Here is a 53,453-nt window from a genome sequence, read left to right as displayed (position 1 = left end):
TCGGGCATGCATGTCGACCCCAGCACGCTCGACACCAAGGCCATCGCGGCCTATACCGCGCCCGGCAAGATGCAGGGCACGGTCGACTTCCTGCTGCACGTGATCCCGAGCTCGGTGGTGGATGCCTTCGCCAAGGGCGAGATCCTGCAGGTGCTGCTGTTCTCGGTGCTGTTCGGCTTTGCGCTGCACAAGTTCGGCGGTCGCGGCACCATGGTGTTCGACTTCATCGAGAAGTTCTCGCATGTGCTGTTCGACATCGTCGGCATCATCATGAAGGTGGCTCCGATCGGTGCTTTCGGTGCGATGGCATTCACGATCGGCAAGTACGGCGTGGGTTCGCTGTTCTCGCTCGGCAAGCTGATGGGCGCCTTCTACCTGACCTGCCTGCTGTTCGTCTTTGTCGTGCTCGGCATCGTCAGCCGTCTGCATGGCTTCAGCGTGTTCAAGTTCGTGCGCTACATCAAGGAGGAGCTGCTGATCGTGCTGGGCACCTCGTCGTCCGAGTCGGTGCTGCCGCGCATGATGGAAAAGCTCGAGAACCTGGGCGCGCGCAAGTCGGTGGTCGGCCTCGTGATCCCGACCGGCTACTCGTTCAACCTCGACGGCACCTCGATCTACCTGACCATGGCGGCGGTCTTCATCGCTCAGGCCACCGACACCCCGATGGACCTGACCCAGCAGCTGACCCTGCTGGCCGTGCTGCTGCTGACCTCCAAGGGCGCGGCCGGCATCACCGGCAGCGGCTTCATCGTGCTGGCAGCCACGCTGTCGGCCGTCGGTGGCGTGCCGGTCGCCGGCCTGGCGCTGATCCTGGGCATCGACCGCTTCATGTCCGAAGCGCGTGCGCTGACCAACCTGGTCGGCAACGGCATCGCGACGCTCGTGGTCGCCCGCTGGACTGGTGACCTCGACATGAAGCGCCTGCACCAGGGCCTGGACCATCCGACCCTCACCGAAGCGCAGGACCCCGAGCTGATCCTGGATCAGCAGGTCACGAAGATGGCAGTGGCACCGGCCAAGGCCTGATTCCGGTCCGGACTGACTGTGACGGGGCGTATCCTTGGGGGTACGCCCTTTGTCTTTGCTGGTCCGGGCGCCGTGACCCGCCGTGACCACTACAATCCGGCCCCTCCCACATCACACTGAGCGCAGCATGGACATCGTCGTCAACGAGGAACTCAAGGCCTATATCGATCCCCTCACGCCCGAGGAATACGCGGCGCTCGAGCGCAGCCTGCTGGCCGAGGGCTGTCGCGATGCGCTGGTGCTGTGGGGCGACTTGCTGGTCGACGGCCACAACCGCTATGCGATCTGCCGCCAGCATGGCCTGCCGTTCCAGACCGTGCAGAGCAAGCGCTTCAAGGACATCGAGGATGTGCACCTGTGGATGATCGACCAGCATCTGGGCCGGCGCAGCGTGTCGGACTTCCAGCGTGGCGTGCTGGCCTTGCGCCAGCGCGAGATCGTCGCTGCGCGCCGGGCCCGTTTCCTCGAGGCCTCGGCCCAGCCCGCGCAGCAGGGCGCTGCCGATGCACCAGCCCCGCAGAGCGCCGCGGCCGAAGACCTGCCCTGGGAGGGCGAATCCAGCTATCCCGAGCCCGCGCCGCTCAAGAGCCGCGAGGACCTGGCGCGCGCCGCCCGCCTGAGCAGCAGCCAGGTCGCGATGATCGAGAAGATCCACCAGCAGGCCGAGCCCGAGCTGGTGGCTGCGCTCAAGTCGGGCGCGATCTCGATCAACGCCGCTGCCGCCGTCGCCACCCTGCCGCCCGAAGAGCAGAAAGCCGCTGCCGTCGCTGGCAAGGATGAGCTCAAGCAGGCCGCCAAGCGCGTGCGCGAGGCCCAGCGCAAGCCGCGCGCAAAGAGCGTGGCCCAGGCAGGCGAGGGCGCCGCGTCTGATTCGTCCGATCCGTCGGCCGCGGTTGATCAGGCAGGCGAACTGCAGGCGCTGCAGCAGCGGGTAGCCGAGCTCACGGCCGAGAACGAGGCGTTGCGCAAGCAGGTCACCAACCTGCTGTCGCAGCTGGTGGGCTGAGTCCGCCGCACCGCAGTCGGGCCTGACCTTGCCTGCCCACCCCGTCAGCTATGCCTTCGACCCGGCCCAGCTTGAACGCCTGCTGACGGTCGAGATGCCGTTTGGCAAGTACCAGGGCCGGCCGATCGCCGACCTGCCGGGCAATTACCTGAACTGGTTCGCGCGCGTGGGCTTTCCCGCTGGCGATATCGGCCGCCTGCTGGCGCTGATGCAGACCATCGACCACAACGGCCTGCGCGATCTGCTGCGCCCCTTGCGTGCCCTGAAGCGCCGATCCTGAGTGCCTCCCGGTCGGACCTGTGCTTGATATTCAGGTATTGACTGAACTTGAATCAGCGATATTCTGCTTTTTTATGCAGATAAAACCGCTATCCTGTGTAGCGTGAAGCAACTTTCTCACTGGAGTGCAAGATGAAAACCATGTCCCTGCTCGCGGCCGTCCTGGCCCTGGGTCTTACCTTTGGCGTCGGCGATGCCGACGCCGCCAAACGCCTGGGTGGCGGCAAGTCCGCCGGCATGCAGCGCGAAATGACGGTCGACAAGACCCCGGGCGCGACGCCGGCCCAGACGCCGACCGCCCCGATGGCTGCCACCGCGCCGGCTGCCGGCGCCATGGCCGCCGCGCCCGCTGCGGCGGCTGCACAGTCCAAGCGTTCCTGGATGGGCCCGCTGGCCGGCATCGCCGCCGGTATCGGCCTGGCCGCGCTGGCCTCGCATTTCGGCTTCGGCGATGAGCTGGCCTCGATGATGATGATCGGCCTGCTGGTCATGGTCGCGGTGGCGGTGATCGGTTTCATCATGCGCCGCCGTGCCGCAGCGCGTAATCCCGCCATGGCGGCTGCTGGCGCCGGCGCTGGTGCAGGCGGCATGTTCCGCAGCGGCCAGACCGATGCGCCGGCCTCGCGCGGCTTTGATGTCTCGATGCCGCCGGCCAGCCCGGCTGCCAGCCCGGCTGCCAGCCCGGCGACGGGTGCTTCGACCGGCTCCTCGCTGTTCGGTTCGAATTTCGGTGCCAGCCCGGCGCCGGCTTCCGCCATCGGTGCCGGCCTGTCGGCAGCCCCGACCCAGGCTCCGGTCATTCCGGCCGGCTTCGATGTCGAGGCCTTCGTGCGCAACGCCAAGGTCAACTTCATCCGCCTGCAGGCGGCCAACGACAGCGCCAACCTCGACGAGCTGCGCGAGGTCACCACGCCCGAGATGTTCGCCGAGCTCAAGATGGACATCGTCGAGCGCGGCGCCGCTGCGCAGCAGACCGAAGTCGTCACCCTGGGTGCCGATGTGCTCGAGGTGGTCGAGGACGCCGCGCGCTATGTCGTCAGCGTGCGCTTCACCGGCCAGATCCGCGAAGACAAGTTCGCCGCACCGGAAGCCTTCGACGAAGTCTGGCACCTGACCAAGTCGCGCACCGGTTCGGGCGGCTGGCTGTTGTCCGGCATCCAGCAGGCGCGCTAAGCCCTGCGCCGGTAGGTGGCGGGGGCATGGGCCAAAATACCCCCATGTCCGCCACCTACCTCCAAGTTCCCTTTCGCGACAAGGACAGCGCCAAGGCGCTGGGCGCGCGCTGGGACCCGGCCCAGCGGCAGTGGTATGTGCCTGCAGGCCGCGAACTCGCGCCCTTTGCCGCCTGGCTGCCGGCAGACCTGGTTGACGCCAGTCTGCCGCTGCCGCCTGACAGCACAGCCGCCGCTGTCGCCTTCCCCGCGCGGCTCCCGGTCGCCGCCGATGAGCCGGCAGTCCCGGGCAGCCGGCTGGCAGCCGTCTCCGAGCCCGCTGCCGCCTATTCCAGCTCCAGCCTCACTTCGCAGCGCCAGCCCGGCATCAGCCTGTCGCAGCTGCTCGCTGGCGTCTCCCAGCTGGTCGCCCAATCCTTCCCTTCCGGCCTCTGGACCCTGGTCGAGGTGCTCGATGCGCGCCTGCGCAACGGCCATGTCTACCTCGAACTGTCCGAGCGCGATGCCGCGGGCCAGGTGCTGGCCAAGGCCAACGGCATGATCTGGGCGTCCAACGCCAGCCGCATCCTGCCCGAGTTCGAGCGCGCCACCGGCGCCACCCTGGGCCCGGGCATCAAGTTGCTGGTGCGGGCGCGCCCGGTGTTCAAGCCGCAATACGGCTTCAGCCTCGAGCTCGACGCGATCGATTCCGGCTACACCCTGGGCGACCTCGAGGCCAGGAAGCGCGAGATCCGCGAGCGGCTGCAGCGCGAGGGGCTCTATGCGCGGCAAAAGCAGCTCGCGCTGCCCTGGGACTACCAGCAGGTGTTGGTGATCGCGCCCGAAGCCGCTGCCGGCCTGGGCGACTTCCAGGCCGAGGCGGCCCGCCTGCAGCGCCACGGCGTCTGCCGCTTCGATTACGCCTACAGCCGCTTCCAGGGCGAGGGCGCGGCAGCGGAAATCCGCATGGTGATGTTGCATGCCTTGCAGCGGCTGGGTCAGAGTGGCAGGCCTGATGCGGTCGTGATCATCCGTGGTGGCGGCGCGGTCAACGACCTGGCCTGGCTCAATGACTATGAACTCGCTCGCACCTGCTGCGAGCTCGAGCTGCCGCTGCTGACCGGCATCGGCCACGAGCGCGACAACACCCTGCTCGATGAGGTCGCGCAGCAGCGCTTCGACACCCCGTCCAAGGTGATCGCCGGCATCGAGCAGCTGATCGTGCGGCGTGCGGCCGAGGCGCGGGCCCATTTCGAGGCCATCGCCCGGCTCGGCCAGCGCAGCCTCGTGCAGGCCCGCAGCCAGGCGCAGCAGGCCGAGGCGCAGGTCCGCGTGCTGGCGCAGCGCCAGCTCGATGCGGCGCGCTACCGCGTGCCGGCGGCCTGGTCCGAGGTGCAGACCCAGGGCAGGCTGGCGCTGCGCCAGGCCCGCGAGCAGTCGCGGCTGCGGCTGCAGCAGCTCGGCGAGCGCGCCACGGCGCTGACTCAGCGCGCCAGCGACTTCAGTGCCCATGCCTTGCAGGAGGTGCACAGCGGCAGCCGCCAGGCGCTGCGCCAGGCCAGCGAGTCCTCGCGCGCGCTGATGCGCGAGGTTGCCGGCCAGGGCCCCGGCAAGACGCTGGCGCGCGGCTTCGCGATTGTGCGCGATGCCAGCTCGGGCCAGGTATTGCAGCGCGCCGCCGAACTCAAGGCCGGCCAGCCGCTGCAGATCCAGTTCCACGACGGCCAGCGGCTGGCCCAGGCCAGCGGGCCCGCCGTCTCTTCCCCGATCGACGATTCGAAAGAGAACCCGCAATGAAAGCCAAGACCTTCAGGGATGCCTACGGCGTGCTGCAACGCCATGCCCAGACCCTGCGCGAGCAGGACGAACCCAATATCGATGACCTGCTGGCCATCGTGACCGAATCGGTCGCTGCCTACCAGATCTGCCAGTCGCGCATCGCAGCGGTCGAGCAAGCGCTCGAGAAAGCCCTCGGCGAGGCCGCTGAAATTTCCTCCAACCCCGCAACCGAAAGCTAACCATGAAGCTGTTCCTCAAGCCCGGCGCCTGCTCGCTGTCCCCGCATATCGTGCTCGAAGAGCTCGGACTGCCCTACGAGACCGAAGTGGTCGACCTGGCCAAGAAGACCACCGCTTCCGGCCAGGACTATCTGGCCATCAACCCCAAGGGCTATGTGCCGGCACTGCTGCTCGACGGCGGTGAACTGCTGACCGAAGGCCCGGCTATCGTGCAGTACCTGGCCGACCTCGCGCCCGAGAAGCAGCTCGCGCCGGCCAATGGCAGCGTCGCGCGCTACCAGCTGCAGGCCTGGCTGACCTTCATCGGCACCGAAGTGCACAAGTCCTTCAGCCCCTTCTTCAACCCGAAGGCACCGCAGGAGTGGAAGGACATCGCGCGCGCCAACCTCGAGCGCCGCCTGGCCTACATCGCGCAGCAGCTCGAAGGCCGTTACTACCTGCTCGGCAGCGACTTCTCGGTCGCCGACGCCTACCTGTTCACGGTCCTGAACTGGTCCAAGTTCATCAAGCTCGACCTCGGTGCCTGGCCCTTGCTGGCGGCCTACCAGGCGCGTGTGGCGGCCCGTCCGGCCGTGCAGGCAGCGCTCAAGGCCGAAGGCCTGGTCTGAGCGTTGACATGACGATGTCACAGTAATCCCCATCGACCGTGGTCAAGGCTGTGGACAAGCCAGGCAACAAGTCAGCAAGTGATTGCCCCGCCTGGTATTTTTTGCCTTGCTCAAAAAAAAGGCAATTCAGCCAGGGACCAAAATGGCCGGATTCTGTGACATCACCAGGGAGCATTCCCCTCTATGCATCCTGCGCGAATCTGATAATCTGAACTCAATCGAGTTGGGTGTGGGAGTCTGGTTCGATTGCCGGCGTTACCTTGAATCAACATTGCGATGTGAGGGGGGAAGGTAACGTCTTTGGACCCGGCCTGGTGCCGGGTTTCTTTTTTTGTGTGCGGGACTTCGCCGGAGTCACGACGGGTAAACGCTAGAATCGCCGAAACGCACGACGGGGTGCGGAATCAGTCTGGGAGTGACACCGGATGGACAAACGATCGGGACCGCATGACCGTTTCGAGCGGCTTGGCAGCAAGCTGGCCCAGCTCGAGTCCTTGCTGACCATGGTGGGTGGCGAGGGCATTGGCCATTTTCGCCAGCAGGAGGCCGAGCAGCAGGCCTATTTCCTCGGCCTGTGCACGCGCCTGGCCGGTGAATGCCGCGACCTGTGCGAGTCGCTGCAGCTCGCCGAGCAAGACAGTGAAGCCGAACCGCGCCGGCCCCATATGCTGCTCAACTAGTCCTGGCTGGCGGCCTCGTCGAGGCTTTTTGGCTGCCCGACTCCCGACTACCCTACTGCGCGGCCAGGCAGGGACCCTCAGTCGCCGAGCCCCAGCGCCAGCCTGAGCGCAGCATCGTCGAGCCCGTCGACCTCGACCCGCTTGGTGCGACCGCTGGCGCCCATCTCGATGCTGATGGCCGACTTGGGCACGCCGCATTGCTTGGACAGGAAGGCGATCAAGGCCTTGTTGGCCTCGCCGTCGACCGGCGGCGCTTTCAGCTGGATCTTGGGCTTGCCGTCGAACAGGCCCGCGAGCTGGGTCTGCTTGGCGCCGGGCTGGCAATAGACGACGATCCTGGCCATCGCGCTCAGGCTTTCTGGCCGGTCGCGATGATCTGGCCCAGGGCCTGCTCGAGTACCTCGACCGGGTGGCAGCCCGTGATCACATAACGCTGGTTGATGATCAGGGTCGGCACCGAGTTCACGCCCGCCTGGCGGTAGAAGGCCTCGCGCTCGCGCACTGCCTCGGCAAACTGGTCGCCGGCCAGCAGTTCGATCGCCTGCTCGCGTTCGAGTCCGGCGCTGTCGACGGCGCCCAGCAGCACGTCGTCGGCGTCCATCGGCAGCCGGTCGCGGTGGCAGGCCTGCAGCAGCGCCTGCTTGAGCGCGAGCTGGCGCTCGGGATGCTCGAGCGCGGCCCAGTGCAGCAGCCGGTGCGCCTTGAGCGTGTTGTAGATCCGGCCGCGTCCCTCGGGCGCAAACTCGACGCCGACCGCCGCGCCACGCTGGCACAGGGTGGCGCGTGCAGCGGCCTGTTGCTCGGGCGTCGAGCCGTACTTTTGCGCCAGATGCTCGGCCAGGTCCTGGCCGCCTTCGGGCAGGTCGGGGTTGAGTTCGAACGGTTGCAAGTTCAGGCTGACCGGCACGGCCGCCGGCAGGCGCTCGAGCGCTTCCAGCAGCGAGGCCAGCCCGATGGCGCACCAGGGGCAGGAAATATCGGAGACGAAATCGATGTTCAGCAGTTGGCTCATGGCTGAATTGTCAACCGATTTCGCGCTCCGAGCCCGAAACCGAGCGCAACACCGTTCAGTTCCGGCTGGCGGTGGTCAGCCTTTTTCGACCGGATTGGCGGTCATCCAGTTGGCCGGGTAGCTGCGCATGAACTCGGCTGCCTTGGACAGCGGCGCATTGAGCCAGGCGTCGTAAGCGCCTTCGTTGAGGATGACCGGCATGCGCTTTTCGGCGCCGGGCGGGTCGTAGCGGTGCAGCAGCCCGTGGCCGTAGGAGCCGACCGTCAGCAGGCAAAAGCCGGTCACGGATTCGCCTTCTTCACTGCCCCAGCGCTCCCACAGGCCTGCCACGCCCATCGGCCGGCCGTCCACGCGTGCAATCCGGGTCGGCACCGGCTGGCCGGTGCGCCAGTCATCGACGAAGAAGGCCATCATCGGCACGATGCAGCGGCGCGATTCCTTCCAGGCCTTGTCGAAATGCTTGGAGCCGACCACGCTGTCGGGCCTGGCGTTGAGCAGCTTGGACGAGCGCAGCTTGGCGTCCGAGGCCGACTTGGCCCAGGCCGGCGGCAGGCCGAACTGGCCCGGCACCAGCTCGCGTCCGGCGGGGATGGTCTCGACATCGGCTTCGACCGTGGCCGGCGTCTGCCGGATGAAGAGGCTGGGCCGGCGCGGCCATATGTCGCGTCCGGGCAGCTGGTCGGGGGCCGGCACGTTGAAGGCTTCGGTATAGAGCGCAGCGTGTCGCACGCTTTCGTAATGGGAAATCATGCGGCGATGCTAGCGCATCACCGGCCGCACTGGCAGCCCGGATCAGGCCGACTGCAGCTTAAGATCTGGCTTTTAGCGAGGTCAGAGATGAGCGACGAACAATTCGACAAGGGACTGGCCATGCGCAAGCAGGTCATGGGCGAGGATTTCGTGGAACGCGCCTACGCCGGCGTGACGGACTTCACGGCACCGCTGCAGCATCACATCACGCGCAACGCCTGGGGCGAGGTCTGGCAGCGCCCGGGCCTGGACCTCAAGACCCGCAGCCTGGTGACCGTGGCGATGCTGACCGCCCTGGGCAAGCAAAACGAGCTCAAGGGCCATCTGCGCGGCGCGCTCAACAACGGCGCCACGCTGCAGGAGATCCAGGAAGTGCTGCTGCACGCCACCATCTATTGCGGCGTGCCGGCCGCGGTCGAGGCATTTCGCAGCGCGGCCGAGGTGTTGCCCCAGACGGAAACCTGATGGCTGTGCGCCCAGGCGCAGCGCAATTGCCCCTGTCAGTCTCTGGCTTGCCTGCTTTTTAGGCAGGTCGATAAAGTCCAGCGGCGACAAGGGCTTGGCTGTTGCCTGGATGACTTGTCCACAGATTTGATCACGCCTGCTGGGGATTACCCTGATTGGTCCTGTGCCGCCGGGCCGCTGCTGCCACTGCCGTTTGCAGCCCGTCCATCCCTCGATAAAGTGATGACCATGAAGCCAGAACCTTGCACTTCACTCTCATTGAACGGAGCCAGCAGATGGCCATAGGCTGGATGACGGTATTGAAGCTGGTACCCTGGGATGACGTCATCGCGAACGCCCCCAAGGTGGTCGAAGGCGCGCGCAAACTCTGGAAGACGGTGGCCAGATCCCCGGTGCCAGTGCCATCGCCCGAGCCAGCCAGCTCGCCCGAGGTCGCCGCCGCGCCGGCCGCGCCCGAGCTGGCGACACGCAGCGAGCTGCAGGCGCTGGCGGCTACTGTGTCAACCCTGCACGAGCAGATGGCCGAGTCGTCGGCGCTGATCGAGGCGCTGGCCGACCAGAACGCCCAGCTGATCGGGCAGATCGAGTCGAACCGGGTCTGGCTCGGCTGGCTGATGGCCGTCGTCGCGGCGCTGGCCGCTGGGCTGGTCTATCTGCTGCTGCGGGGCTGAGCGCTTGAACGTCAATACCTACGATCATTACGGCTATGCGCTGATTGCCCTGGTCGGCACCGCCATGGCCGTGGCGACCATCATCTGGCTGATACGCCATTCGCCCTGGAAGTCCAAGCTGCGCGAGCTGCGCGGCGTGGCGCCGCCCTTCATCAACATCCTGGGCGTGCTGTTTGGCCTGACGCTGGCCTTCATCGCCAACGACACCTGGTCGGCCCATGACAAGGCCACCGGTGCGGTCTACCGGGAGGCCGATGCCCTGCGCAGCCTGCTGGTGCTCAGCGGCAAGCTCGACGAGCCCTTGCGCTCGACCATCCGCGCCACCCTGGGCCGCTATGCCCAGGCCAGCAGCGAAGAATGGGACAGCCTGGCGCAGCGCCGCTCGAGTCCGCAGGCCGACCAGCAGGCCAACGCCTTGCTGCTGGCCGTGATCGACCGGCGCATCGAGGATCAGCTGGGCCACACGGTCCATGCGTTGATGCTGAGCAAGGTCAGCGACATCCGTCACGACCGTGATCTGCGCATCGCGCTGAGCCAGATGCATGTCAATCCGCTCAAATGGCTCGGAATGGCCTTCCTGGGCCTGCTGACCCTGCTTTCGATCGCGATGGTCCATATCGAGAACCCACGCGCGGCCTATCTCTCGATCGCCTTGTTTGCGCTGTCGGCTGCACCGACGGCAGCGATCGTGCTGGTGCAGGGCAACCCGTTCCTGCAGCCGTCCTTCGTTTCGCCGGCACCGATCATCGCCGCGCTGGGCCCCTGAGCAAAAAAAACCCGGCCAAGTGGCCGGGTGTGAAAGTCTCGAAGCAGATGAAAATCCTAGGAGTGCTAGGCCGTGGGTGAGTGAAGCCCACGTGCCAAGTATGGTTCAGGCCGAACGCGGCAGGGGTCAAGGACCTGTAACGCTTGTAAGCAAACGTAGGTCAAGCGCCGCGCACAGCCAGAAATGCCCAGCCCGCACGGGGTGGGCTCGTGAATTCGCGCTGATCGGCATCTCAATGGATGCCACAACCGGCAATAATGAGGCGATTCAACGCACTGACATGGCCAGCAAAACCACCCAAATTACCTTGATCACGTTGCAGTTCGGCATCCTGCTGCTGCAGACCGGATCGGTGGCGCTGCAGCTGCGCAGCGCAGTTCCCGGCCTGCTGGTGGCGGTCTTATGGCTGGCCTGCATGGCCTTGGGTCTGTGGGCCCTGAGCGCCAACCGGCCCGGCAACTTCAACATCCGCCCCGAGCCCAAGGCAGAGGGGCAGCTGGTGCAAACCGGGCCTTATCGCTGGATTCGCCATCCGATGTACACCGCAGTGCTGCTGTTCAGCATCGGCTGTGCCGGCTTCACGGCGACGCTGCTGGCTGGCGGCCTGTCACTGGCGCTGCTGGCAGTGCTGTGGCTCAAGGCCGTGCTGGAAGAACGCATGATGTGCCAGCGCCATCCCGCTTACCGCGCCTACATGACCCGCACCCGGCGCTTCCTGCCTTTCCTGGTGTGACTGCAGCCCGGCTCAGGCCGTGGGCAATCTTTCGAAGCCGCTGTACTGGCCCTGCGTTTCCGTCACCACCACTTCGCTGACCACGGCCGCGGGCGGTCCGGTCCTGGACCATTCAATCAGGCGCTCCAGCGCCTGCGGTGAACCGCAGACCACGGCTTCCACGCTGCTGTCGAGCCGGTTGCGCACCCAGCCGGTCACTTCGAGCGCCTGCGCCTGTTCCTGCAGCGACTGGCGGTAGTAGACCCCCTGGACCCGACCATGGATCCGGAGATGGCGAACAATGACAGTCATGTCAGCAGTATTGATCATGGTGCTTCAATTTGTGAGCGGTATAAAATGATTTGATCATATTTGGAGACATGTCAAATGCGTCAAGCCTGGATATTTTCGTCGGTGGTCATTGCCGCTGCCACCGTTGTTTCGGCTGCGCATGCGGCCCCGGGGGCTGCGACCCATCCGTTTGCGCTTTCGCGTCCGATCGACAACCAGTACATCGTCGTCTTCAAGCGCGAGGTGGCCGAGCCCGCAGCCCTGGCGGCACAGTTGGCACAGCAGCAGGGCGGACGCTTGCTGCACAGTTACCGCCACACGATCAAGGGCTTCGCGGCCCGCTTGCCCGCGGCAGCCGTGGCGGCATTGCGCAACAACCCCCAGGTCGACTATGTCGAGCCGGACGCAACGGTCAGCTTGAATGAAGCGCTGGCCACGCCGCCCTGGCAGCAGCCGAATCCGACCTGGGGCCTGGACCGGATCGACCAGGCTTCGCTGCCCCTCAACGGCAGCTACCACCACCAGTACCGGGGCGCCGGTGTCCATGCGTTCGTGATCGACACCGGGATCCTGGCTAGCCATGTGGATTTCGGCAATCGTGTCAGCGCGGGCTACAGCGCCATTGCCGACGGCAACGGCACGACCGACTGCAATGGCCATGGCACCCATGTCGCCGGCACGGTCGGCGGCAGCCAGTTTGGCGTGGCCAAGGCCGTGACCCTGGTGCCGGTCCGGGTGCTCGATTGCACCGGGTCGGGCAGCTACAGCGGGATCATCGCGGGGGTGGACTGGGTGGCAGGGCAGGGCGCGCTGCGCCCGGCAGTGGCGAACATGTCGCTCGGTGGCGGCTTGTCTGCTGCAGTCAATGCCTCGGTGGCCGGCGCGGTGGCCAAGGGGGTCACCATGGTCGTGGCGGCGGGCAACTCGAGTGCCGATGCTTGCCAGACCTCGCCGGCGTCCGAACCTTCGGCGATCACGGTCGGTGCGACCAGCAGCAATGATTCGAGAGCCAGTTACTCCAACTACGGTGCCTGCCTGGACCTCTTCGCGCCGGGCAGCGCCATCAGTTCCGACTGGCACAGTTCGACGACTGCGACCAATACCCTCAGCGGCACCTCGATGGCGGCGCCCCATGTGACCGGCGTCGCTGCCTTGGCACTGGCCGCCAACGGCAGTGCGACGCCTGCGGCCGTGACCGAGTTCCTGCTCAGCCATGCCACGCCGAACAAGGTGATTGGCGCGGGCAGCGGCTCGCCGAACCGCCTGGTCTATTCGATGGCCGCCGGCGCGCCCGCGACCCCCGTGGTCAAGACGGTGGCGGTCAGCGCCATCACGGGCAAGGGCGTGAAGTCGGGCACCAAATGGCGCGCCAGCGCGACCGTGACGGTGCGGCAATATGACGGCTACAACTTCGTCGGGGCGATTGCGGGTGCCACGGTGACCGGCATGTTCAGCCCCGGTGGCACTGCGACTTGCGTGACAGGCAGCACCGGCAGTTGCACGCTGAACAGCGGCACGATCAGCCGCAGCTACACCACCAGCCTGTTTGGCGTGGGCAATGTCACGGGTTCATCGCTGGTCTATGACGCCAGCAAGAATGCGGTCAGCAGCATCAGCGTGAGCCGGCCATAATTCAGCGCTGCCTGAACGTCTTGCTTTTGATGCACACTAATAGCCACGACATTGTCACTTTCTATCACCAGCATGTCACTGCTGGATCGTTTTCCATTAGCGATGCAGCCGACAGTCGCTCCATCACAGGCGATGCTCTGGGCAGGTTGATCGTCGGTGCTGCCAACCGCTTGCGAGTTGCCGGACTAGGTCCTGGCGATCGCGTGCTGTTCATGGATGGGCAGGGGCTTTCCGCATTCGTCCATTTTTGGGCGACCGTGCTGCTCGGTGGTGTTTTTGTGCCAGTGGATACCAGTTGGCCTTTGGCACGCATTGCGTCGACTTGTTTGCGACTGTGCCCGACCGTGGCAGTAGTCCCTGCAGCTGTACTGGCTGGTTTCCAGACACGGTTGCCTGATCTGCCGCTGCTGTCGGCCAACGAGCTGGCATCAGGCCAGTCAACTTTTGTTCCAGCCGACATGCCGGCAGATGCAGCCGCCGCTTTTTTGCTGACTTCGGGCTCAACTGGAGAGCCCAAGATCGTAGTCCATGGACGTGACGCCTTGCTACGCAGCGCTCGGCTGGCGGTAGAAACATTCGACTGGCGAGGTGGCGAACGCCTGCTCAACCTCCCAGAGCCGCATACCATGAGCGGTCTTCGCAATGCCATGCTGGCGGCACCAATGGCAGGCATGAGCTGGGTGAGTGCAGCGGTGGAGCAACGCAGCAACCTCTTTGCCTTGTGCGATCTGCTAGCAACGCATCGGATCCAACGCTTGGTGGCGGCTCCGATGTTGCTGCGACAAATCAACCTGCAGGGCGCGCGATTGAATCCCAGCACATTGGCTAGCCTGAAGGCCGTTTACTGTACTGGAGCGGATCTGCACATTGAAGAGGTCGACCGCTTCCATGCCCGATATGGCATCCCAGTCATCAATTACTACGGCCTCACCGAGACTGTCGGTCTTTGCTTGAGTCAGCGCATCGAGAGCTGGCAACCCGGCGATCGCAGTCTTGGCTGGCCGGTCGGCTGCAGGGTACGACTGATGGCTGCTGACGGCCAAGAGGCCAAGCCAGGCGTCTCCGGCGAACTGCAGATCGAGATGCCATTGCCAATGCAGCGCTATCTCGAAGATCCGGTCGCGACGGCCCAGCGCTTTGACGGGCAATGGTTGCGCACAGGCGACCTGGCATATCGCGACGGAGACGACCGCATCACGTTGACCGGTCGCGCGAGCGCATTCATCAACACCGTCCACACAGAAAAAATCTATCCCGGGGAAATCGAGTCCGCACTGGAACAACTGCCTGGCGTCGCCCAGGCTGCGGTCTTCGGTCTGCCCGATGCGGCTGGAGGTGAACGCATCGCGGCCCTGATCGTGCCCCTGTCGGATGCCAGCCCAGAAGATCTCGCTCCGCAGCGCCTGGCCTTGGGGGTTCGAGAGATTCTCGGTCCCAGCCGGGTACCGGTTGCCTTTCGCTGCGTGGCCGACTTGCCACGCAGCTCGAACGGCAAGCTTCTTCGCCATGCTCTTGCAGCAATCTTCGAACATGCTCACTGAATCCTCCCCCCTGCCTATTGCCAACGCGCTCACCTGCTACCGCACGATTGCGCGCCAGGAACTGTATGACCAGCCATGGCTGGTCACAGCGGACCGGACTGTCAGCTTCGGAGAGCTCGCGCGCCGCATCGAGGCATTGGCAGGATTTCTCGAAGAGGCCAAGATCGTTGCCGGTCAGCGTGTCGTCATCTCGACCCGAAACGACGCTGAGGCCGCGCTGTTGTTCGTTGGACTGATTTGCAACGGCATCACGGTGGTCAACCTCGACCCCGACACAGGCCAGCAACGTGCGGCCAGCCTGATCGCCAAGGCATCGCCTTGTCTGCTCGTGCTCGATCCGGAACTGGCAAATGTCTGGGCGCTACCGGCAGGTGGCCCACGCGTGATGGCACTGGAGCATGCAGCACCCGTCGGGGTGCTTGGTCGCCTGCTAGGAAAGAAGGCCCCTGTTAGCGGTTTTCTGGCGGCCCTGGCCATGGCCAGGCCTCAAGAACCGCGCGATGCTATTCACCCGGAAACGCTGGCCTACATCCTTTTCACCTCGGGCACCACCAGTCAACCCAAGGGCGTCTGCATCAGTCATCGTGCGCTTTTCGCACACCTGGCGACACTGCAGCGTAGGCTCGACTACACGCCGCAAAGCCGAATCCTGAACACCCTGATGCTGTCCCATGCAGACGGCATGATCCAGGGGCCGGTAATGGGCTTCTACAACGCCAGTCCAGTCTTTCGCCCGCTGCGTTTTGAAGTCACGCGCATCACGCCTCTACTCGATGCGGTCTACCAGTTGCGAATTACCCACATGATTGCAGTGCCGACCATGCTGGCAATTCTCGTGCGCCTCGGCGGTGACCAGCGTGATGCCTTTCAAGGCGGTGATTTCCAGCGTCTGATCTCCTGCGGCGCGCAACTCGACCGTGGCTTGTGGCAGGACTTCGTGTCGCTTTTCCAGACGCCACTGATCAACATCTACGGACTTACAGAAACCGTCGTCGGTGGCGTCTTTGCCGGGCCATACGAGTCGACCGGTGTTCCCGGCAGCATTGGTCAGCCCGAAGACTGCCGGCTGCGCATCGTAGACGCCGCTGGGCAAGACATGCCGTCAGGCGAGACAGGAGCGTTGCTGATGCAAGGTGAACTCCTGATGAGCGGCTACTTTGACGAGCCGGAAATGACATCTGAAGTCCTGCAGGACGGTTGGCTGCATACCGGTGACATGGCACGCCTCGATGAGGTCGGCCATTACTGGATCCTCGGCCGCAGCAAGAACATCATCATCCGGGGCGGCTACAACATCCATCCAGAGGAAGTGACGGAAGTCCTCGAGCGCCATCCCGGCGTTATCGAGGCCGTGACGTTCGGGATCGAAGACCCCGTTTGGGGCGAGACCGTTGCATCCCTGGTGGTGACGGTGCCCGGCACCAGCGTCGAATCCCTGCTGGCACATTGCGCCGCGCACATGGAGCCGCGCAAGGTTCCCAGCCAATTGAAGAGCGTAGTCAGTCTGCCACGTGGGCGATCGGGAAAAGTCGCGCTGGAGCAAGCACGTGATCTGCTGCTCGCTAATGAGGCCGTGGCCACCCTTGAGCAGGATGTGCCTGCCCGACTGTGCGCAATTGCCGCAAGTTGCTTTCGCATGGCCGCCGAAAATGTGACGCTGCACATGACGCCGAACGACATATCCGGCTGGGATTCGCTGGCACACATGGAGCTGGTGGCGGGGATCGAAGAAGAGTTCAGTATCACCCTAACGCCGAGCGAGATCATGACGCTGGACTGCCTTGATAAGGTGCAAGCGCTGATTGAGCGTAAGCAAGTAGACAAATAGCATGAAGACGGCTTCGCCGATACGGCCGGCGCCGTCCCTGCGGACATGGCTGCTGGCATTGTTCTGGCTGGCGCTAGGCCCCGGCACCCTGAGTCTGGTCGACCTCCATCAGTTGTTCCCCAACGCGTACGGGCAGATGGTACTGAACCTTGCACGACTGGACAGGGCAATACCGGAAGAGACAGTCCATGTGGTGGCAATCGGCACCTCAAAGACCTATTTTGCATTGCCCTTCGACGCCGAGTTGGCAGCGCAGATTGATCCAAGCGGAAAGCGGATGGTGTTTCATCGCTTCGCTTACAGTGCTGCAACTTTTACGGATCTCTGGCCCGTCTTCTTGGCTCTGCAGCGACAGCCTCCAGACTGGTTGTTGATCGAGGGCGACTTGCTGTTCGTTGACCGGCGCTACAGCGAGGCTGACTGGCGGACCAGGTTCCGCGACAACCTGTTACTGGTTCAGCAGGCAGTTTTCCGGTCCGTGTCCCCTGCGTCTGAAATGAACCGTGGCATCGATGTCTGGCCCGAGCCGGCCTCCTGCCTTGCGACACAGCAACCGGCCTCTCTCAAGAAATATCAAGACATTGCGGCAAGATGGCGTGTCGCCAAGCCTGCGCAGTGGCAGTCCTATGTCGATGCACTAAGGCCTTTGACTGCCCGCGGCACACAGATCGCCGTTCTCGATCTGCCGCGCGCGCCCCGCGCCACGCGGCTGGTACCTGCAAGCCTTGACGATGACGTCGCTGCGTTGCGTGAGCGCACAACGCAGACTTTCGGTTACGCTGCATGGAGTCCTGGCTCCTTGGTCGATGACGAATTCTGCGATTCAGGCCACATGAATGCCGACGGGCGTGCCCATTACACGGCATGGCTGGCTGACCGTCTACGCCCACTGCTGGAGTCAAGGCCATGAGCGAATCACTGCTGAGCCTGCTCATTGGGTGGTGTGCATTCGCATCGGCTGCTGCCTGGCTGGTACCGAAAACCTGGCTCACTTACGCCCTGCTGGCTGCTGGTGTCGGCTTTCTCGCAATGGCCGATATCTTTTCATTGGCTCTACTGGCTTTCGGCGCTTGTGTCGTGCTGGTGGTGACGCGAAGCTTCAAGGGCCGGTACCTCGCCACTATCGCTGGTGTGCTGCTGTTGGCGACTGGCTACCTCGCATTCATTGTTACGGCGCCACGCGGTTTCGGCTCCGGTATTGCCTCTGGTGTCGTGTTGCCTTTGGGCATGGCTTTCTCCACACTTCGACTCATTCACGTGCTGATTGAGCACTACAAAGGTGGCCTGCGCGATCACACGGCGGTTGAATTTTTGGCTTACCTGTTGCTGCCTGGATCGCTGCCGGTCGGGCCCATTCATCGCCTTGATGATTTCATTCGTGACCTGCGGCGCCACCGCCGAGATCCGAGCTTGCTGTCAAGCGGGCTTGAGCGCGTGCTCTACGGCATGGTCAAGATCGTCTTCATCTGTAACTACCTGTTGCAGCAAAAAATCCATCCTCTGCTGGAGGTTACCGCACCCGCAACACTGCTCACGGACTATCTGGGTCTGATCCTGTCATGGTGCAATCTCTACATCGCATTCAGCGGTTTCAGCGACATTGCGATTGGAACCGCCGCAATGACTGGGTTTCGCCTTCGAGAAAACTTCGACTGGCCGTTCCTGGCTTCAGACATTACTCAGTTCTGGCGGCGTTGGCACATCTCGCTGGCGCACTGGTGTCGAGACTATGTCTATGCGCCAGTGCTGGCCATCAGCCGCAGACCGGTCATGGGCGTTCTGGCAGCCATGGTAGTACTGGGCCTGTGGCACGAATTTTCGCTGCGATACCTGCTGTGGGGTGTCTATCACGGACTTGGCATCGCAGCGCACCGAGCCTTCGTCCAGCATACTGCTGGAGTCGCCTTCCGCAACCATCTGTGGTGGAACATTGTCGCGACCCTGATGACGCTGCATTTCGTATTGTTCAGCTTTCCAGTCACCAAGGCTGTCGCCAGTTGGCTGTCATCCCTCTAGGACCCGCTGCATGCATGCATGGCTAAACGCTCACTGCTCACCCTTGATGGCAGATATCTTGCTCAGTCTCTGGTACGCCTTGCTGCTGTTACTGCTTGCGTACTGCTGGGACCGTCCGGCAGCTGCTTTTCTATACCTGCATCGCTAGGTCATAGGCATGCATCGCGCTACCCTCGATCTGCTGAGTTGTCCCTCCTGCCGTCAGGCCTTCATGCCCACAGCGCATCTGGAGCGCGAGGATCGAATCGAACTGGGCTATCTGCAATGCCACGGCTGCGCAGTCGTCATTCCGATCATTTCTGGCATCGCCTTGTTCTCCGAGCCGCTGCTGCATGCAGGTCAGGCCAGCCAGGAAGCCCTTCGCGCGCTACAGCAGGCCTGGTTTGGCAGCGTCGAGTCGCTTGCCAGCTACCGAAGCGAACGTGCGCGAAGGGGGACGTTGGAGCCCTATGCGGCTTTTCAGCCGTTCAACGAATCGACGCGTACACTGGGTCCGCTGCTGCCCCACATTGACCGCGCTTTATCGCCTGGCGATGCCATTCTCGATACCTGGTGTCGAACAGGTTGGAGCGGCGAGTGGCTGGCGGGGCGCTTTCCCGAGAATCGTGTGATCTCGATCTGGGAAGGTGATAGCAGCGTCCTCGGCTATCGAGGGTTTGGTTATTGGCTCAATCTTGATCGACGGGCCTCTAATCTCGATTTGATTCTGACCCATCCAGAGCGCCCACTGCCACTTGCCGATGCATCGATCACCTTTCTTCATGCGCTCGACTCACTGCATCGCTATCGGTTTTATCCGTTTGCTGGCGAATGCCTGCGGGTGACGAAGCCGCATGGTCCGATCGTGTTCGCACATCTGCATCTGACCAACAGCCAGCCAGAGCCCTATTTCGAGCGTGGATGCCATCAGTTCCACGGCCGCGATTACCGCGCCTGGCTAGACTCGGTCACCCAGGACGGCTCGCGGCAGGGTTGGATCTTGAGCGAGGAGACGCTGTTCAGGCAGCCGCCTGGTGCTGAGTTGTGTGATGAACCAGATATGCGGCATTACAACGGCCTGGCTTGTCTGCTGTCTGTGTCTGATGCCGGGCTTGGCGTCACGGCGCCAGCGCTTTCATCCTGGCGCCACATCGTGAGTCCACTGTTTCGCTTTCACTTGGGCCGAAGTTCAGCAAGCGTTGCGTCCGCACAGCACGATGGCATGGTTGGTCACCTGCTAACCAGGCACCCCATCTACGAAGCAATATTGCCAGCGCAACCGGTGCCGCTCGATGATGTCGCGCTGGCCACAGTGCTGCTGGCGGTGCTCGGCGAGGACCATGGGAGCATGGGATCGTACTTTGACCTCCCATCAGGCGCACCTTCTGTTCCCCAGGGCAATCCAGAAGTTGCTCCCGCCGCCGGTTCGCAAATCCTACCCACGAGCAAGGCGCTGGAATATTTATGTGCCATCGAGCTTGTGCTTGCCGCGCCAATCTCGAAAGCGGCCCATCAGTTGCAGCGCTTTCACTGCAACCAGTTGCCACCTGACGATGACTCGCTGACCCAGTTTGGGATCAATCTGACTTCTTGCAACTCGCCTCTGTTGGTATTGGACGGCGGCGAGGTGCTGACAGGCGCTGACCTGTGCCGCCTCCATGCGGCCTTGGTTGCCTGCCTTCCGGCTCTTGGCTGGCGGGTCGAGGACTGGATTGCACTTGAATTCGATGGTCACCCGTTGCAACTGCTACTGGCGGTGCTGGCTTGTGCTGCTGGTGTCAACGTACGCCTTGTGATGAGCAATGAAAAAAGCGATGGGAGCAGCAGCACTGCCATCCGCCACGGCAGCGGCGATCGCGCTAGATCGCTGGCAATCGGTCTCGACGGAGCCGAAAATTCATTGCTAGGGGTCATCTCGCATCACATTGCCGATGCACCTCCTGCGGCGCTTTGCGATGCCAAACTGGTCGTGCCATGCGACAACACGGTCCTTGCCCTTAAGCTGTCAGCATGGCTAGAAGTCATTGCAGCGCTGGACAAGCAGATTGATGATCAGATTCTTTTGCTCGATGGCCAACGCCCAATGAAAGACTTGCTGCTTTTGCTACTCGCAGTCTGTAGGCAGATGCCGGCGCGCGGCCTTCGCAGTTCGTAACCCAACCAGTCCATTGCCGTCTGCGCAAGAGCGGTGTGTTGACGGAGGTGACACGAGTGGCTGTGTGGTGTCCAGGAATAGTCTGTAAAGCGCCAGAAACGAAAAAGCCCAGCACTGAGGCTGGGCTAAGTCGTTGATTCTATTGGGAGAAAGGAATCGAATTTCCCTATGGGAATGGGCGGAAAACAGCGGTTTGTTCCCCCGTTTGTTCCCCCGTTTTGCCTTCGCTACCCCCCATTTCTGCCCCTCTGACCGCCCCAGCGCCAGCCCGTGCCGCCGATGTGAACGCGCTGTGAACAGCCCTTCTGCATTCACATCCGTTCACATTCGCGTTCACAAACGACAAACCCGGCACGGGGCCGGGTCTGGTGAAGGGGGTAGCAAAGCGCGACCCCCTTGATGATGCTGGCGCTGGATCAGATGGGCAGGTCGCCGCCGTCATCCAGATCTCCGGGATCGGGCGCATAGTCGCCGCGTCGGTACTGCTGCCGCCCGGCTGGCGCTGCTGCCGCCCATGCGTCGTGTGATGGTCGATCCTGCTGGCGCTGCCCGCCGTCCTGCTCGGGTTGCATGGTGCGCCGCCGCTTGGTCAGGTGGTACTGCGTCAGCGCCTTGGATGCGACCAGATCAAGGCTTGGGCGCGTGACGCCGTTCTTGTCCGTCCAGGTGCTCACCTTCAGTTCACCAGCCAGCGCGACAGCCTCACCAGCGGCCAGCGTCAACAGCGCGTCCTGTGTGCCCTGGTCGAAGGCGATGACGTTGCAGAAGGTTGATTCCTCCCCGGTCGGAACCCTCACCTTGGCGGTCGTGAAGGTGTTGCCGTTCTTGCTGGTCCTCTGGCTTGGCAGTCCGTGCAGCTTGCCAGCTATCAGTGCGTCGATCATGTCCTGATCCTCCGTGCGTTCGTGTTGGTGTCGTGCGCCGCATCGCTTGCGGCTTCATAGCTGGCCCATAGATCAGCGCCAGCGGTGCAGCGGTCGCCGCGTCCGTGGCCTGCTGCCGTGCAGGTCTTGCAGGTGAAGTGATGCCGGTAGTAGGCAGCGGCCAGCGGTCGCCAGGGTGCACCGATAGCGTAGGGGTCGGACCGCTGCGGCCTCGATTCGGTATCCTGCTTGCCTACACGTTCCGAAAACACGGTCACAGCGGGCACAAGGTCACAAGCGTCTGTTTCCCTTTTGAAATCATGGCCTTGGGGTGTAACCTGCTGGCGTTCGTGTGGCTTGTGTCTCCGGTCACAGGTCACAAACCCAGCGTCAGGCACGGTTTCGGCGGTGTCGCGCAACCATTGCGCCAGCTCTGCCGCGCTCATTTGGCGTCTCCCGCGTCGGTCGGCTTGACGGTGTAGAACTTCTTCGTCGTGCCCCCGATGGCACGGATGCGCTCGGTCTTGTTGCGGGTCTTGAGCATCCCGGCCTGCTCCAGGTGATCCAGCGCGCGCTTGAGGTCGTGACCCTTGAGCGCGTCCTTGAGTCCCTGCCCGGTGAACAGATAGACCCGCTCGCCGTCCCGATCCCTCCACCAGCCCGCACGTTCCCGCACAGGTGGCGAGTGCAGCGGGTCGGCGTCTGCATCGCTGAACCGGCTATCCCCGTGGCGGTCGATGAACTCCGTCACCTGGTCGACCACTTGCGGCCCCTCGGCGTCCGTGGTCCTGCCGTCCTGCATCCCAAGCCACAGCCGCAAGGCCACGGCCGTCGCCCGGATCGCTTCGCCCCGCTGCCAGCCGGTCACACCGTACAAGGTTGCCAGTTCGCCGGCCAGCGCCAGCACTGCGAAGCGTGCCGCGACCCGCTGAAACTGCCCTTCCCCGCCCTCGGCGTTGAACTCGGGCCGGGCCTTGATGTCTGCCAGCAGCTCGCGCACTTGGTCATGGTCATCACGGGTCAGCCGTTCCAGGAAGGCTCGGCCCGCGTGCCCGTAGTGGGTTTCGGCCTCGCGCCGCAGGGCATCCGACAGCGCCGCCCCGCTCGGGTACTGGTGCAGGCGGTCCCATGCTCCATGCGCCTGGTCGGTGACGGGCAAGTCGATGATGCGCACCGCCTGCCCGGCCTTGGTCCTGAAGCCGCCTTCCTCCATCGTCGCCACAATCGAGCGCTCGCCGTTGCTCAGGATCGAGACACGCCAGCGGGCCACGGATCGCGCGCCGCCTGTCCTGGCTGCTCGGGTCTTGCCTTGGCCGTTACCCAGCATGTAGACCGTCTCGCCCACCTCGCGCGGGTCGCATTGGCTGATCTCGTCCAGCGCCAGCAGCGAGTCGTTGAACAGCGCAGCGACCGACTCCAGCCCGTTGCCCGTGGCTCGCCAGTTGCGCCGGTAGCTCGGCCCGCCCCATACCGAACAGGCTGCGAACAGCATGGACGACTTGCCCTTGCTGCTGGCGCCGATGGTGTTGATGCCGCCACTGTCCGCGCCGACCAGGGCCAGCACGGGACCAGCGAACGCGGTGCACAGCGCCAGCACCAGCATGGGATTGCCGACGGCCAGCGCCGCCGTGCCGGCCTGCCAGCCCGCCAGGGTGCCGCGCGTGGTGTATTCATCGCCGCCCGCGTGGTCGCTCTGGTAGGTCACGCCGGCCGCCTGGGGACCGATGACGGCATCTGGCAGGACGAAGGCTTGCCGCTCGGGCCCGGCCCAGCCGGTTTGTGTGGCGCACTGGATCACCCGCTCGGGTGCCCGGTGTTGCAGGTAGGCGGTCAACTGCTCCCGGCCCCGGTGGGCAATGTCCAGGCCCATGCTCAACAGCTCGCCGCGCAGGTCGGACCCGTCCCCCTTGAGCATCGCCATGGGCATGGCCCAGCTTTTCCATCCGCCCGTGGTGGTCTTGAAGCGCAGCAGCCGGCCATAGTTGCCGTCGCTGGTGTCGGTGGTGACGGCCTCGATGTGCAGCGGACCACAAACGCGCTGCTGGGTCATCGCTGGCGGTGCGTCTCCCTTGCTGGGCTTCAGTCCGAAGTGCCAGACGCCGGGCGCGTAGCGGGTGCCGCCTTCCTCGTGCCAGTCGTCCAGGACCAGGTAGGCCGGGCGGTCGTGCTCGCCGGGGATCTGGATCGCTGGCGCAGGCGTCACCGCTTCAGTGGCCAGCGCCGCCGTGAAGCACTCGCGCACCGCCTCGAGCCCCGCCAACTTGTGCAGGTCGTTGAAGTCGGTAGCCACGTCCGGTCGGCAGTCCTCTGGGAACCTGGGCACGGCCAGCCAGGCGCCTACCGCCCGCGCGGCCTCGGTCGCCTTGTCCAAGCCAGGGTTGCCCTCGGTGCGCCAGTCGTCATCAGCGGCCAGGATCAGGCGCGCGCCGGGGTACTTGGAGCGCAGCGCCAGCGCCACGGCCTCCAGGTTGCCCGCATTGAAGGCGACCGCCACGGGGTAGCCCGTCGCTTCGCGGATGCTGGCGCCAGTGGCGAAGCCCTCGCAGATCACCAGCTCGGCCCCATCCTCGATTTCCTCACGCTCTCCCAGCAGGCAGAAACAACCCTTGACCCGTCCGCCAGGCAGGAAGCGTTTGCCTCCGGCGAAGTCGATTACTTGCAGGCTTTGCAGCGTGCCGCCTTCCGTCAGGTGCATCGGGATCAGCAGCCGGTCGCCCTCAACCCGCGTGCCGTGGGCCTGGATGCCCTTGCGCTTCAGGTACGGGTAATCCTGGGCGGGGGCTGCTGCCTCCCAGCGCCGCGCAGCCTCGGCTTTTGCCTGCTGCTGGCGCTGCTCCTGGTCAGCCTTGCGCGCCGCCTGCATCGCCTCGACCCGCTGCCGGTGCGCTGCCTGCTCGGCCTGGGTCATCTCGTTGGCGGACTTGGCGCACCAGGTCGAAGACAGTCCGGACCGCCAGCATCCGAAAGACCCAGCCGGTATGCCGTCAGCGTGCAGGCTGTACCAGCCGGCCTCATCGCCGCGCTTGCCGCTGCTGCTGAAGCGGTGGATAGCGCCGTCCGCATCGATCTGCTCGGGCGGTGTCAGGCCAGCGGCCCGGATCGCATCGGAAAACGCGGCCAGGGTCGCGGCCTCGCTGAGTGATGGGTGGTGCGGAGCGTTCATGCCTCGCCCCCTTTCTTCGCTGGTGATGTGATGGCGCGCAGGGCATAGCCCCGTCCCGCCCGTTCAATCACGCCGTCCTGCTCAAGTCCCTCCAGGTAGCGGCGCGCAACCTCTTGAGAGGCGCCTTCAGCGGCGTAGATGGCCCGCAGGCTGGGCTTGATGCGCCCGGCTTCGATGCCCTCCCTCACGCGCAGGAAGCGCGCGCCGTCCTCGTCGGGTGCATCAGTCCCGTGGGGTGCGTCCGGCACGGCGGTCACCAGTGCATCGACTGCGACCGGCACTGCATCGGCCTGGGCTGACGGTGCATCGGTCGGTGCATCGGCGGATCGTGCCGGGGTCTGCATCGGCTCGGCATGGGCCAGGGAGGCGCCCAGCAGTCCAGCGCCAGCAGCCAGCGCCGGCAGGGTGCAGCGGTGCCAGCTCGGCAGGACAACGGCGCGGGTCGGCTGCTGAACGGGTGCAACGGTCGGTGCTGCCGCTTGGGCTGGCGCTGCATCGGTCGTTGCAGTCCCGCGCGCATCCCGAGCCGCGCGCGCCAGTGCGCCAGCAGCGCCCAGGAACAGCAGGCCGATGCAGGAAATCAGCAGGGACTGAGCGACCGCCAGGACGATGACTCCCCCTTGCCCGAAAACGTCGGTCACGGTCGGGGTGCGCCCGGCCTCCAACTGCGCCAGCTCGGCAGCCATGCGGCGGTTGTCGGCTTCCAGCGCTGCCGCCTCCCGGATCGACTGCGCGCCATCGGCCCGGCTCGATGCAATGGCCGACTGACTGCTGCGCTGGCCAGCGGCGACCAGGGCGGCGGCGCTGCTGCGGTTGACTGCAATGCTCGCTCGCAACTGCTCGACGCGGCCAGCGCCAGCATGTGCTCGAGCATCAGCAGACTGCACCAGGGCGACACGGGCGCCGTAGAGGCTGACGGCCTCGAACGCGACCAGGGCCACGGCACAAGCGGCCAACTGCCAGCGCAGCGCGCGCAGGCGTCGCACGGGCGCCAGCCCGATGACGAACATCGCGGTCAGCTCGGCAGCGACGAACAGCGCAGCGGTCAGTGTCAGCAGCTCGCGCGTCGGGCCTTCGGGATCGGTCACGCGGATCGCCAGCGCAAACAGTTGGACCGTCACATAGCTGGCCGACAGGCCGATGGCGCCGGCCAGCAGGGCAAGGGCATAGTAGGCGGCGGGCCGAAGGTGGCGGTCGCCGTCACGCTCGGGGTGGGGCTTGATCGTTGTGGCGGTCATCCTTCACCCCCTTGGATCATGGATGCGGGGATGCCCATGCGCTCCAGTGGCGACCGCTCGCGGTACTCCCCGAAGGCTCCGCCGAAGAACTCGTTGCTGGCCTCATGAATGGCGCGGTCCAGCTTGTCGCTGGTCTGCATGGCGTTCATCAGCGCCATCTGGCAACACCATGCCAGGGGGCGCGTGGCTATGTCATCGTCCCTGGTCGCACTGTTTTCCAGGCGCAGCACGGCCACGACATTCATTGGGGTGCCGCCGTGCTGGCGCATGGATTCCGTCTCCCATTCGGCACGGTTGACGCTCAGGGCTTCAAGCCATGCCTCGCGCGGCAGATGCTCGTTGATCTCACGGGACAGCCGGTTGAAGTGCTGCCCGACTTCGACCAGGTAGAAGCGGTATTCGGTCAGCCTCTCTCGGCTCTCTTGAATGAGCCCGCGGGAATCTTGCTCGACCTCCGAATCTCCACAAGCCAAGGCTAGATCACGGTTGACCTCGAACCGCTTGATGTTGTCCCGCACCAAGCGGTTGACGCGAACCCAGCCGCGCGCAGCGTGTCGCAACGTGACCAGCTCGGCCAGCAGCTTCTTCTGTGTTGGGGTCATGCCGCACCCCTTTTCGCCGCCTGCTCGGCGCGCATCTTGACCCGCGCGGCTGCGCTGCGGTCGTCCTGGTGGATGCGGGCATCCATTGCCGCCTGGCGCATGTGCTTGGCCTCTGGACCGTCAGCCGCCGCCGTTGTTGTCCAGGTGGAATTGCCGCTGGTCGCTTGCATCTCTGCCAGCTCCAGACAGCTCGCCAGCGCCTCGAACAGGCCATGCGTGGTGATCTCCCCCAGCCTCAACCCTGGCTCTTGCCCTTCGTCGTTGTTGCGGTCCAGGTCGTGCTGCATCAGGATAGCCGTGATGGCACGGGCGCCACTCAGGGCCGCGCCGATGCGGGCATAGCCCTTGTCATCAATGAAGGCCACGTTTTCACCATCGCGCCAGTTGAAAACGTCCTGACGCGGGACGCTCGAAGGCCTCTTCCAGTCGTCGGCGCGGCGCTTCTGGATCACGGCGTCGGAGGTCTTGGTGGTGTCGCTCATGCTGCACCTCCTTCACGCTTGGCAGCGTCAGCATGGGCCAGCAGTGCGGCTGCCAGCTCGCGGGCGCAGGCCGGGGACAGGTCGGCAATGAAGCCCATGCGGGCATCGTTGACGCCGAACCACAGCTCGACCAGCTCGGGCCGGGTGCGAACGTCTGCTGTGCCGTAGGGCGTCGCCGTGCGGGCGACCAGTCGAACGGTGGTCGTGCTCATGCTGCACCCCCTTCGGCCTGGGCGGCGCAGGCGCGGCGCAGCAGGGTAGCGGCACGGCAGGCGCGGGCAGTGGCTCGCTCCAGGTCGGCAGCGGTGCCTTGCGGGTTGCGCAGCAGGCCCAGCGCCATGCTCAAGGCGTTCTCAGCCTGTACGTGCAGGGCGATGGTGTCGCGGTCGGTGGTGTTGGTGATAGACGGCGCAGCGCGGCGGCCGGCCAGGGTGATGACGTGCGCGGTCGAGCGCACAGCGGTTGCGGTGGTGTCAGCCATGATGAGGCTCCAAGTGGACAGGTTGTGAACCTGCCGCCCTCGACGCCAATCAAGGGGAGGCAGTCCGTGTAGGTTGGCGTACCGGCACTTGGAACCGGCGAGCCCCTTGCGGGACTCCCCACACGGACCGCCAAACCGAACCCCACGCGCAGGGCGAAGGGTTGAATTCGGGTTGCACCGTGCTGCCTCACGCAGCATGAGGACATGAAAAAAGCCGCTGTCGCATTGCGGCGCGCGGCTTGCTGCGCCAAGTGAATTCCGGGACGCCAATCCCGTTGACGGTGCTTTACTGGGCATCGTCTGGGAATGACTGTAGCACAGCCGGGCGCGGGTGTGGTGGGCGTCCTTGGGGCTGGTTGGGGCTTGTTGGTTGACGTTAATAACGCCATCCGTTACTATTGCCCCATGATTCAGGGCTTCCATTGCAAAGACACGCGGGCGCTGTTCGAGGGGCGGCGCGTGGCGCGGTTCTCCAACTTCGAGGCCGTGGCCTTGCGCAAGCTGCAACAGCTCCACGCCGCCGCGACGCTCGACTTTCTGCGCGTGCCGCCCGGCAACCGGCTGGAAATGCTCACTGGCGACCGGGCCGGCCAATGGAGCATCCGCATCAACGGCCAATGGCGCCTGTGCTTTGAATGGCTCGACGGCCATGCCCAGCGCGTCGAAATCGTCGATTACCACTGAAGGAGCGTCATCATGACCCGCGAAGTTCCACTGTCCCATCCCGGCGTGATCCTGCTGGAAGACTGGCTCAAGCCCCTGGGCATCAGCCAATACGCGCTGGCCAAGGCCATCGGCGTGCCGGCTCGCCGCATCAACGAGATAGTGCATGGTCAGCGTGGCATCACGGTCGATACGGCGCTGCGCCTGGCGGCCTTCTTCGGCACCGATGCGCAAAGCTGGATCAACCTGCAAACCCACTACGACACCGAGCTGGCCCGCGAAGCCATGGCCGGCGTGCTGCAACGAATCCAGCGCTTCGAGGCGGCGCACGCCTGAAGAAGCATGACCGAGAAGTTTTCCCGATGGGATAGCGCCGATTACCTCAAGACCGAACAGGACTGCGCCGACTACTTCGCCCTGTGCGTCGAGGACGATCCCGGCGACGGCAGCCTGATCCGTCAGGCGCTGGGCACGATTGCCCGCGCGCGCAGCATGACCCAGCTTGCGAAAGATACCGGCTTGGCCCGCGAAGGGCTCTACCGGGCGCTGTCTGCCGATGGCAACCCCGAGTTCGCCACCATCATGAAGGTGATCAAGGCCCTGGGGCTGCACCTGAGCGCGACGGCTCCACGGTCGGCGCACGCCTGAAGCCAGGGGGCTAGTTCGCTGGCGCTGGGTACGCTGGCCCATGTCGATCACGCCGCGCGCGCTGGTGGGCCTGCTGGCGGCCTGGGTGGGGGTGGTGGGCGCGGTCATGCTGCGGCCTCCCCGTTGATCGCCAGTCGGTCGGTACGCCAATCCATCGCGTACTGCCTGAGCATGGGCTTGCGCTGGTCATAGGCCAGGCCGCGCCCAATCAGCACCGCGTTGCGCTGCTCCAGGAAGGCCAACAGCGCCAGCTCGGCGGCACTCATGGCGTCACGGTCCAGCCCTTTGAACTCGCCAGCCAGTGCCCAGTTCACCAGCTTGGCCTCGTTGGCGTAGTGGTGGGCTTCGGTCGCCTTGCCGTCGTCCTGCCGGACCATGCGCAGAACCTCGCTCAGGACCTTGAAGCTCGAGGCGGACTGGTGGCGATGCTTGCGCCAGTCGTCGCGGCCACGGATCAGGGCGTCTATCTGCTCATCGCACCAGACGGCGAAATCCACGTCCAGCCACTGAGCAAAGCGAACGGCCAACTTCGGATGCAGCCATGTGCCGCCGCTCGCACCTCGTTTGCTTTTTGAATACGGGATTTTCCCGTATTTGCGCTCAAGGGCTGCGAGGTAGGCAACCGTATCCGGCAGCCGCTGCCACTCATACGGGCTCTTGCCGAACTTGGCCGCTGCCTGGGTGGCGTTGAACCAGCCGTTGCCCTGGTAGGCAATGGCGTGGCCCTGATAGTCGCGCGTGATGATCTGGCTCATGCTGCGGCACTCCCTTGGTCAGTGGTCACGTTGATCTGCGCCAGGCGCTCGCGGCCCTGCTGGGTCAGGCGGTAGCGGCCCGGTCGCGTCGGCTTGCCGTCTCGGTCGGTGGCGTCGAACAGCTCCATCTCGATTCCGTCCCGTCCCAGCTTGCCCCGAAGCTGCTGGATCAGGTCCGGGGAATTGGATGCGCCAGCCCCACGGTCTAGCGTCTCGCGTGTGATCCAGTGGCCGGGCATCAGCATTTCCAGCGCGCGGGTCTGCCTGGGGGTGAATCGGGTTCTCCCCAGCGCCAGTGCGTCAGCCTTGCCCTGTGCAATGCAGCCCGGCACAATGGCGGCTTGGGTGTTGTTGGTTTGCTGGCCTGCCGTGGGATTGCCGTCCCCGGCAGGCTTTCTCTTTTGAGTGGCCCGCTCCATCATCAGCGCCTCCCCAGTTCAACCACGTTGCCGGCTGCTGCCGGTGCTGGCGCCGCATCGTTGGCAGCCATGCCGCCTATCAGGCGCTCGAACTTGATTGCGCGCTGGCCTTGCAGGTACTCGACCAGGGTGCGAATCTCGTCGTCGGTCTTGCCTGCAATGCGGGCTGCGTTGATGGCGCGGATTTCATCGTCAGGCCAGCCGACTGCCCGTGCCCCGATGGGAACAGGACGGGTAATCAGCCCCGTCTTGACCGCATTGTCTATGCTCGTGTTCGAGCGGTAGCCGAGTTCGGCCCGTGTTTCCAACTTTCGCAGTATCGCCATTTAGCGCCCCTTTGTGGTTCCCTGTGCAATAGGTCAGGGATTGGGGCTACTGTGCCGAGCAGATAGGCAGTGGAATAGCTGGACAGGTTCAGAAAACCTACCCCCCTAAAACCCGGTGGGGGTGGGTGGATTCTTCGGCTTCGGTCGCTTCGCTTGATCCACTAGGAAGGCGAGCGCGCTCAGAAAAACAAAGGCCATCAGTGGCTTACATGGTGTTCCGTGGGGGTGGGTAGGTTATCCCTGGGGGGTGGGTAGGTTCCCTGCTTCAGGCGTGGGCATCGCCCCGCCATCAACATTCCAGTTGGCAACCTGGGCAACAACTTTGATTGCTCCGTCGTTGCGGTCACCTATCGAGTGGGTGATTACGCCTCCCTTCCCCCTTCCTGACTGCTTGTGTACCAGCCGGAATTCCTTATACCTAGATTCAAGCCAGCTAATCATGGCTGGCACAAGTCCTTTTTTGCCACGCAGGGTCTCGTCGTCCATCGCTTGCCAAACCATAACCGCTGCCGCGAGTTTGTCTGAATACCTGGGATGGTTCGGATTCAAGTAATCAGGTAATCCGGTGTCATCCGGTTTTTCAGGAAAGAAGAAGCCGACCCGGTGCCCCTTACTAGAAAGCCAGTCTGCAACTGAATCACGCTCAACGGTTGATTTATCAATATCCGTAGATCCCTCGACATCATATTCACATTCAAATTCAGGGTTGTATACTGTTTTTTGAATATTTCTACCAGAAATATCGCCACGTATAAGAGCCGAGCAAATAGCAGTCAAAATAATACTGTAACCATCCGGCTGTTCATGCGGCTTCCAGTCTTTGCAATACGTCCCTGTCTCTGAATTCGGCTCAACACCGACTATCAATAGCGCCGCCTGATGAATGGTGAACTCATCAACGAACTTCCACCACTCCGAAATCACGCTGTCGCGTTCTTCGCGGTAATCCATGCGTTCCCCTGTATCGCAACCCCAAACGAAAAACACGCCGCCCGGTCAGGGTGTCCGGGTTTTCGCCGTTGGGGATCAGCCAGCGGCTAGGCGTGTCGGCTCGATTGTGGCACGGGTCAGGCATCGGCAAACAGCAGCGCCAGCAAGGCCCATTGCAGGCGCTCAGGCGCTCGCATCATGCGCTTGGGTGCCCACGTCGCGCCCGGCCTGCTGCGGCTCTCTGGTGGGCCTGCTTACAGCTCGACCAGGGAAGTCGGACAGCTCGCCCACCCTGCATGACTCTTCTCTAACGTCGGAGAGCTCGACCACCCTACTCATTCGGCGCTAGGGCGTAACCCCGCATTGCCGGGCGGATCAGCACGCGGCCAACCTGAAGTTTTCTGAAGTAGCCGAACAGGTTGCGCGACCGACCGCCGCGCTCTGGCTGCCACAGGTTGACCGCAGGTTGCCATGCTGGCGGGCCGCAAGCAGCGACCGCCTCAAAAGTGAGCCGGTCAGCCCAGCAGTCGATTCAGCCAGCCCTTCGCTGGTTCAGGCTCTGCCGCCTGTCGCCGATAGCCTGGGGCTTGGACCTCGGCCAGCAGGTCGCGCAGGCGCTTCAGTTCCTCCAGGTCGGCCAGCAAGGGCGTCAGGCACTTCACGGGGCCGGGCTTGGGGCTGGTAACAGTTTGGTGCGTTTTGGTGCCAAGCGGCCTTGCGCACTCGGCGCGGGTACAGGTTTTTACAGGTGGTTGGGGCTATCGGTCTGCTGCCTGCTTTGCGCGCCGTGCCGCAAGCATTGCCCGCATCCTCTCGGATGATTGTTGAGCATCCCGCCTCAAATCCTCGATTTCCTCAGGACTGAGCATGGTCGGGCTACGCCATTCGGTCGGTGCTGCTGGCTTGGCCTCGGCGTCGGGCCTGGGCATCTCGGGTTTCTGCTGCTCGGTCATGCCGCTGCCCGTGCCTTCCTCATACCGCAGGCGCGCACCACTCGACCGGACCGCTCTGCCGGCGCGACCACGGGATGCTTGACCAGGTAGCGCACCATGCGCCTGAAGGCATCGACCCCCAGCGTGTGAATCGTGCGGTCCAGCGCCAGCGGCTTCGGCTTCCTCGCGGGCTTGTCGGTATGCTGCTGCATGTTTTGCCTCCGGTGGTGGGATGCCTGGATTTTAGGCAGGCAGCACCTGACGCGCCTGTTGAGCGCCAACCAGGGCGGCAAGAGCTGGATAGCTCCTGGTCAGTTTTGGATACTGGGGCCGTAACTTCTTGGTGCCTGCTGGTGACTTCCCGGTGACGGCTGGTGACTTCGGCATGGGCGCGGTGCTGGTGTTCGACCGGAAAATCCTCCGGATCGATCCGGCGAAATTTACCGCCTTGATGCGGCGCGCACCTACCGGATCACCTCGACCAACGGCAGCTCTTGCCGGGCGCTGGGCTTGCTGAACAGCTTGAACATCGACGCTGCTGCTTCGGCGGATCGGTCATCAGCCCCAGCGTTCCAGGCGTCGCCCGCTGCTCGGTCCTGCTCCATCGTCGCCGCGTTCCAGAAGCACAGTACGCGCCGGGGTAGGTGCCCCACTGCTATGGCGTTCCAGCACTCGACGGCCCGCCGCTCGCGGATCACCAGCCCGTCACGCTCCAAGGCCAGCAGGTAGGCGCGCAGGTTGGCCGGGTCCATCTCCAAGCGCCGGGCCACGTCCGCCACGTTGTAGGGCGGTGTGCCGTACTCGAAGAACAGGGCCGGGTCGCCGCTCAACTCTGCCAGGACCAGCGCCAGCTTGGCCGGATCGCGCGGCCTGCCTCGTTTGGGTGTCGTGCTCATTTTCTACCTGTTGCGGAAAAGGTGGATTCTATCGGGCAGCTCGGGCCGATGGACTCGCGTTCCGCTAACCCATGCCGCCGAAGGGGGTGGCAAAACACCAGCCCCTTTGCCGCCGGTAGGGGGGGGGTGTTTCACCGACCCATGCCGCCAAGGTGGGTGAACGATCCGTTCATCCCTGCCAGCGCCAGGGCCAGCGCCATTCCCTTGAAGTCGTCGACCATGCCGCGCACGTCCTCCCGATGGTCGGCAGCTCTACGCCATGCCGAAGACCAGCGCCAGCGATCCAGCCCTGCCAGCAGCCCCGCCGTGGTGGAACGGGTGGAACGTCACCCGCAAACAGGGCCAGCACCGGGCTTGTGCCCTGTGTGACCTGCTACAAACCCCATCAGGTCACAAGGATTCCGCTCCGCTCTCCTATGAGAATGGGTATTTGTGACCTTGTGACTTGTGTGACTCACATAAATAGAACCTCGCATGAGAGGATTCAGGCGTCCGCCCACAAAAAACCCGGCTCACTGGCCGGGCTGGTGATGGGCTTGCTGCTGGCGCTGGGTCAGGCGGCCCGCAGTTGGATCACGTCTGCCCCGGTGCGCAGCTTGTCCAGGTAGTCCGCCCAGACTTGCAGCATGTCGGCGCGTTCGTCCTGGTGGGTCGCCCGGTCGTACGCGCCGCCGTGGGTGATTTGCCCGACGTGCGCCAGTTGCGCCTCGATCACGTCGGCGGGGTACTTCAGCACTTGCCGAAGGATGGTGCGGCCTGTTGCCCGGAACCCGTGCCACGTCTGCCGGCCCTTGTAGCCCATCGCCGCCAGGGCAGCACTTACCCCGGCCTCGCTCAGTGGGCGCTTGGCGTTGCGCAGGCCAGGGAAGACCCACTCCCCGCCGCCTGTCAGCGGGTGCAGCTCGCGCAGCAGGGCCATGGCTTGACGGGGCAGGGGGACAACGTGGGGTTGTCCGTTGACCTTCCCGGCCTTGGTGCGTTTCATGTCCTCGCTGGGGATGCTCCACAGTGCCCGCTCCAGGTCCAGGTCCGTCCATCGCATCGTGCGCAGGTTGCCGGGCCGCTGGAACAGCAGCGGTGCCAGCGCCAGCGCCGCGCGGACAATCGCGCCGCCCTTGTAGGCATCGCTGGCGCGCAGCAGCTCCCCCAGCTCCACCGGATCGGTGATGGCGGGCAGGTTCTTCTTCGTGTGCGGCTTCATCGCCTTGGTCAGCCCTTGCGTGATGATCCGATCCGCGCGCGCCGTTGCCAGCGCATAGGCCCATACGCCGCCCGCTGTCATCAGCACGCGGTGCGCCACTTCCAGCGACCCCCGGTCCTCTACCTTCTTCACCACGCCCAGCAGCTCGACCGGCTCAATGCCGCTGATCTTGCGCGGCCCCAGCCAGGGCATCAGGTCTTTCTCGATGTTGCGCCGCTCGCGCTCGTAGTGGGTCGCGCTCCATCCTGGGCGCTTGCGTTCCAGCCATTCGCGCGCCACGGCCTCGAATGTGTCGCCGCCGCCTACGCTGGCCTTCAGCTTCTCGACCTGCCGGGCCTGCACCGGGTCTACGCCGTCCGCCTTCTTGGCCTTGGCCTCGTCGCGCGCCTGCCGTGCCGCCTTGAGGGTGACGGCTGGATAGCCTCCCAGCGCCAGCCGGCCCTCCTTGCCGTCCTTGCGGTACTTCCAGAACCAGCGCCGTGATCCGTTGGTGGAGACTTCCAGGTACAGCCCGCCCGAATCAGCCAGCCGAGCGCGGGCTTTGTCGGGTGGGCAGGTGGCGTTTTTGCAGTGGGCTTCGGTCAGCATGGGGAAGGGTAGGGGGTGGTTTGCGCCTGTTCCCCCGCTCTTGGGGGAACATCGGCTTTCGTTCCCCCGGATGTTCCCCCGCTTGCTCGTGGCTGTCAATGTGGGTCTTTGTGCGTCCCTGGGGGATGCTCTCCCCTGCGCACCAATGAAAAAGGCCCCCAAGTGGTGATCCTTGGGGGCCTTTGTTTGTTCGCATGGTGCCGGAGAAAGGAATCGAACCCTCGACCTTCTCATTACGAATGAGCTGCTCTACCGACTGAGCTACACCGGCACACGTGTCAGCGTTGCGCTGACACAGCCATAGATTATAGCGGGTTTTCGCGCAGTTTCTGCTTACTGGGCCGCGTCGGCTTCCAGGTGGTAGGCGGTGATGCGCTCGACCTCGTTCTTCGAGCCCAGTACCACGCTGACGCGCTGGTGCAGTTCGGTCGGCTTGATGTCGAGGATGCGCTGGCGGCCGTTGGTCGCGGCACCGCCGGCCTGCTCGATCAGCCAGCTCATCGGGTTGGCTTCGTACATCAGGCGCAGCTTGCCCGGCTTGTTCGGCTCGCGCTTGTCCCAGGGGTACATGAAGACGCCGCCGCGGGTCAGGATGCGATGGACGTCGGCCACCATCGAGGCGATCCAGCGCATGTTGAAGTCCTTGCCGCGCACGCCGTCCTTGCCGGCCAGGCATTCGTCGACATAGCGCTTGACCGGTTGGTCCCAGTGGCGCATGTTGCTCATGTTGATCGCGAATTCCTTGGTGTCTTCAGGAATGCTGACCTGGTCGGCGGTCATGACCCAGGAGCCTTGCTCGCGGTCGAGCGTGAACATCGCAACGCCGTCGCCCACGGTCAGCACCAGCGTGGTCTGCGGACCATAGACGCAGTAGCCGGCGGCGACCTGCTGGCTGCCAGCCTGCATGAAGTCCTGCTCGGACACCGGCTCGATCGCCTTCGGGTCGTCATTGGGCTTCTTGAGCACCGAGAAGATGGTGCCTATCGAGACGTTGACGTCGATGTTGCTGCTGCCGTCGAGCGGGTCGAACATCAGCAGGTATTCGCCTTGCGGGTAACGGTTGGGCACCACATGGATGTTTTCCATTTCCTCGGACGCCATCGCGGCCAGGTGACCGCCCCATTCGTTGGCGTCGATCAGCACCTCGTTGGCGATGATGTCGAGCTTCTTCTGCACTTCGCCCTGGACGTTCTCGCTTTCGGCGCTGCCCAGCACCTCGCCCAGTGCGCCCTTGTTGACGCTGATGGCGATGCGCTTGCAGGCGCGCGCCACGATTTCGAGCAGCAGGCGCAGCTCGGGCGGAATGCGGCCGTGTTCGCGTTGCTGTTCGACCAGGTAGCGGGTCAGGGAGATTCGGTGGCTCATTGCGGTTTCCTAGTGGTGATTCAGTCGGCCAGTGCGCGCGTGACGACTTCGCGCACATCGTTGCTCAGGTCGGGCTTGGCGGCGACGCGGGCGATGGCCTCGCGTGCGGCATGCCGGTAGGGTTCGGCCAGCTTGCTCCAGCGGTCGAGCGCGCGCGCCAGGCGGGCGGCGACCTGCGGGTTGAAGGCGTCGATCTCGAGCACGCGCTCGCTCCAGAACAGGTAGCCGGCGGCGTCAGCGCGGTGGAAGGCGCCCGGGTTGGCGTTGCAGTAGCTGAAGATCAGGCTGCGGGCGCGGTTCGGGTTGCGCAGGTGGAAGTCGGGGTGGCTCAGCAGCTGCTTGACCTGGGGCAGGATGTTGCCGCCGCGGTCGGGCGCGCCGGCCTGCAGCGCGAACCATTTGTCGAGCACCAGCTCCTCGCCCTTGAACAGCGCGTGGAAGCGTTCGAGCGCCTGTGCCGCCAGCGCCGAGCCGCTGCCGACCAGTGCGCCGAGCGCGCTGACGCGGTCGGTCATGTTGCCGGCATCCTTGAAGCGCTGCAGCGCCTTGCCCGGCCAGACCGGGTTGCCGTTCTCGCGCGCGGCCAGGCACAGCATGGTCAGCGCCAGGCCGGCCAGGGCACGCCTGCCGCTCGAGACCGGATCGGGGCGGAAGGCGCCGTTGTCGTGGTTGGCCTCGAAGGCCTGCACCCAGTCGTCGTGCAGCGCGTGGGCGAGCTGCTCGCGCATGGCTTCGCGCACCGCGTGGATGCGCTGCGGATCGACCAGGTCGAGCTGCTCGGCGATATAGGTCTCGCCCGGCAGCGTCAGCACCAGTTCCTTGAAGGCGGAGTCGAGTCCGGGTGCACGCAGGATCGCGCGCATGGCGTCGAGGTAGGCCGCGTCCAGCGGCTGGTGCACGGCAGCGGGCGACTGCACGGCGGCGAGCGCGCAGCGCAGCGCCAGGCGCTGGCCGGCTTCCCAGCGGTTGAAGGCGTCGCTGTCATGGGCCAGCAGCGTCAGCAGTTGCGCGTCGCTGTAGTCGAACTCGAGCACGACCGGCGCGCTGAAACCGCGCAGGATCGAGGGCACCGGCTCGGCATCGACGTCGTCGAACACCACGGTCTGGCTGGTCTCGCTGAGCACCACGGTGCGGGCGCTGTCCGGCAGTTCGCGGCCCTGCGCGTCGAGCAGTCCGAGCGCGACCGGGATCACGAACGCTTCCTTGGCTGGCTGGCCGGCGGTGGCGGGGCAACTCTGGCCCAACGTCAGGGTGTAGCGGCGCATTTGGGCGTCATACGATCCGCTGGCGTGCAGGCGCGGCGTGCCGGCCTGCGAGTACCAGCGCTTGAACTGGGGCAGCTGGCGCGCGAGTTCGCTGTCGGGGTTGGCGTCGGCGATGGCCTGTGCGAAGTCGTCGCAGGTCACGGCCTGGCCGTCATGGCGCTCGAAATACAGCTTCATGCCGCGCGCGAAGCCTTCGCGCCCGACCAGGGTCTGCTGCATGCGCACGACCTCGGCACCCTTTTCGTAGATCGTGACGGTGTAGAAGTTGTTGATCTCGGCGTACTGGTCGGGGCGCACCGGGTGCGACATCGGGCCGGCGTCCTCGGGGAACTGGGCGCTGCGCAGCACGCGCACGTCCTCGATCCGCTTGACGGCGCGGGCCGACGCGCTGCCGGCCATGTCCATGCTGAATTCCTGGTCGCGGAATACCGTCAGCCCTTCCTTCAGGCTGAGCTGGAACCAGTCGCGGCAGGTGACGCGGTTGCCGGTCCAGTTGTGGAAATACTCGTGGCCGACCACCGATTCGATGCCGGCGTAGTCGGTATCGGTCGCGGTGGCGGGGTTGGCCAGCACGTACTTGGTGTTGAAGATGTTGAGGCCCTTGTTCTCCATCGCGCCCATGTTGAAGTCGCTGGTGGCGACGATCATGAAGCGCTCCAGGTCGAGCGGCAGGCCGAAACGCGCCTCGTCCCAGGCGATGCTGGCCATCAGCGAGTTCATCGCGTGCTCGGTCTTGTCGAGGTCGCCCGGGCGCACGTAGACCTGCAGCAGATGCTGGCCACCGCTGCGGCTGGTGATGCGCTGCTCGCGCGACACCAGCTGGCCGGCCACCAGCGCGAACAGGTAGCAGGGCTTCTTGTGCGGGTCGACCCATTTGGCGAAATGGCGACCGTCATCGAGCTCGCCTTGTTCGACCAGGTTGCCGTTGGACAGCAGCACCGGGTAGGCGGCCTTGTCGGCGCGCAGCGTCACGCTATAGCTGGCCATCACATCCGGACGGTCCAGGAAATAGGTGATGCGGCGAAAGCCCTCGGCCTCGCACTGCGTGAAGAAGGTGCCCTGGCTCACGTACAAGCCCATCAGCTTGCTGTTCTTGGCCGGAGCGCATGTGGTGAAGATCTCGAGCTCGAACGGCTGGTCGCCCTCGGGCAGCTTCTCGAGCACGAGCTGGTTGCCGTCGAGCTTGAAGCTGCTGCCTTCGCCGTTGACCAGCACGCGCGCCAGGTTGAGCTCCTCGCCGTCCAGGCGCAGCGGCTGGGCCGCCACGGCCGGGTTGCGCCGCAGCCACATCTTGTTGAGGACGCGGGTCTTGGCCGGGTCGAGGTCGAAGCACAGGTCGACGCTGTCGACCAGGAACGCCGGGGCGGCATAGTCTTCGCGCTTCACCACCGGGGTGTTGCCTTCACGCAGTGAGGTCATGGGTCAAACGCCTTGTTTCAGAGAAGCTTCGATGAATGCGTCCAGGTCGCCGTCGAGCACCTTCTGGGTGGCCGAGATTTCGACGTTGGTGCGCAGGTCCTTGATGCGGCTGTTGTCCAGCACATAGCTGCGGATCTGGTGACCCCAGCCCACGTCGGTCTTGGTGTCCTCGAGCTTTTGCTGCTCTTCCATGCGCTTGCGCATCTCGTAGTCGTAGAGCTTGGAGCGCAGGCGACCCCAGGCCAGGTCGCGGTTGCTGTGCTGGCTGCGGCTGTCTTGCGACTGCACCACGATGCCGGTCGGCATGTGGGTCAGGCGCACCGCCGAGTCGGTCTTGTTGATGTGCTGGCCGCCGGCGCCGGAGGCGCGGTAGGTGTCGATCCGCACATCGGCCGGGTTGATGTTGATCTCGACCGAGTCGTCGATCTCGGGGTAGACGAACACCGAGGCGAACGAGGTGTGGCGCCCGCCCGAGCTGTCGAACGGCGACTTGCGCACCAGGCGGTGCACGCCGGTCTCGGTGCGCAGCAGGCCGTAGGCGTACTCGCCCTCGAGCTTGATGGTGGCGCTCTTGATGCCGGCGGTGTCGCCGTCGGTCAGGTCCTCGACCGTGACCTTGAAGCCCTTGCGCTCGCCGTAGCGGGTGTACTGGCGCAGCAGCATGCTGGCCCAGTCGCAGGCCTCGGTGCCGCCAGCGCCGGCCTGGATGTCGAGGAAGCAGTTGAGCGGATCGGCTTCCTGGTTGAACATGCGGCGGAACTCGAGCTTCTCGACTTCGGCTGCCAGCTTACCAGCTTCGCCCTCGATCGCTTCCAGGCCGTCGTCGTCACCTTCTTCCTTGGACATCTCGAACAGCTCACCGTTGTCGGCGAGCTCGCCGGTCAGGCGGTCGAGCACCAGCACGACGTCTTCCAGCGACTTCTTTTCCTTGCCCAGGTCCTGGGCCCGCTTCGGGTTGTTCCAGACCGCGGGGTCTTCGAGCGCGCTGTTGACTTCGCTCAGTTTGAGGGCTTTGTGATCGTAGTCAAAGATACCCCCGTAACTCGATCACGCGCGAGCTCAGGTCGGCGAGGCGGGCGGAGATGGCGTTGAGGCGTTCGGCTTCCATGATATTTATCTTCTGTATCGGTCAAAACGGTCGATTTTCTCACGGCCTGGGGCTTTGCGGGCGCGCGTTCAAGCGGCTGTGGTGGGCTTGAAGCGCCATTGCGCCAGCAACATGGCCGCCAGCAGCAGCGCAGCACCGCTCCAGCCGCGCAGGCCGATCTGTTCGTTCAGCACCAGCCAGCCGCCCAGTGCCGAGAACAGGCCCTCGCTGCTGTAGATCACGGCTGCATGCGAGGCCAGCGCATCGCGCTGCACGATGGCCTGCAGCGTGTAGGCCACGCCGATCGAGAGCAAGCCGCCCCAGGCGATGGCGCCGGCAGCCTGTTCCAGCCCGCTCCAGGTGATGCTTTCCTGTGCCAGCGCGACCGCCAGCGACAGCAGGCCCGCGACCAGGTATTGCAGCACCGACAGCCGCAGCGGGTCGTGGCGCCGGGTCAGCCGGCCCACCAGCAGCACATGCACCGCCCAGAGCAGGGCGCCGCCGAGCTGCAGCCAGTCGCCCGCGGCGATGCCGGCGTCGGGCTTGACGCTGAGGAAGTAGAGACCGGCGGTGGCCAGCGCGACCGCGATCCAGGCCTGGCGCGTGATGTGGGTGCCACCCAGGCGCAGCAGCACTGGCACCAGCACGACATAGAGCCCGGTGATGAAGCCCGCGTTGCTGACCGAGGTGCCGAGCAGGCCGACTTGCTGCAGGTTGATGGCGCAAAACAGCACCAGCCCCAGCAGCAGTCCCGCGCCCCACAGGCCCTGGCTCGGCTGCACCGGCAGGCTGGCGAAGGGGCCGCCACGCCAGCGCCAGAGCGGCGCGATCAGCGCGACACCCAGCAGCATGCGGGCACCGGTATAGGTGAACGGGCCGACGCCGTCCATGCCGAGCTGCTGGGCGACGAAGGTCGAGCCCCAGATCGCGGCAGTCAGGACCATCAGCAGGTCCGCTTTCAGGCTTGAGCGCTGCATCTCAGGCCAGGAAATCTTCGATCAACCGCGCCACCGCGGCCGGCTGGTCGTGGTGCAGCATATGGCCGGCGTCCTCGACCCGCGCGCGCCGGCAGTCGGGCACGGCAGTCAGCCGCTGATGGAATTCATCCAAGTTGTATTCGCCCTGCTTGAACCAGCGCGCCAGGCTGTCGTCCGAGGCCTCGACCGATAGCGTCGGCGCCGTGATGCAGCGCCAGATCGCCTGCGTCTCGTCGGCGCGGTAGAGCAGGGCGCTGACGACCTTGTGCGCCGCGTCGCCCAGGATCTGCCAGCGGCCGGACTCGTTCTGCGCCGCCCAGTGCTGGGCCAGCCAGCGCGCCTTGGCCGGAGCCAGCCGCGGATTGGTCTTGATCAGGCGCTGCGCCACGCCTTCCAGGCTGTCGTACTGCTGCAGCGCGAGCTCGCCGCGCTCGAGCGCCTTGAGCTGGTCGATCCAGCTCGCATAGCGACGCGCGGCCTGGGCCGGGCGCGTCGCGGGCAGGCCGAAACCCTCAAGGTTGACCAGCCGGCGCACGCGCTGGGGCCGCACGCCGCCGTAGACCAGGGCGACGTTGCCGCCCATGCTGTGGCCGACCAGGTCGATGGCTGCGCCGCTGTCGCGCCCGAGCTCGGCGTCGAGCGCGTCGAGCAGGAAATCCAGGTCGGCCAGGTACTCGGCCGGCGAGACATAGTGGTCGACCGGACCGTAGTCGGTCGGGTCCGGGCCGGCGCCTTGCGGGCGTGTCAGCCCGAAGCCACGCCAGTCGGGCGCGATCACGAAGCGTTCGCCCTGCAGCGCATCGACCACGAACTGGAACGAGGCCGAGACATCCATCCAGCCATGCACCAGCACCAGTGGCACCATGCCCGGACGGTACTCGCCCCAGCTGCGGACATGGTAGCGCTGCTGGCGAAGGGTGAGAAAGCGGCTGCTTGAAGGTCGAATGGCCTTGTACATCCTTGGGATTATTGCGGCAAGCCGTGACGACCTGGCCTCGGTGCCGTGACAAAATCAGAGCCAAGCGTACAAGAGACCCTAACCATGAACCTGATACCACTGGGCGCGAGCGAATTGCGCGTGACTCCGATCTGCCTGGGCACCATGACCTTCGGCGAGCAGGTCGGCGAGGCCGACAGCCATGCCATCCTGGACCGCGCGCTTGAGCGCGGCATCAACTTCATCGACACCGCCGAGATGTATGCGGTGCCGGCGCGCGCCGAGACCTGCGGCGCGACCGAGACCATCGTCGGCCGCTGGCTGGCCAGTCGCCCGGGGGCGCGCGAGAAGATCGTGCTGGCGACCAAGGTCGCCGGCCCCTCGCGTGGCATGCCCTGGATTCGCGGCGAGCAGTCCGGCCTGACCCGGGCCGAGATCCTGGCCGCCTGCGACGCCAGCCTGCGCCGGCTGCAGACCGAGGTGATCGACCTGTACCAGATCCACTGGCCGGCGCGATCAGTGCCTGCCTTCGGCAAGATCTACTACGACCCGGCCGAGGAAAAGCCCTGCGCCAGCATCCACGAGCAGCTCGAAGCTCTTGACCAGCTGGTGCGCGCCGGCAAGGTGCGCGCGATCGGCCTGTCCAATGAGACCCCCTACGGCGTGCACGAGTTCGTGCGCCTGGCTGAAGCCCATGGCCTGCCGCGCGTGGCCACGGTGCAGAACCCCTATTGTCTGATCAACCGCACGCTCGAGAACGGGCTTGACGAGACCATGCACCGCCTGGGCGTGTCGCTGCTGGCCTATTCGCCGCTGGGCTTTGGCCTGTTGAGCGGCAAGTACGACGCCAGCGGTTTCGAGTCACCGATAGCGCCCGAAGGCCGCATGTCGCGCTACGAGTCGATGCGCAAGCAGCGCTGGGGTCGGGCCGATTCGCTGGTCGCAGCCCGGCGCTACAACGCGCTGGCGCGCGAGAATGGCCTGACTCCGACCCAGCTGGCGCTGGCCTTCTGCTATACCAAGTGGCAGGTTGCCAGCACCATCATCGGCGTGACCAGCTTGGCCCAGCTCGACGAATGCCTCGATGCCTGGGGCACCACGCTGGCGCCCGAGCTGCTGCAGGCGATCGACCAGATCCGCTGGGAACACCGCGATCCCGCGGCCTGAGCCCGGCCTACCCGCCTTTTTTGGATAAAGCATGTTTGACCTGACTACCCTGGCCGTCGTGGCGGCCGCCTACCTGATCGGTTCCCTCTCCTTTGCGGTGATCGTCAGCCGAGTCATGGGCCTGAGCGACCCGCGCAGCTACGGCAGCAAGAACCCCGGCGCGACCAATGTGCTGCGCTCGGGCAGCAAGAAGGCGGCGATCGCGACGCTGCTGCTCGACGGCGCCAAGGGCTGGTTGCCGGTCTGGCTGGTCGTGCATTGGGGCTCGGCCTGGGGCCTGGGCGACGGCACCGTGGCGGCAGTCGGCATGGCGGCCTTCCTGGGCCACCTGTTCCCGGTCTTCTTCCGCTTCCAGGGCGGCAAGGGCGTGGCGACCGCTGCTGGCGTGCTGCTGGGCTTCGAGCCGCTGCTGGGCCTGGCGACGCTGGGCAGCTGGCTGTTCGTGGCGCTGGTGCTGCGCTATTCCTCGCTGGCGGCGGTGGTCGCAGCGCTGTTCGCGCCTGGCTTTTACGTGCTGGTCAGCGGCGAGAGCTGGTCCTGGTACGGCAGCCCGTCGGTCGCCCTGGCCGTCGCGGTCATGAGCCTGCTGCTGCTGTGGCGCCACCGCGGCAACATCAGCCGCCTGATCGCGGGCCAGGAAAGCAAGATCGGCAGCAAGAAGTGAGCCATCCCGCACCTGCTGCCGTGCGCCGGCAATCAAGTTCCATCGAGTGGCCTATGAAGCACCCCGTCAAATTTGCCCGGCTGGCCGGCGCAGCAGCCTGTTGCGTCGCCATGCTGACCGGTCTGCCGGCCCAGGCGCAGCAGGAAATGGCGCGCGTCATCAGCAGCACCCCGGTCATGCAGCAGGTACCGGTCAGTCGCCAGGTCTGCCAGGATGAGGCCGTCACGCGCAGCGGCCAGAAGTCCGGTGCCGGCGCCCTGATGGGCACGCTGGCGGGCGGCGCGCTTGGCAACGCGATCGGCGAGGGCAGCGGCAAGGCGGCCGCCACCGTGCTGGGCCTGTTTGGCGGCGCCATCCTGGGCAACAGCATCGAGGGCGAAGCGCCGCCCGAGACCCAGATGGTCAGGCGCTGCTACCCGCAGACCGTCTACGAGAGCCGGGTCAGCGGCTACCACGTGGTCTACGAGTTCGGCGGCAAGCAGTACAGCGCGCAGATGCCGTCCGACCCGGGCCAGTATCTGCAGCTGCAGATCACGCCGATCGTGCCGCGCCCGCCAGCAGCGGCCGGCTATGCCCCCGCGGGCTATCCGCGCTGAGGTCCGCCATGTTGCACCTGAGCCCCGAACAAGCGACGCAGATCGCGCAGCAGCGCGGCAGCCAGCCGACCTGCAGCGCCTGCAGCCCCTACGCCAGCCCGGGTTGGGAGTCCTTTCCCGGCTGCAGCCGCTCGGCGCGCTCTGGTTGCCGGGCGACGACGAGCCCACGCTGGAGGAGTCGCGCCTGACCGGCGTCGACGCCTGGTCGCCGCTGGCGCCGATCTCGCTGGCGCACCACCCGGCCAACCGCTGCGAGGTCTGGGCCTGTCGCGCCTGTGGCAAGCCCTTCCTGCGCTATACCGAATACGGCGGTTATTACGAGGATCGCCGCATCCGTGAACTCGATCCGCGCCGGATCCAAGGTCAATCATGAAATCCTTCTCCGCACTCGGTGGCCTGGTCTATTCGACCGACAGCGGTCGCATGTGCCCCGGCTGTCGTCAGCCGGTGGCGCAGTGCCAATGTGCCCAGCTCAAGGCCGTTCCTGCGGGCGATGGCATCGCGCGCGTGCAGCGTGAAACCAAGGGCCGTGGCGGCAAGGCGGTCACGGTCGTGCGCGGGCTGGCGCTCGACGCCGAGGCGCTGGTGGCGTTGGCCAAGCGGCTCAAGGCTGCCTGCGGCAGCGGCGGCACAGTCAAGGACGGCCAGGTCGAGGTCCAGGGCGAGCATGGCGACAAGATCGTCGCCTTTCTGCAGGCCGAGGGCTTCAAGGTCAAGCGCAGCGGCGGCTGAGTCGGTCCTGGGCGGACCCCATGTCAGTGTCCTTCAGCGGCCCTCAGAGTCCGCGCTGACCTCAGAGCACGAGCCGGTCGCGCAGCCTGGCATGGAGTCGCTCGTTCATGCCGCGCACCCGCAGCAGCTCGTCGAGCGAGGCGAAGGGGCGCGACGCCACCAGCTGGCGCGCCAGCCGGTCGCTGACGCCTGGCACCGAGCGCAGTCTGGCGGTCGTCGAGCGGTTGACCGAGACCGCCTGGTCGTCAGGCTGGCGCGGCCAGTCCAGCCGGCGCCAGTCGCGCGTCACATAGGCGGCCGGGGTCCATTCGCGCAGCATCAGCGTGAGCTGGCCCTGCGCAACCGCCAGCGGCACGGTGTCGGGCCAGCGCCAGCTCGGGCCCAAATCGCTCCACTGTTGCTGACCGCCCAGGCTACCCAGCGTCATGCTGCCCAGTGGCTGGCCTTGGAAGGGGCCACCGTCATAGGGCCGCTGCAGCGCCCAAAGTTCGAGCGCCAGCGTGCCGCTCAGTTCGCCCGCCGCGCGCGGGTTGCTGATGCCTGCGATCGCGAGTTTCAGTTCGCCCCCTGCGAAGCGGACTTGCACTGAGCCTGTCAGGCTGGGCTGCAGGAAGCGGTGCGGCAGCAAGAGGCGCTTGCAGTCATGCAGCCGGTCCCAGCTGCCCGGCTGGCCCGAGACCAGCTTGAGCGCGAGCCGGCGTCTGGCCTGACCGGCCGGTTGCGCCAGTGGCACCCGGCCGCCGACCGGTGTCAACCGCCTGGGGTCTGGCTGCAGCGGTCCCAGCGGCCATTCGGCCAGCAGCAGCGCCTCGTCAGCCCACAGCTGCACGGCCATCATCCGGTTGTCGGTGTCGGTGTCGGTGTCGGTGTCGCTGGCATTGCTGACGTCACGGGTGACAGACTGGCCGCTGAGCCAGGCCTGCAACTCGACGCTGTCAGTCTCGAAGCGCAAGCGGGCTTCGCCAGCGAAGCAGGTCGGCTGCCAGCGCGCCGGGGCAGGGTCTTGTTCCATGATCGAGTCTGGTTCAGGCGGGGGCATTATCTGCCGGCAGGTGGCTGGGTTTACCAGCGCGTCCGGACGGTGTAGTCGAGCTGCGCCGAGCCTCGGGCCGGCACCTCGACCAGCCAGGAGGCGGCCTGGGCCGACGGCTTGCTGCTGCGCTGGCTTTCCTGCACCATTTCCCAGTCGCCCGCCAGTGCCTGCTGGACCCGGATCGTGACCGCCTCGTCGCGCGCATTGCGCAGCGTCATGCGCCAGCCGCTCTCGCTGCTGCGTTCGCCGAGCTGGCGAAAGCTCAGCTGCCGGCGCTCGGCCGACAGGTCGAAGGCCGATCCCAGCCTGAGCCTGATGGTCTCGTCGCGCGCGCTGTGATTGATCCGGTCCTCGCCAACGAATTGAGCCTCACCCTGGCGGTCGGGCGCGTAGAAGCGCACGACACCGGCCGGCAGGGGCTGGCCCAGCGCGCCGCCCCGGTTGTCGAATTCGAGCCAGACCGAGGGCTTGAACTGCTGCACCCCGGGGTCCTGGCGCCCGAATTCCAGCATGCCGGTATCGAGCAGGTATTCGCGCCGCACCGGCACCGCCGTGGCAGTCAGCAGCGACAGCTGCTTGGTCTGCTGGTCGGCGATCGAGAGCGGCCGCTCGAAGCGGTAGAGGTGGTAGTCGAGCAGCGACTCCTCGACCGGCGCGCTGCTGGCGCGCATGGCCGTGACCGAGGCCTTGCGCACCATCAGCGGTGCGCTCTCCTGCACCCGGTTCAAGGCGCCGGCCACCAGCTGCAGCCGCGCGTCGCGGTAGCTGGTGCCGCTGCGGTTGCTCAGCGTGACCCAGCCCGACAGGTCCATCTGCCGGCCATCGGCCGACAGCCGGGCGACATAGTCGGTCTTCCAGGACAGGCCGCCGCTCAGGTAGGACAGTTCGAGCGAGCGCGGGCCGGCGCTGGCTTCGAGCAGCAGCGACAGGGTCGGGCGCGGGTGCAGGTCGGCGGGCAGGCGGTCGAAGGCCAGCCGCCAGCCGGACCCGGCCGGCATGGTCTCGATCCGGTCGGCAAAGCGCAGCACCGCGCCAGCGCCATTGTCATTGCCGGCCGCCAGCACGGTGGCCGGCTCGCGCTGCAGCACACCCGTGACCGGATGCTCGCGCAGCAGCGTGACTTCGCGCCCGAGGTGGGACTCGAGCAGTTGTTGCGCCGTCAGCAGCTTGGCATCGAAGCTTTGCTCGAGCAAATTCACGGGGCCGCCGCCGCTCCAGCGCAGCTGGGTGGTTTCGGGCCGCAGCTGGGCCGATACCTCGCCCAGGTCCAGCCGCACCAAGCCGCCGGGCAATTGCAGCTGGCGCAGTTCCCGCACCAAGGCCAGGTCCTCCTGGTAGAGCGTCAAGGCGATCGACGAGCGCTCAGCGGGGCCTGCGCTGAAGGTCCCGGGTTCCTGCGCCCAGGCCGTGCTTGTGACGGCGAGTGCCGCTGCGACGCTCAAGATGGTCTTCATTTTCGCCCCTCGAATAATCTTGTCGGCTTCGAGCTTAGCCGAATGCGCGCCATCGGCACATCCCCTGCCGGCAGGCGCCGGGTGGAAATGGAGAGCGGAAAAAGCCAACGGCCTGCAGTCTTGAGAACTGCAGGCCGTCGTTTTCTGGTCGGCGTGGTGGGATTCGAACTCACGACCCCTTGCACCCCATGCAAGTGCGCTACCAGGCTGCGCTACACGCCGAAGTCTTCGATTATAGACCGAGATCCTGCCCGATCCTTCGAAAGCTTAGCGGGCTCCTGTGCGGGGCAGCTTGGCCAGCTCCTTGTTGAGCAGGCGTTCGGCCGAGTTGCGCACGATCATCTTCTGCAGCCCCATCGCCTGTCCGAGCAAGGCCTGGCCCTGGTCATGGCAGGTCTGGACCTGGGGCTTGAGTCGTTGCTCCGGCCAGTGTGCGACGGCGGCCTCGGTCGAGCGCAGCAGGGCCTTGCCCTCGTTGCCGGACAGGCCGCTCAGATAGGCGTTGCCGATATGGGCAAAAGCGCTCTCGAGGCGGCGCTGCCATTGCTCGCGCTCCTGGGGCGTGGGATCGACATGCAAGCTGGACTTGACCTCGCGTTCCAGCACGGCGACACAGACGGCGGCGCCGGAAAACCGGGACTCGGCCGGCTCCGTGGCCGAGCTGGTCCCGAAAGCCTGCTGCCCCCCTGTGGCGAGCAGCATGGCCAGAATCAGCGGATAGGGTCTGCGTACGGGATTCATGGCAGCAGTGTGCCCTGAATCACCGCTGCTCAGTGGTGTTGCGCCGATTTGGGCCAGCTGCCGTAGCTCACCGAGGACGCCGTCGTGTCACCGAGGTGGTGCCTGCCGTCCGCGTGCGATCCGGTGGCAACCTCGACATACAGGCGGCAGGAGAGGGCTTCGTACCAGCGATGCAGCTGCTCGGACAGTTGGGACAGGATGTGCATGATGACTCCCCTTTCGTAAAGAAACGGTTTATACCGTATATTTGTTTTTCTGGTGTAACGGTGTGAAACAGGCCCGCCGGCGTGACGGGTTCCTGCCTCAAGCCGAGTGGGCGTGAATCATGTCCCGCACCCGGGGGTAGATCTGCTGGTTCCACTTGCTGCCGCTGAAGACCCCGTAGTGGCCGACGCCGGTCTGGACGTAATGGCTCTTGCGGTAGGGCCGGATGTTCGGGCACAGCTCCTGCGCGGCCATGGTCTGTCCGACCGCGCAGATGTCGTCGCGCTCACCCTCGACCGTCATCAGCGCCGTGCGCCGGATGGCGGCCGGATTGACGCGCCGGCCCTGCCAGCGCAGCTGGCCGAGCGGCAGGTCATAAGTCTGGAACACCTGGGCGATGGTTTCGAGGTAGAACTCGGCCGGCAGGTCGTTGACGGCCAGGTACTCCTCGTAGAAGTCCTGGATCTGGCGCGCCTCTTCGGTGCGTCCTTCGACCAGGTGCTGGTACAGCTGCTTGAAGGACTGCTTGTGGCGCTCCAGGTTCATGCTCATGAAGGCCGACAGCTGCACGAAGCCCGGATAGACCCGGCGCATGAAGCCCGGGTGCGGCCAGGGCACGCGGCTGATCAGGTGTTGCTCGAACCATTCGATCGGCTTGCTGGTCGCCAGCCGGTTGACCCCGGTCGGGTTGATCCGGCAGTCCACCGGTCCGGCCATCAGGGTCAGGCTGCGCGGCTGGGCCGGATGCTCGTCCTCCGCCATCAAGGCGGTCGCGGCCAGGGCGGCGACGCAGGGCTGGCAGACCGCCACCACATGGCAGCCGGGGCCGATGGTCTCGATGAAGCGCATCAGGTAGCTGATGTAGTCCTGCAGGCCGAAGCTGCCATGCTGCAGTCCGACATCGCGCGCGTTGTGCCAGTCGGTGATGTAGACATCGTGGTCCTGCAGCAGGGTGCGCAGGGTTTCGCGCAGCAGCGTGGCGAAATGGCCCGACAGCGGCGCGACCAGCAGCACCGGGGGCTGTGGCGCCAGCCCGGCTGCGCCCGTCTTGCGAAAGTGCAGCAGGCTGCCGAACGGCAGCTCGAGCCGCGCTTGTTCCTCGATGCCGACGCGCTGGCCCTCGATCGTCACGCTGTCGATGCCGAAGGCCGGACGGCTGTGGGTCAGGCGCAGGCTCGACAGCGTCTCGCAGGCCGCTGACAGCTGGCGCAGCAGCGAGCGCTCGGTCTGCTGCAGCCAGGCGCTGCTGCCCAGTTGCTGGGCCAGGCGGTGCAGCGGGGACAGGGCGTCGGTCTGGATCTGATAGGCCTGGTAAAGCATGGGGTCCCTCAAAGCGTTGACAACCCACAGTGCAAGTTGCGGGCCAGCTCAAACGGCGTTTCACCGCACCGTCGCAGTGCGTCAGCGCCTGCCGCGGGGTCCTGGCGCATGGCATGACCCTTGCATCAGCCGCTCACCACCAGAGGAGAGCCATCACATGACGAAAGCCGTTCTGACCATCAGCAGCAAGAACTACGGCGCCTGGGCCTTGCGCGGCTGGCTCATGGCCAAGCTGGTCGAACTCGACTTCAGCGAAAAGGTGATCTCGCCCGACGATCCGGCCATGCGGGCCGAGATGCTGCTGCTGTCCTCCTCGATCCGCGTGCCGGCGCTGCACCACAATGGCATCGATGTCTGGGACACGCTGGCGATTGCCGAATACCTGCACGAGATCAGGCCGGACGCCGGGCTGCTGCCGGCCGATCCGGTGGCGCGCGCGCATTGCCGCTCGATCTGTGGCGAGATGCATTCGGGCTTCAGTGCCCTGCGTTCCTCGCTGCCGATGAACATCAAGGCGCGCAGCCCGGGCTTCAAGGTCTGGTCACGCGCTCAGGTCGACATCGACCGCATCTGCACGATCTGGAGCGAGTGCCTGTCCCGCTATGGCGGCCCCTACCTGTTCGGTGCCCGCCCGGGCATGGCCGACGCGATGTTTGCCCCGGTGGTGACGCGCTTCATCACCTATGACGTCGCGCTCGATCCGGACTGCGCCGCCTATTGTCAGACCCTGCTGGCGCTGCCGGCGCTGCAGCAGTGGATAGCGGCGGCGATGGCCGAGCCCGAGGAGATCGACGAGCTCGATGCCGAATTCTGAACTCACGCCCCCTTGCACCCCATGCAGGCCAATGCAGTGCCTGCTTGATCCGCCCGCTGTTAAAGCTTGAAGACCGAGACCGTGTGCACCAGCGCGTCGGACTGGCTCCGAAGACTGCTGGCAGCCGCTGCCATCTGCTCCACCAGAGCCGCGTTTTGCTGGGTGACTTGGTCCATCTGATTGACGGCTTCGCTCACCTGGGAGACTGAGTCGCTTTGCTCGTTGCTATTGGATGTGATTTCATCCATGATGTCCGTCGCATTTCGAATGCTGCTGATGACTTCGGCCATCGTCGAGCCTGCTTTGGCCACCAGCAGGTTCCCTTGTTCCACCCGCTCCACACTGGTGTTGATCAGGGTCTTGACTTCCCTGGCGGCTTCGGCCGAACGCCCCGCCAATGACCTGACCTCGCTCGCCACCACGGCGAACCCCCGTCCCTGCTCGCCTGCGCGTGCGGCTTCAACGGCGGCATTGAGCGCCAGGATATTGGTCTGGAAGGCGATGCCATCAATCACGCTGATGATTTCAAAGATCTTGCTTGATGAATCGTTGATATGCTGCATGGTTTCAACGACCTCGGCCACAACAGCACCGCCAGTCTTTGCGATTTCGACCGCACTGTGGGACAGCAGATTTGCCTGTCGCGCAATCTTGGCGTTCTGTGTCACGTTCGAGCTCAATTCTTCCATTGAGGCGGCTGTTTCTTCCAGCGCACTGGCCTGACTTTCGGTGCGTGCTGACAGGTTGTGGTTGCCTTGCGAAATTTCGGAGCTCGCGGTGGCAACGCCTTGGGCCTCCTCTCGCACCGTGCTCACCACCGTGACCAAGCTGGACTGCATGGCTCGAAGCTGCGCCATCAGGCTTGACGTATCGCCGTTTCGAAGTGGAATCTGGAAACTCAGGTCTCCCGCTCCCACACGCTGTGCCAACTGAGCCGCAAGCGCTGGCTCGCCCCCCAGCTGAATCATCAATCCTCGAACAATCAAGGCACTGATGGCCGCAGCCAGAAGGCAAGCCAGCAGGCCCCCGGCGAACATGGTTTGCTGGATGGAGCGGGCGGAACTGACCGCACTTGAGGAGGCCTGTTTTGCATTGCCAATCTGCTCTTTGCGAAAGCTGGCGAGTTGTGTTTGCAGGATCTCGCTGGCCTGGTCGAAACCAGGCGTCGTGGCGCTGCCCTTCATCAACTCGTTGCCGGCTTCCATGCCATCCCGAACATAGGTCTCGGCCATGGTCTTGCCAAGATTGTAGAATGCATTGAAATGTGTCTCAATGGATTCCATTTCCTTGAGTTTGGCCTGGTCATGGACGGCCTTGAAATGCTGCTTGAACTTGTCAACGCCTTCCTGGAATCGCTTGGCGGATTCCAGTGCGTCTTTGTATCCATCAGGGTCACGGGTCGCCGATACATCGGTCAGGAACTGCTGTACTTCTGAGCGGCTCAGGTCCATCTCGTCTACAGCCAGGACCAGCGGCAAGCTGATATCGTTGACTTCGCTCACCGCATCTGTGAGGTTGGTGATCAAGAATCCGATGGTCAGCAATGTTGCTGTAAAAAATGCAACGACACCAGAGAATCCAATGCCAAGCTGCCATTTGACCGGCAGGTTCTTGAAGGTGTAAGTCTTGATTGTCATTTTTTCCGAACTGACCACTGACTTGTTGGGATGATCTGTCTCTCTTTTCATTTTTGTGAACCAGGTGCTAGGGATGGTGTCCAAAATACCCATGGCGGCGGGCATTCAGAGGGGGGCTTGAACAAGGCCTCTTCCATGGCCGGAGGGCGGGGCCAAGGTCTGTTGAACCTGTGCGGGGAAACCGCGTGGTTCCTTGCGCACAGAAAAACCCCACTGCAGGTGAAATTCAAATGCTTGCGTAGTCTGCCGTGCTGAAGGCAGACGCCCGTCAGAGTTGGCCCCGGTTGGTATAAAGGGCACTTGAGGGACAGAAAGACAAACGGGTTACAGACTTGTGGTCTGTAACCCGCTATTTGTTATGGTCGGCGTGGTGGGATTCGAACTCACGACCCCTTGCACCCCATGCAAGTGCGCTACCAGGCTGCGCTACACGCCGAAGACCATTATTGTAGGCAAAAAAACCGGCTTTTCACTAGGCGGTCAGAATTTTTCTGATTTCGAGCAGTTCCTGCCGGATCAGGCGCCAGTCCGGGCCGGTTGCGACCGGGGGCAGTGGCGCTGGCGGCGGCAGCGACTCCGATGGCGGCGATGCCGGCGGGCTGTCGCACAGCGCGGCTTCCTGCAGGCGGTTGCGCGCGCCCGGAATGGTGTAGCCCTGCTCATGCAGCAGTTCGCGGATGCGGCGCACCATCAACACCTCGTGGTGCTGGTAGTAGCGCCGGTTGCCGCTGCGCTTCATGGGTCGCAGCTGGCTGAATTCCTGCTCCCAGTGGCGCAGCACATGTTGCTTGACACCACAGAGCTCGGCCACTTCACCGATCGTGAAGTAGCGCTTGGCGGGAATGGGGGGCAGTGCGTCGCTCATGGTTCAGGCGGCCAGGATCAATTGTTCGAGCTTGACCGCGTCGGCACAGAAGGCGCGGATGCCCTCGGCCAGCTTTTCGGTGCCCATCGCGTCCTGGTTCAGCGCCAGGCGGAACGCCGGCTCGTCGTACTGCACGAAGGGCAGCTCCAGCGCCGCGGCGGCCTGCGGGTCGAGCGCACGCGCCAGGGGCGCCTCGCTGGCCGACAGGGTGCCGAGCAGCTCCGGGCTGATGGTGAGCAGGTCGCAGCCCGCCAGCGCCTGGATCTGGCCCACATTGCGAAAGCTCGCGCCCATGACCTCGGTCGCGATGCCGAAGCGCTTGTAGAACTGGTAGATCTGGCGCACCGACTGGACGCCCGGATCGTTGGCGCCGGACATGGCCGCCTCGTCCCAGGAGGCACCA

General features: G+C 65.0%; 60 protein-coding genes and 3 tRNA genes (1 of these 63 running past the window's edge). 27 read left to right on the top strand and 36 right to left on the bottom strand.

Going from position 1 to position 53,453, the window contains the following annotated elements; genetic code table 11:
- The 8 genes from C6P61_RS06480 to C6P61_RS06445 all read left to right on the top strand — a co-directional run.
- On the top strand, positions 1–1,026 hold the 3' portion of the coding sequence (locus tag C6P61_RS06480; RefSeq protein ID WP_105729114.1) for a dicarboxylate/amino acid:cation symporter. Its footprint begins 321 nt before the window's first position; the window shows 1,026 of its 1,347 coding nt (coding positions 322–1,347); its start codon lies off the left edge, out of view; it ends in the stop codon at positions 1,024–1,026.
- A gap of 127 nt (positions 1,027–1,153) precedes the next feature.
- Positions 1,154–2,032 carry a plasmid replication/partition related protein gene (locus tag C6P61_RS06475; protein ID WP_105729113.1) on the top strand — a complete coding sequence of 293 codons (879 nt, stop codon included), beginning with the start codon at positions 1,154–1,156 and terminating at the stop codon, positions 2,030–2,032.
- A 28-nt stretch (positions 2,033–2,060) separates the two neighbouring features.
- Positions 2,061–2,312, top strand: a complete 252-nt coding sequence (locus tag C6P61_RS06470; RefSeq protein ID WP_272918749.1) for a DUF3820 family protein — start codon at positions 2,061–2,063, stop codon at positions 2,310–2,312.
- Between the two features lie 131 nt (positions 2,313–2,443).
- Positions 2,444–3,484, top strand: coding sequence for a Tim44 domain-containing protein (locus C6P61_RS06465; protein WP_105729112.1), 1,041 nt, complete (start codon positions 2,444–2,446; stop codon positions 3,482–3,484).
- Between the two features lie 44 nt (positions 3,485–3,528).
- Positions 3,529–5,259: an exodeoxyribonuclease VII large subunit gene (gene xseA / locus C6P61_RS06460; protein WP_105729217.1), complete on the top strand. Its 1,731-nt coding sequence runs from the start codon at positions 3,529–3,531 to the stop codon at positions 5,257–5,259.
- Positions 5,256–5,480, top strand: a complete 225-nt coding sequence (gene xseB, locus C6P61_RS06455; RefSeq protein WP_105729111.1) for an exodeoxyribonuclease VII small subunit — start codon at positions 5,256–5,258, stop codon at positions 5,478–5,480. Before xseA ends, xseB begins: the two co-directional genes overlap by 4 nt.
- 2 nt (positions 5,481–5,482) lie before the next feature.
- Positions 5,483–6,088 (top strand): glutathione transferase GstA, encoded by a 606-nt coding sequence (gene gstA / locus C6P61_RS06450; protein ID WP_105729110.1) that lies wholly within the window; start codon positions 5,483–5,485, stop codon positions 6,086–6,088.
- Between the two features lie 425 nt (positions 6,089–6,513).
- Positions 6,514–6,768: a hypothetical protein gene (locus tag C6P61_RS06445; RefSeq protein WP_105729109.1), complete on the top strand. Its 255-nt coding sequence runs from the start codon at positions 6,514–6,516 to the stop codon at positions 6,766–6,768.
- 77 nt (positions 6,769–6,845) lie between these two features.
- Here the strand turns inward: C6P61_RS06445 and C6P61_RS06440 are convergent, their stop codons facing one another.
- The 3 genes from C6P61_RS06440 to C6P61_RS06430 all read right to left on the bottom strand — a co-directional run bounded on the left by C6P61_RS06440 (position 6,846) and on the right by C6P61_RS06430 (position 8,530).
- Positions 6,846–7,112 (bottom strand): DUF167 domain-containing protein, encoded by a 267-nt coding sequence (locus tag C6P61_RS06440; RefSeq protein ID WP_105729108.1) that lies wholly within the window; start codon positions 7,110–7,112, stop codon positions 6,846–6,848.
- Positions 7,113–7,117: 5 nt separating this feature from the next.
- Positions 7,118–7,780, bottom strand: a complete 663-nt coding sequence (locus C6P61_RS06435) for a DsbA family oxidoreductase (protein ID WP_105729107.1) — start codon at positions 7,778–7,780, stop codon at positions 7,118–7,120.
- Between the two features lie 75 nt (positions 7,781–7,855).
- Positions 7,856–8,530: an SOS response-associated peptidase gene (locus tag C6P61_RS06430; protein WP_105729106.1), complete on the bottom strand. Its 675-nt coding sequence runs from the start codon at positions 8,528–8,530 to the stop codon at positions 7,856–7,858.
- An 87-nt stretch (positions 8,531–8,617) separates the two neighbouring features.
- On the opposite strand from C6P61_RS06430, the gene pcaC reads away from it, so the two are divergent.
- The 4 genes from pcaC (at position 8,618) to C6P61_RS06410 (ending at position 11,165) form a co-directional block, all read left to right on the top strand.
- Entirely contained in the window at positions 8,618–8,995 is a 378-nt protein-coding gene (pcaC, locus tag C6P61_RS06425; RefSeq protein WP_105729105.1) for a 4-carboxymuconolactone decarboxylase, read from the top strand.
- Between the two features lie 275 nt (positions 8,996–9,270).
- Positions 9,271–9,666 carry a hypothetical protein gene (locus C6P61_RS06420; protein ID WP_105729104.1) on the top strand — a complete coding sequence of 132 codons (396 nt, stop codon included), beginning with the start codon at positions 9,271–9,273 and terminating at the stop codon, positions 9,664–9,666.
- A gap of 4 nt (positions 9,667–9,670) precedes the next feature.
- The gene (locus C6P61_RS06415) at positions 9,671–10,432 is read left to right on the top strand and encodes a bestrophin-like domain (protein WP_244908793.1); all 762 of its coding nucleotides are present in this window, start codon (positions 9,671–9,673) and stop codon (positions 10,430–10,432) included.
- Positions 10,433–10,712: 280 nt separating this feature from the next.
- Positions 10,713–11,165, top strand: coding sequence for a methyltransferase family protein (locus C6P61_RS06410; protein ID WP_170067329.1), 453 nt, complete (start codon positions 10,713–10,715; stop codon positions 11,163–11,165).
- A 12-nt stretch (positions 11,166–11,177) separates the two neighbouring features.
- On the opposite strand, the gene C6P61_RS06405 is transcribed toward C6P61_RS06410, so the two are convergent.
- A complete protein-coding gene (locus C6P61_RS06405; protein ID WP_237491325.1) occupies positions 11,178–11,456 on the bottom strand; it encodes an acylphosphatase in 279 nt (92 codons plus the stop codon).
- A gap of 75 nt (positions 11,457–11,531) precedes the next feature.
- Here C6P61_RS06405 and C6P61_RS06400 point away from each other — a divergent pair, with 75 nt between their 5' ends.
- From C6P61_RS06400 to C6P61_RS17595, 6 genes are all read left to right on the top strand, one after another.
- A complete protein-coding gene (locus C6P61_RS06400; RefSeq protein WP_105729102.1) occupies positions 11,532–13,067 on the top strand; it encodes a S8 family peptidase in 1,536 nt (511 codons plus the stop codon).
- Positions 13,068–13,096: 29 nt separating this feature from the next.
- Positions 13,097–14,608 (top strand): class I adenylate-forming enzyme family protein, encoded by a 1,512-nt coding sequence (locus C6P61_RS06395; protein ID WP_105729101.1) that lies wholly within the window; start codon positions 13,097–13,099, stop codon positions 14,606–14,608.
- On the top strand, positions 14,574–16,436 hold the full coding sequence (locus C6P61_RS06390) for an AMP-binding protein (protein WP_105729100.1): 1,863 nt from the start codon (positions 14,574–14,576) through the stop codon (positions 16,434–16,436). Before C6P61_RS06395 ends, C6P61_RS06390 begins: the two co-directional genes overlap by 35 nt.
- 1 nt (position 16,437) lies before the next feature.
- A complete protein-coding gene (locus C6P61_RS06385) occupies positions 16,438–17,346 on the top strand; it encodes a hypothetical protein (protein WP_105729099.1) in 909 nt (302 codons plus the stop codon).
- The gene (locus C6P61_RS06380) at positions 17,343–18,452 is read left to right on the top strand and encodes an MBOAT family O-acyltransferase (protein WP_105729098.1); all 1,110 of its coding nucleotides are present in this window, start codon (positions 17,343–17,345) and stop codon (positions 18,450–18,452) included. The genes C6P61_RS06385 and C6P61_RS06380 overlap by 4 nt, the downstream gene beginning before the upstream one ends.
- Before the next feature lie 157 nt (positions 18,453–18,609).
- Positions 18,610–20,586, top strand: a complete 1,977-nt coding sequence (locus C6P61_RS17595) for a Trm112 family protein (protein WP_146114974.1) — start codon at positions 18,610–18,612, stop codon at positions 20,584–20,586.
- A 416-nt stretch (positions 20,587–21,002) separates the two neighbouring features.
- On the opposite strand, the gene C6P61_RS06365 is transcribed toward C6P61_RS17595, so the two are convergent.
- The 8 genes from C6P61_RS06365 to C6P61_RS06335 are packed head-to-tail and all read right to left on the bottom strand — an operon-like array spanning position 21,003 to position 27,415.
- Positions 21,003–21,470, bottom strand: a complete 468-nt coding sequence (locus C6P61_RS06365; protein ID WP_105729095.1) for a single-stranded DNA-binding protein — start codon at positions 21,468–21,470, stop codon at positions 21,003–21,005.
- The gene (locus tag C6P61_RS17900; protein WP_170067328.1) at positions 21,467–21,895 is read right to left on the bottom strand and encodes a hypothetical protein; all 429 of its coding nucleotides are present in this window, start codon (positions 21,893–21,895) and stop codon (positions 21,467–21,469) included. The genes C6P61_RS06365 and C6P61_RS17900 overlap by 4 nt, the downstream gene beginning before the upstream one ends.
- Complete coding sequence (locus tag C6P61_RS06360; RefSeq protein WP_105729094.1) at positions 21,892–24,612, bottom strand: DUF927 domain-containing protein; 2,721 nt, start codon at positions 24,610–24,612, stop codon at positions 21,892–21,894. Before C6P61_RS06360 ends, C6P61_RS17900 begins: the two co-directional genes overlap by 4 nt.
- The gene (locus C6P61_RS06355; RefSeq protein ID WP_105729093.1) at positions 24,609–25,850 is read right to left on the bottom strand and encodes a hypothetical protein; all 1,242 of its coding nucleotides are present in this window, start codon (positions 25,848–25,850) and stop codon (positions 24,609–24,611) included. The genes C6P61_RS06360 and C6P61_RS06355 overlap by 4 nt, the downstream gene beginning before the upstream one ends.
- Positions 25,847–26,452 (bottom strand): hypothetical protein, encoded by a 606-nt coding sequence (locus tag C6P61_RS06350; protein ID WP_105729092.1) that lies wholly within the window; start codon positions 26,450–26,452, stop codon positions 25,847–25,849. The genes C6P61_RS06355 and C6P61_RS06350 overlap by 4 nt, the downstream gene beginning before the upstream one ends.
- Positions 26,449–26,934, bottom strand: a complete 486-nt coding sequence (locus C6P61_RS06345; RefSeq protein ID WP_105729091.1) for a hypothetical protein — start codon at positions 26,932–26,934, stop codon at positions 26,449–26,451. The genes C6P61_RS06350 and C6P61_RS06345 overlap by 4 nt, the downstream gene beginning before the upstream one ends.
- A complete protein-coding gene (locus C6P61_RS06340) occupies positions 26,931–27,146 on the bottom strand; it encodes a hypothetical protein (protein ID WP_105729090.1) in 216 nt (71 codons plus the stop codon). The genes C6P61_RS06345 and C6P61_RS06340 overlap by 4 nt, the downstream gene beginning before the upstream one ends.
- Positions 27,143–27,415: a hypothetical protein gene (locus tag C6P61_RS06335; protein WP_105729089.1), complete on the bottom strand. Its 273-nt coding sequence runs from the start codon at positions 27,413–27,415 to the stop codon at positions 27,143–27,145. The genes C6P61_RS06340 and C6P61_RS06335 overlap by 4 nt, the downstream gene beginning before the upstream one ends.
- Before the next feature lie 405 nt (positions 27,416–27,820).
- Here C6P61_RS06335 and C6P61_RS06330 point away from each other — a divergent pair, with 405 nt between their 5' ends.
- Genes C6P61_RS06330 through C6P61_RS06320 form a run of 3 tightly spaced genes read left to right on the top strand, consistent with a single transcriptional unit; the run spans position 27,821 to position 28,726 of the window.
- Positions 27,821–28,099 carry a type II toxin-antitoxin system RelE/ParE family toxin gene (locus C6P61_RS06330; RefSeq protein ID WP_105729088.1) on the top strand — a complete coding sequence of 93 codons (279 nt, stop codon included), beginning with the start codon at positions 27,821–27,823 and terminating at the stop codon, positions 28,097–28,099.
- 12 nt (positions 28,100–28,111) lie between these two features.
- On the top strand, positions 28,112–28,414 hold the full coding sequence (locus C6P61_RS06325; protein ID WP_105729087.1) for a HigA family addiction module antitoxin: 303 nt from the start codon (positions 28,112–28,114) through the stop codon (positions 28,412–28,414).
- A 6-nt stretch (positions 28,415–28,420) separates the two neighbouring features.
- Positions 28,421–28,726, top strand: a complete 306-nt coding sequence (locus tag C6P61_RS06320) for an addiction module antidote protein (protein ID WP_105729086.1) — start codon at positions 28,421–28,423, stop codon at positions 28,724–28,726.
- A 104-nt stretch (positions 28,727–28,830) separates the two neighbouring features.
- Here C6P61_RS06320 and C6P61_RS06315 read toward each other — a convergent pair whose 3' ends face one another.
- The 14 genes from C6P61_RS06315 to C6P61_RS06260 form a co-directional block, all read right to left on the bottom strand.
- Positions 28,831–29,481: a KilA-N domain-containing protein gene (locus tag C6P61_RS06315; protein WP_105729085.1), complete on the bottom strand. Its 651-nt coding sequence runs from the start codon at positions 29,479–29,481 to the stop codon at positions 28,831–28,833.
- Complete coding sequence (locus C6P61_RS06310; RefSeq protein WP_105729084.1) at positions 29,478–29,903, bottom strand: hypothetical protein; 426 nt, start codon at positions 29,901–29,903, stop codon at positions 29,478–29,480. The genes C6P61_RS06315 and C6P61_RS06310 overlap by 4 nt, the downstream gene beginning before the upstream one ends.
- Positions 29,903–30,226, bottom strand: a complete 324-nt coding sequence (locus C6P61_RS06305) for a helix-turn-helix transcriptional regulator (protein ID WP_211296935.1) — start codon at positions 30,224–30,226, stop codon at positions 29,903–29,905. The genes C6P61_RS06310 and C6P61_RS06305 overlap by 1 nt, the downstream gene beginning before the upstream one ends.
- A 234-nt stretch (positions 30,227–30,460) precedes the next feature.
- A complete protein-coding gene (locus C6P61_RS17590) occupies positions 30,461–31,177 on the bottom strand; it encodes a hypothetical protein (RefSeq protein ID WP_146114973.1) in 717 nt (238 codons plus the stop codon).
- A 494-nt stretch (positions 31,178–31,671) separates the two neighbouring features.
- Entirely contained in the window at positions 31,672–31,818 is a 147-nt protein-coding gene (locus tag C6P61_RS17895) for a hypothetical protein (RefSeq protein ID WP_170067327.1), read from the bottom strand.
- A 287-nt stretch (positions 31,819–32,105) separates the two neighbouring features.
- Positions 32,106–32,300, bottom strand: coding sequence for a hypothetical protein (locus C6P61_RS06300; RefSeq protein WP_105729083.1), 195 nt, complete (start codon positions 32,298–32,300; stop codon positions 32,106–32,108).
- Between the two features lie 252 nt (positions 32,301–32,552).
- On the bottom strand, positions 32,553–32,984 hold the full coding sequence (locus tag C6P61_RS06295) for a helix-turn-helix domain-containing protein (protein WP_105729082.1): 432 nt from the start codon (positions 32,982–32,984) through the stop codon (positions 32,553–32,555).
- Between the two features lie 553 nt (positions 32,985–33,537).
- On the bottom strand, positions 33,538–34,773 hold the full coding sequence (locus C6P61_RS06290) for a tyrosine-type recombinase/integrase (RefSeq protein ID WP_105729081.1): 1,236 nt from the start codon (positions 34,771–34,773) through the stop codon (positions 33,538–33,540).
- Positions 34,774–34,968: 195 nt separating this feature from the next.
- Positions 34,969–35,044, bottom strand: a tRNA-Thr gene (locus tag C6P61_RS06285).
- Positions 35,045–35,106: 62 nt separating this feature from the next.
- Entirely contained in the window at positions 35,107–36,138 is a 1,032-nt protein-coding gene (locus tag C6P61_RS06280) for a class 1 fructose-bisphosphatase (protein WP_105729080.1), read from the bottom strand.
- A 20-nt stretch (positions 36,139–36,158) separates the two neighbouring features.
- A complete protein-coding gene (gene pepN / locus C6P61_RS06275; protein ID WP_105729079.1) occupies positions 36,159–38,822 on the bottom strand; it encodes an aminopeptidase N in 2,664 nt (887 codons plus the stop codon).
- A 3-nt stretch (positions 38,823–38,825) separates the two neighbouring features.
- Positions 38,826–39,930, bottom strand: a protein-coding gene (gene prfB, locus C6P61_RS06270; RefSeq protein ID WP_105729078.1) for a peptide chain release factor 2 whose coding sequence is annotated in 2 segments (ribosomal slippage) — positions 38,826–39,848 and positions 39,850–39,930 — 1,104 coding nt in all. Because the reading frame shifts where the segments join, the coding sequence is not laid out codon by codon here.
- A gap of 68 nt (positions 39,931–39,998) precedes the next feature.
- Positions 39,999–40,886, bottom strand: coding sequence for a DMT family transporter (locus tag C6P61_RS06265; protein ID WP_105729077.1), 888 nt, complete (start codon positions 40,884–40,886; stop codon positions 39,999–40,001).
- Between the two features lies 1 nt (position 40,887).
- The gene (locus C6P61_RS06260; RefSeq protein ID WP_105729076.1) at positions 40,888–41,844 is read right to left on the bottom strand and encodes an alpha/beta fold hydrolase; all 957 of its coding nucleotides are present in this window, start codon (positions 41,842–41,844) and stop codon (positions 40,888–40,890) included.
- An 84-nt stretch (positions 41,845–41,928) separates the two neighbouring features.
- Between C6P61_RS06260 and C6P61_RS06255 the strand changes: the two genes are divergently transcribed.
- The 5 genes from C6P61_RS06255 (at position 41,929) to C6P61_RS06235 (ending at position 44,982) form a co-directional block, all read left to right on the top strand.
- Positions 41,929–42,990 (top strand): aldo/keto reductase, encoded by a 1,062-nt coding sequence (locus C6P61_RS06255; protein ID WP_105729075.1) that lies wholly within the window; start codon positions 41,929–41,931, stop codon positions 42,988–42,990.
- 31 nt (positions 42,991–43,021) lie between these two features.
- Complete coding sequence (plsY, locus tag C6P61_RS06250; protein WP_105729074.1) at positions 43,022–43,654, top strand: glycerol-3-phosphate 1-O-acyltransferase PlsY; 633 nt, start codon at positions 43,022–43,024, stop codon at positions 43,652–43,654.
- A gap of 53 nt (positions 43,655–43,707) precedes the next feature.
- Positions 43,708–44,250: a glycine zipper 2TM domain-containing protein gene (locus C6P61_RS06245; protein ID WP_105729073.1), complete on the top strand. Its 543-nt coding sequence runs from the start codon at positions 43,708–43,710 to the stop codon at positions 44,248–44,250.
- A 103-nt stretch (positions 44,251–44,353) separates the two neighbouring features.
- Positions 44,354–44,623 (top strand): hypothetical protein, encoded by a 270-nt coding sequence (locus C6P61_RS06240; protein ID WP_146114972.1) that lies wholly within the window; start codon positions 44,354–44,356, stop codon positions 44,621–44,623.
- Complete coding sequence (locus C6P61_RS06235; protein ID WP_105729071.1) at positions 44,620–44,982, top strand: translation initiation factor Sui1; 363 nt, start codon at positions 44,620–44,622, stop codon at positions 44,980–44,982. The genes C6P61_RS06240 and C6P61_RS06235 overlap by 4 nt, the downstream gene beginning before the upstream one ends.
- 61 nt (positions 44,983–45,043) lie before the next feature.
- Here C6P61_RS06235 and C6P61_RS06230 read toward each other — a convergent pair whose 3' ends face one another.
- From C6P61_RS06230 to C6P61_RS06210, 6 genes are all read right to left on the bottom strand, one after another.
- Positions 45,044–45,994: a ComEA family DNA-binding protein gene (locus tag C6P61_RS06230; RefSeq protein WP_170067326.1), complete on the bottom strand. Its 951-nt coding sequence runs from the start codon at positions 45,992–45,994 to the stop codon at positions 45,044–45,046.
- Positions 45,995–46,044: 50 nt separating this feature from the next.
- Positions 46,045–47,469: a DUF4139 domain-containing protein gene (locus tag C6P61_RS06225; protein ID WP_105729069.1), complete on the bottom strand. Its 1,425-nt coding sequence runs from the start codon at positions 47,467–47,469 to the stop codon at positions 46,045–46,047.
- A 145-nt stretch (positions 47,470–47,614) separates the two neighbouring features.
- Positions 47,615–47,691: transfer RNA gene (locus C6P61_RS06220), tRNA-Pro, on the bottom strand.
- 45 nt (positions 47,692–47,736) lie between these two features.
- Entirely contained in the window at positions 47,737–48,210 is a 474-nt protein-coding gene (locus C6P61_RS06215) for a hypothetical protein (protein WP_146114971.1), read from the bottom strand.
- 29 nt (positions 48,211–48,239) lie between these two features.
- Positions 48,240–48,416, bottom strand: a complete 177-nt coding sequence (locus C6P61_RS17890; protein ID WP_161125855.1) for a hypothetical protein — start codon at positions 48,414–48,416, stop codon at positions 48,240–48,242.
- Between the two features lie 97 nt (positions 48,417–48,513).
- A complete protein-coding gene (locus C6P61_RS06210; protein WP_105729067.1) occupies positions 48,514–49,734 on the bottom strand; it encodes a polyhydroxyalkanoate depolymerase in 1,221 nt (406 codons plus the stop codon).
- Positions 49,735–49,891: 157 nt separating this feature from the next.
- Here C6P61_RS06210 and C6P61_RS06205 point away from each other — a divergent pair, with 157 nt between their 5' ends.
- Positions 49,892–50,548 carry a glutathione S-transferase gene (locus C6P61_RS06205; RefSeq protein ID WP_105729066.1) on the top strand — a complete coding sequence of 219 codons (657 nt, stop codon included), beginning with the start codon at positions 49,892–49,894 and terminating at the stop codon, positions 50,546–50,548.
- Between the two features lie 59 nt (positions 50,549–50,607).
- Here the strand turns inward: C6P61_RS06205 and C6P61_RS06200 are convergent, their stop codons facing one another.
- From C6P61_RS06200 to C6P61_RS06185, 4 genes are all read right to left on the bottom strand, one after another.
- The gene (locus C6P61_RS06200) at positions 50,608–52,278 is read right to left on the bottom strand and encodes a methyl-accepting chemotaxis protein (RefSeq protein WP_244908792.1); all 1,671 of its coding nucleotides are present in this window, start codon (positions 52,276–52,278) and stop codon (positions 50,608–50,610) included.
- A 266-nt stretch (positions 52,279–52,544) separates the two neighbouring features.
- A tRNA-Pro gene (locus C6P61_RS06195) sits at positions 52,545–52,621 on the bottom strand.
- Between the two features lie 36 nt (positions 52,622–52,657).
- Entirely contained in the window at positions 52,658–53,050 is a 393-nt protein-coding gene (locus C6P61_RS06190) for a MerR family transcriptional regulator (protein ID WP_105729065.1), read from the bottom strand.
- A 3-nt stretch (positions 53,051–53,053) separates the two neighbouring features.
- Positions 53,054–53,453: transaldolase family protein (locus C6P61_RS06185; RefSeq protein WP_280524121.1), on the bottom strand; the 400-nt coding region annotated here is incomplete at its 5' end.

This window comes from Malikia spinosa (assembly GCF_002980625.1).
In the GTDB taxonomy this organism is placed as follows: Bacteria; Pseudomonadota; Gammaproteobacteria; order Burkholderiales; family Burkholderiaceae_C; genus Malikia; species Malikia spinosa.
This window is presented reverse-complemented; position numbering and strand designations above follow the sequence as displayed.

What these genes read in the sequence shown, in the direction of transcription:
- C6P61_RS06440 (WP_105729108.1), bottom strand. Translation starts at nt 7,112, where the DNA reads ATGGCCAGGATCGTCGTCTATTGCCAGCCCGGCGCCAAGCAGACCCAG.
- C6P61_RS06385 (WP_105729099.1), top strand. Translation starts at nt 16,438, where the DNA reads ATGAAGACGGCTTCGCCGATACGGCCGGCGCCGTCCCTGCGGACATGG.
- C6P61_RS06260 (WP_105729076.1), bottom strand. Translation starts at nt 41,844, where the DNA reads ATGTACAAGGCCATTCGACCTTCAAGCAGCCGCTTTCTCACCCTTCGC.
- C6P61_RS06190 (WP_105729065.1), bottom strand. Translation starts at nt 53,050, where the DNA reads ATGAGCGACGCACTGCCCCCCATTCCCGCCAAGCGCTACTTCACGATC.
- C6P61_RS06350 (WP_105729092.1), bottom strand. Translation starts at nt 26,452, where the DNA reads ATGACCCCAACACAGAAGAAGCTGCTGGCCGAGCTGGTCACGTTGCGA.
- pcaC (WP_105729105.1), top strand. Translation starts at nt 8,618, where the DNA reads ATGAGCGACGAACAATTCGACAAGGGACTGGCCATGCGCAAGCAGGTC.
- C6P61_RS06430 (WP_105729106.1), bottom strand. Translation starts at nt 8,530, where the DNA reads ATGATTTCCCATTACGAAAGCGTGCGACACGCTGCGCTCTATACCGAA.
- C6P61_RS06475 (WP_105729113.1), top strand. Translation starts at nt 1,154, where the DNA reads ATGGACATCGTCGTCAACGAGGAACTCAAGGCCTATATCGATCCCCTC.
- C6P61_RS06400 (WP_105729102.1), top strand. Translation starts at nt 11,532, where the DNA reads ATGCGTCAAGCCTGGATATTTTCGTCGGTGGTCATTGCCGCTGCCACC.
- C6P61_RS06410 (WP_170067329.1), top strand. Translation starts at nt 10,713, where the DNA reads ATGGCCAGCAAAACCACCCAAATTACCTTGATCACGTTGCAGTTCGGC.
- C6P61_RS17595 (WP_146114974.1), top strand. Translation starts at nt 18,610, where the DNA reads ATGCATCGCGCTACCCTCGATCTGCTGAGTTGTCCCTCCTGCCGTCAG.
- C6P61_RS06230 (WP_170067326.1), bottom strand. Translation starts at nt 45,994, where the DNA reads ATGGAACAAGACCCTGCCCCGGCGCGCTGGCAGCCGACCTGCTTCGCT.
- xseB (WP_105729111.1), top strand. Translation starts at nt 5,256, where the DNA reads ATGAAAGCCAAGACCTTCAGGGATGCCTACGGCGTGCTGCAACGCCAT.
- C6P61_RS06225 (WP_105729069.1), bottom strand. Translation starts at nt 47,469, where the DNA reads ATGAAGACCATCTTGAGCGTCGCAGCGGCACTCGCCGTCACAAGCACG.
- C6P61_RS17900 (WP_170067328.1), bottom strand. Translation starts at nt 21,895, where the DNA reads ATGAGCGCGGCAGAGCTGGCGCAATGGTTGCGCGACACCGCCGAAACC.
- C6P61_RS06200 (WP_244908792.1), bottom strand. Translation starts at nt 52,278, where the DNA reads ATGGGTATTTTGGACACCATCCCTAGCACCTGGTTCACAAAAATGAAA.
- xseA (WP_105729217.1), top strand. Translation starts at nt 3,529, where the DNA reads ATGTCCGCCACCTACCTCCAAGTTCCCTTTCGCGACAAGGACAGCGCC.
- C6P61_RS06235 (WP_105729071.1), top strand. Translation starts at nt 44,620, where the DNA reads ATGAAATCCTTCTCCGCACTCGGTGGCCTGGTCTATTCGACCGACAGC.
- plsY (WP_105729074.1), top strand. Translation starts at nt 43,022, where the DNA reads ATGTTTGACCTGACTACCCTGGCCGTCGTGGCGGCCGCCTACCTGATC.
- C6P61_RS06340 (WP_105729090.1), bottom strand. Translation starts at nt 27,146, where the DNA reads ATGAGCACGACCACCGTTCGACTGGTCGCCCGCACGGCGACGCCCTAC.
- C6P61_RS06305 (WP_211296935.1), bottom strand. Translation starts at nt 30,226, where the DNA reads ATGGCGATACTGCGAAAGTTGGAAACACGGGCCGAACTCGGCTACCGC.
- C6P61_RS06390 (WP_105729100.1), top strand. Translation starts at nt 14,574, where the DNA reads ATGCTCTTGCAGCAATCTTCGAACATGCTCACTGAATCCTCCCCCCTG.
- C6P61_RS06445 (WP_105729109.1), top strand. Translation starts at nt 6,514, where the DNA reads ATGGACAAACGATCGGGACCGCATGACCGTTTCGAGCGGCTTGGCAGC.
- C6P61_RS06210 (WP_105729067.1), bottom strand. Translation starts at nt 49,734, where the DNA reads ATGCTTTACCAGGCCTATCAGATCCAGACCGACGCCCTGTCCCCGCTG.
- C6P61_RS17590 (WP_146114973.1), bottom strand. Translation starts at nt 31,177, where the DNA reads ATGGATTACCGCGAAGAACGCGACAGCGTGATTTCGGAGTGGTGGAAG.
- pepN (WP_105729079.1), bottom strand. Translation starts at nt 38,822, where the DNA reads ATGACCTCACTGCGTGAAGGCAACACCCCGGTGGTGAAGCGCGAAGAC.
- C6P61_RS06280 (WP_105729080.1), bottom strand. Translation starts at nt 36,138, where the DNA reads ATGAGCCACCGAATCTCCCTGACCCGCTACCTGGTCGAACAGCAACGC.
- C6P61_RS06325 (WP_105729087.1), top strand. Translation starts at nt 28,112, where the DNA reads ATGACCCGCGAAGTTCCACTGTCCCATCCCGGCGTGATCCTGCTGGAA.
- C6P61_RS17890 (WP_161125855.1), bottom strand. Translation starts at nt 48,416, where the DNA reads ATGCACATCCTGTCCCAACTGTCCGAGCAGCTGCATCGCTGGTACGAA.
- C6P61_RS06360 (WP_105729094.1), bottom strand. Translation starts at nt 24,612, where the DNA reads ATGAACGCTCCGCACCACCCATCACTCAGCGAGGCCGCGACCCTGGCC.
- C6P61_RS06245 (WP_105729073.1), top strand. Translation starts at nt 43,708, where the DNA reads ATGAAGCACCCCGTCAAATTTGCCCGGCTGGCCGGCGCAGCAGCCTGT.
- C6P61_RS06255 (WP_105729075.1), top strand. Translation starts at nt 41,929, where the DNA reads ATGAACCTGATACCACTGGGCGCGAGCGAATTGCGCGTGACTCCGATC.
- C6P61_RS06310 (WP_105729084.1), bottom strand. Translation starts at nt 29,903, where the DNA reads ATGATGGAGCGGGCCACTCAAAAGAGAAAGCCTGCCGGGGACGGCAAT.
- C6P61_RS06405 (WP_237491325.1), bottom strand. Translation starts at nt 11,456, where the DNA reads ATGACTGTCATTGTTCGCCATCTCCGGATCCATGGTCGGGTCCAGGGG.
- C6P61_RS06465 (WP_105729112.1), top strand. Translation starts at nt 2,444, where the DNA reads ATGAAAACCATGTCCCTGCTCGCGGCCGTCCTGGCCCTGGGTCTTACC.
- C6P61_RS06205 (WP_105729066.1), top strand. Translation starts at nt 49,892, where the DNA reads ATGACGAAAGCCGTTCTGACCATCAGCAGCAAGAACTACGGCGCCTGG.
- C6P61_RS06355 (WP_105729093.1), bottom strand. Translation starts at nt 25,850, where the DNA reads ATGACCGCCACAACGATCAAGCCCCACCCCGAGCGTGACGGCGACCGC.
- C6P61_RS06335 (WP_105729089.1), bottom strand. Translation starts at nt 27,415, where the DNA reads ATGGCTGACACCACCGCAACCGCTGTGCGCTCGACCGCGCACGTCATC.
- C6P61_RS06215 (WP_146114971.1), bottom strand. Translation starts at nt 48,210, where the DNA reads ATGAATCCCGTACGCAGACCCTATCCGCTGATTCTGGCCATGCTGCTC.
- C6P61_RS06435 (WP_105729107.1), bottom strand. Translation starts at nt 7,780, where the DNA reads ATGAGCCAACTGCTGAACATCGATTTCGTCTCCGATATTTCCTGCCCC.
- gstA (WP_105729110.1), top strand. Translation starts at nt 5,483, where the DNA reads ATGAAGCTGTTCCTCAAGCCCGGCGCCTGCTCGCTGTCCCCGCATATC.
- C6P61_RS06380 (WP_105729098.1), top strand. Translation starts at nt 17,343, where the DNA reads ATGAGCGAATCACTGCTGAGCCTGCTCATTGGGTGGTGTGCATTCGCA.
- C6P61_RS06315 (WP_105729085.1), bottom strand. Translation starts at nt 29,481, where the DNA reads ATGAGCCAGATCATCACGCGCGACTATCAGGGCCACGCCATTGCCTAC.
- C6P61_RS06395 (WP_105729101.1), top strand. Translation starts at nt 13,097, where the DNA reads ATGCACACTAATAGCCACGACATTGTCACTTTCTATCACCAGCATGTC.
- C6P61_RS06290 (WP_105729081.1), bottom strand. Translation starts at nt 34,773, where the DNA reads ATGCTGACCGAAGCCCACTGCAAAAACGCCACCTGCCCACCCGACAAA.
- C6P61_RS06300 (WP_105729083.1), bottom strand. Translation starts at nt 32,300, where the DNA reads ATGCAGCAGCATACCGACAAGCCCGCGAGGAAGCCGAAGCCGCTGGCG.
- C6P61_RS06330 (WP_105729088.1), top strand. Translation starts at nt 27,821, where the DNA reads ATGATTCAGGGCTTCCATTGCAAAGACACGCGGGCGCTGTTCGAGGGG.
- C6P61_RS06345 (WP_105729091.1), bottom strand. Translation starts at nt 26,934, where the DNA reads ATGAGCGACACCACCAAGACCTCCGACGCCGTGATCCAGAAGCGCCGC.
- C6P61_RS06365 (WP_105729095.1), bottom strand. Translation starts at nt 21,470, where the DNA reads ATGATCGACGCACTGATAGCTGGCAAGCTGCACGGACTGCCAAGCCAG.
- C6P61_RS06420 (WP_105729104.1), top strand. Translation starts at nt 9,271, where the DNA reads ATGGCCATAGGCTGGATGACGGTATTGAAGCTGGTACCCTGGGATGAC.
- C6P61_RS06295 (WP_105729082.1), bottom strand. Translation starts at nt 32,984, where the DNA reads ATGAGCACGACACCCAAACGAGGCAGGCCGCGCGATCCGGCCAAGCTG.
- C6P61_RS06320 (WP_105729086.1), top strand. Translation starts at nt 28,421, where the DNA reads ATGACCGAGAAGTTTTCCCGATGGGATAGCGCCGATTACCTCAAGACC.
- C6P61_RS06265 (WP_105729077.1), bottom strand. Translation starts at nt 40,886, where the DNA reads ATGCAGCGCTCAAGCCTGAAAGCGGACCTGCTGATGGTCCTGACTGCC.